This window comes from Buchnera aphidicola (Melanaphis sacchari) (genome assembly GCF_003096055.1).
Taxonomy (GTDB): Bacteria; Pseudomonadota; Gammaproteobacteria; order Enterobacterales; family Enterobacteriaceae; genus Buchnera; species Buchnera aphidicola_P.
Genome location: NZ_CP029161.1, coordinates 576,715 through 626,137 on the forward strand (window position 1 = coordinate 576,715; position 49,423 = coordinate 626,137).

41 protein-coding genes, 5 tRNA genes and 1 pseudogene (1 of these 47 cut by a window edge) are annotated in these 49,423 nt (G+C 27.5%); 26 read left to right on the forward strand and 21 right to left on the reverse strand.

Annotated elements, in window-relative coordinates; genetic code table 11:
- The 15 genes from murB to purH all read left to right on the forward strand — a co-directional run.
- A protein-coding gene (gene murB, locus DD681_RS02830) for a UDP-N-acetylmuramate dehydrogenase (protein ID WP_261788372.1) crosses the window boundary here: on the forward strand, positions 1 to 502 show its 3' portion. The gene continues 452 nt to the left of window position 1, outside the view; the window shows 502 of its 954 coding nt (coding positions 453-954); its start codon lies beyond the left edge, outside the window; its stop codon occupies positions 500 to 502.
- A gap of 187 nt (positions 503 to 689) precedes the next feature.
- Positions 690 to 762, forward strand: a tRNA-Thr gene (locus DD681_RS02835).
- A gap of 13 nt (positions 763 to 775) precedes the next feature.
- Positions 776 to 857, forward strand: a tRNA-Tyr gene (locus DD681_RS02840).
- 7 nt (positions 858 to 864) lie between these two features.
- Positions 865 to 936, forward strand: a tRNA-Gly gene (locus DD681_RS02845).
- A gap of 8 nt (positions 937 to 944) precedes the next feature.
- Positions 945 to 1,018 (forward strand) — tRNA-Thr (locus DD681_RS02850).
- Positions 1,019 to 1,267: 249 nt separating this feature from the next.
- Positions 1,268 to 1,651, forward strand: a complete 384-nt coding sequence (secE, locus tag DD681_RS02855) for a preprotein translocase subunit SecE (RefSeq protein ID WP_158341489.1) — start codon at positions 1,268 to 1,270, stop codon at positions 1,649 to 1,651.
- A gap of 5 nt (positions 1,652 to 1,656) precedes the next feature.
- Positions 1,657 to 2,202, forward strand: a complete 546-nt coding sequence (gene nusG / locus DD681_RS02860) for a transcription termination/antitermination protein NusG (RefSeq protein ID WP_158341490.1) — start codon at positions 1,657 to 1,659, stop codon at positions 2,200 to 2,202.
- A 31-nt stretch (positions 2,203 to 2,233) separates the two neighbouring features.
- Entirely contained in the window at positions 2,234 to 2,662 is a 429-nt protein-coding gene (rplK, locus tag DD681_RS02865; protein WP_158341491.1) for a 50S ribosomal protein L11, read from the forward strand.
- A gap of 4 nt (positions 2,663 to 2,666) precedes the next feature.
- Positions 2,667 to 3,362 carry a 50S ribosomal protein L1 gene (gene rplA / locus DD681_RS02870; RefSeq protein WP_158341492.1) on the forward strand — a complete coding sequence of 232 codons (696 nt, stop codon included), beginning with the start codon at positions 2,667 to 2,669 and terminating at the stop codon, positions 3,360 to 3,362.
- A 237-nt stretch (positions 3,363 to 3,599) separates the two neighbouring features.
- Complete coding sequence (gene rplJ / locus DD681_RS02875) at positions 3,600 to 4,097, forward strand: 50S ribosomal protein L10 (RefSeq protein WP_158341493.1); 498 nt, start codon at positions 3,600 to 3,602, stop codon at positions 4,095 to 4,097.
- 67 nt (positions 4,098 to 4,164) lie between these two features.
- A complete protein-coding gene (gene rplL / locus DD681_RS02880) occupies positions 4,165 to 4,533 on the forward strand; it encodes a 50S ribosomal protein L7/L12 (protein WP_158341494.1) in 369 nt (122 codons plus the stop codon).
- A gap of 166 nt (positions 4,534 to 4,699) precedes the next feature.
- Positions 4,700 to 8,728 (forward strand): DNA-directed RNA polymerase subunit beta, encoded by a 4,029-nt coding sequence (gene rpoB, locus DD681_RS02885; protein ID WP_158341495.1) that lies wholly within the window; start codon positions 4,700 to 4,702, stop codon positions 8,726 to 8,728.
- Positions 8,729 to 8,806: 78 nt separating this feature from the next.
- Entirely contained in the window at positions 8,807 to 13,063 is a 4,257-nt protein-coding gene (gene rpoC / locus DD681_RS02890) for a DNA-directed RNA polymerase subunit beta' (protein ID WP_158341496.1), read from the forward strand.
- A 434-nt stretch (positions 13,064 to 13,497) separates the two neighbouring features.
- The gene (locus DD681_RS02895) at positions 13,498 to 13,770 is read left to right on the forward strand and encodes an HU family DNA-binding protein (RefSeq protein WP_158341497.1); all 273 of its coding nucleotides are present in this window, start codon (positions 13,498 to 13,500) and stop codon (positions 13,768 to 13,770) included.
- 121 nt (positions 13,771 to 13,891) lie between these two features.
- A complete protein-coding gene (gene purH, locus DD681_RS02900) occupies positions 13,892 to 15,466 on the forward strand; it encodes a bifunctional phosphoribosylaminoimidazolecarboxamide formyltransferase/IMP cyclohydrolase (protein ID WP_158341498.1) in 1,575 nt (524 codons plus the stop codon).
- A gap of 113 nt (positions 15,467 to 15,579) precedes the next feature.
- On the opposite strand, the gene metE is transcribed toward purH, so the two are convergent.
- Positions 15,580 to 17,838 (reverse strand): 5-methyltetrahydropteroyltriglutamate--homocysteine S-methyltransferase, encoded by a 2,259-nt coding sequence (metE, locus tag DD681_RS02905; RefSeq protein ID WP_158341499.1) that lies wholly within the window; start codon positions 17,836 to 17,838, stop codon positions 15,580 to 15,582.
- Between the two features lie 141 nt (positions 17,839 to 17,979).
- On the opposite strand from metE, the gene metR reads away from it, so the two are divergent.
- On the forward strand, positions 17,980 to 18,891 hold the full coding sequence (gene metR, locus DD681_RS02910) for an HTH-type transcriptional regulator MetR (RefSeq protein WP_158341500.1): 912 nt from the start codon (positions 17,980 to 17,982) through the stop codon (positions 18,889 to 18,891).
- 23 nt (positions 18,892 to 18,914) lie between these two features.
- Here metR and DD681_RS02915 read toward each other — a convergent pair whose 3' ends face one another.
- Positions 18,915 to 19,718, reverse strand: coding sequence for a Cof-type HAD-IIB family hydrolase (locus DD681_RS02915; protein ID WP_158341501.1), 804 nt, complete (start codon positions 19,716 to 19,718; stop codon positions 18,915 to 18,917).
- 142 nt (positions 19,719 to 19,860) lie between these two features.
- On the opposite strand from DD681_RS02915, the gene glmU reads away from it, so the two are divergent.
- Both glmU and glmS read left to right on the forward strand, forming a co-directional pair.
- The gene (gene glmU, locus DD681_RS02920) at positions 19,861 to 21,243 is read left to right on the forward strand and encodes a bifunctional UDP-N-acetylglucosamine diphosphorylase/glucosamine-1-phosphate N-acetyltransferase GlmU (RefSeq protein ID WP_158341502.1); all 1,383 of its coding nucleotides are present in this window, start codon (positions 19,861 to 19,863) and stop codon (positions 21,241 to 21,243) included.
- A gap of 53 nt (positions 21,244 to 21,296) precedes the next feature.
- Positions 21,297 to 23,126 carry a glutamine--fructose-6-phosphate transaminase (isomerizing) gene (gene glmS, locus DD681_RS02925; protein WP_158341503.1) on the forward strand — a complete coding sequence of 610 codons (1,830 nt, stop codon included), beginning with the start codon at positions 21,297 to 21,299 and terminating at the stop codon, positions 23,124 to 23,126.
- A 103-nt stretch (positions 23,127 to 23,229) separates the two neighbouring features.
- Here the strand turns inward: glmS and rpoH are convergent, their stop codons facing one another.
- Both rpoH and ftsY read right to left on the reverse strand, forming a co-directional pair.
- Complete coding sequence (gene rpoH / locus DD681_RS02930; protein ID WP_158341504.1) at positions 23,230 to 24,087, reverse strand: RNA polymerase sigma factor RpoH; 858 nt, start codon at positions 24,085 to 24,087, stop codon at positions 23,230 to 23,232.
- Between the two features lie 153 nt (positions 24,088 to 24,240).
- The gene (gene ftsY / locus DD681_RS02935; protein WP_158341505.1) at positions 24,241 to 25,299 is read right to left on the reverse strand and encodes a signal recognition particle-docking protein FtsY; all 1,059 of its coding nucleotides are present in this window, start codon (positions 25,297 to 25,299) and stop codon (positions 24,241 to 24,243) included.
- Positions 25,300 to 25,423: 124 nt separating this feature from the next.
- Between ftsY and rsmD the strand changes: the two are divergent.
- The 3 genes and pseudogenes from rsmD to dnaC all read left to right on the forward strand — a co-directional run bounded on the left by rsmD (position 25,424) and on the right by dnaC (position 27,250).
- Positions 25,424 to 25,992, forward strand: a pseudogene (rsmD, locus tag DD681_RS02940) (16S rRNA (guanine(966)-N(2))-methyltransferase RsmD).
- 44 nt (positions 25,993 to 26,036) lie between these two features.
- Positions 26,037 to 26,510 carry a DnaT-like ssDNA-binding domain-containing protein gene (locus DD681_RS02945; protein WP_158341506.1) on the forward strand — a complete coding sequence of 158 codons (474 nt, stop codon included), beginning with the start codon at positions 26,037 to 26,039 and terminating at the stop codon, positions 26,508 to 26,510.
- Positions 26,510 to 27,250, forward strand: coding sequence for a DNA replication protein DnaC (dnaC, locus tag DD681_RS02950; protein ID WP_158341507.1), 741 nt, complete (start codon positions 26,510 to 26,512; stop codon positions 27,248 to 27,250). The genes DD681_RS02945 and dnaC overlap by 1 nt, the downstream gene beginning before the upstream one ends.
- A gap of 17 nt (positions 27,251 to 27,267) precedes the next feature.
- On the opposite strand, the gene efp is transcribed toward dnaC, so the two are convergent.
- Positions 27,268 to 27,834, reverse strand: coding sequence for an elongation factor P (efp, locus tag DD681_RS02955; protein WP_158341508.1), 567 nt, complete (start codon positions 27,832 to 27,834; stop codon positions 27,268 to 27,270).
- Positions 27,835 to 27,873: 39 nt separating this feature from the next.
- Between efp and epmB the strand changes: the two genes are divergently transcribed.
- A complete protein-coding gene (gene epmB / locus DD681_RS02960; RefSeq protein ID WP_158341509.1) occupies positions 27,874 to 28,890 on the forward strand; it encodes an EF-P beta-lysylation protein EpmB in 1,017 nt (338 codons plus the stop codon).
- 82 nt (positions 28,891 to 28,972) lie between these two features.
- On the opposite strand, the gene groL is transcribed toward epmB, so the two are convergent.
- Together groL and DD681_RS02970 are read right to left on the reverse strand one after the other, a co-directional pair.
- The gene (groL, locus tag DD681_RS02965) at positions 28,973 to 30,619 is read right to left on the reverse strand and encodes a chaperonin GroEL (protein WP_158341510.1); all 1,647 of its coding nucleotides are present in this window, start codon (positions 30,617 to 30,619) and stop codon (positions 28,973 to 28,975) included.
- Between the two features lie 52 nt (positions 30,620 to 30,671).
- Complete coding sequence (locus tag DD681_RS02970) at positions 30,672 to 30,962, reverse strand: co-chaperone GroES (protein ID WP_158341511.1); 291 nt, start codon at positions 30,960 to 30,962, stop codon at positions 30,672 to 30,674.
- Positions 30,963 to 31,210: 248 nt separating this feature from the next.
- Between DD681_RS02970 and DD681_RS02975 the strand changes: the two genes are divergently transcribed.
- Positions 31,211 to 31,283, forward strand: a tRNA-Phe gene (locus DD681_RS02975).
- Positions 31,284 to 31,289: 6 nt separating this feature from the next.
- On the opposite strand, the gene mnmE is transcribed toward DD681_RS02975, so the two are convergent.
- The 5 genes from mnmE to rpmH are packed head-to-tail and all read right to left on the reverse strand — an operon-like array spanning position 31,290 to position 35,043.
- Positions 31,290 to 32,648 (reverse strand): tRNA uridine-5-carboxymethylaminomethyl(34) synthesis GTPase MnmE, encoded by a 1,359-nt coding sequence (gene mnmE / locus DD681_RS02980; protein WP_158341512.1) that lies wholly within the window; start codon positions 32,646 to 32,648, stop codon positions 31,290 to 31,292.
- Between the two features lie 49 nt (positions 32,649 to 32,697).
- Complete coding sequence (gene yidC, locus DD681_RS02985) at positions 32,698 to 34,305, reverse strand: membrane protein insertase YidC (RefSeq protein WP_158341513.1); 1,608 nt, start codon at positions 34,303 to 34,305, stop codon at positions 32,698 to 32,700.
- A 2-nt stretch (positions 34,306 to 34,307) separates the two neighbouring features.
- Positions 34,308 to 34,565 (reverse strand): membrane protein insertion efficiency factor YidD, encoded by a 258-nt coding sequence (gene yidD, locus DD681_RS02990; RefSeq protein ID WP_158341514.1) that lies wholly within the window; start codon positions 34,563 to 34,565, stop codon positions 34,308 to 34,310.
- Complete coding sequence (gene rnpA / locus DD681_RS02995) at positions 34,541 to 34,888, reverse strand: ribonuclease P protein component (RefSeq protein WP_158341515.1); 348 nt, start codon at positions 34,886 to 34,888, stop codon at positions 34,541 to 34,543. Before rnpA ends, yidD begins: the two co-directional genes overlap by 25 nt.
- An 11-nt stretch (positions 34,889 to 34,899) precedes the next feature.
- Positions 34,900 to 35,043, reverse strand: a complete 144-nt coding sequence (gene rpmH / locus DD681_RS03000) for a 50S ribosomal protein L34 (RefSeq protein ID WP_158341516.1) — start codon at positions 35,041 to 35,043, stop codon at positions 34,900 to 34,902.
- Between the two features lie 393 nt (positions 35,044 to 35,436).
- On the opposite strand from rpmH, the gene dnaA reads away from it, so the two are divergent.
- From dnaA to gyrB, 3 genes are all read left to right on the forward strand, one after another.
- Positions 35,437 to 36,789, forward strand: coding sequence for a chromosomal replication initiator protein DnaA (dnaA, locus tag DD681_RS03005; protein ID WP_158341517.1), 1,353 nt, complete (start codon positions 35,437 to 35,439; stop codon positions 36,787 to 36,789).
- A gap of 4 nt (positions 36,790 to 36,793) precedes the next feature.
- Positions 36,794 to 37,894: a DNA polymerase III subunit beta gene (gene dnaN / locus DD681_RS03010; RefSeq protein ID WP_158341518.1), complete on the forward strand. Its 1,101-nt coding sequence runs from the start codon at positions 36,794 to 36,796 to the stop codon at positions 37,892 to 37,894.
- Between the two features lie 74 nt (positions 37,895 to 37,968).
- A complete protein-coding gene (gene gyrB, locus DD681_RS03015; RefSeq protein ID WP_158341519.1) occupies positions 37,969 to 40,374 on the forward strand; it encodes a DNA topoisomerase (ATP-hydrolyzing) subunit B in 2,406 nt (801 codons plus the stop codon).
- A 66-nt stretch (positions 40,375 to 40,440) separates the two neighbouring features.
- On the opposite strand, the gene DD681_RS03020 is transcribed toward gyrB, so the two are convergent.
- From DD681_RS03020 to mnmG, 9 genes are all read right to left on the reverse strand, one after another.
- On the reverse strand, positions 40,441 to 40,860 hold the full coding sequence (locus DD681_RS03020; RefSeq protein WP_158341520.1) for a F0F1 ATP synthase subunit epsilon: 420 nt from the start codon (positions 40,858 to 40,860) through the stop codon (positions 40,441 to 40,443).
- Between the two features lie 24 nt (positions 40,861 to 40,884).
- Complete coding sequence (gene atpD / locus DD681_RS03025; RefSeq protein WP_158341521.1) at positions 40,885 to 42,282, reverse strand: F0F1 ATP synthase subunit beta; 1,398 nt, start codon at positions 42,280 to 42,282, stop codon at positions 40,885 to 40,887.
- A gap of 28 nt (positions 42,283 to 42,310) precedes the next feature.
- The gene (gene atpG, locus DD681_RS03030; RefSeq protein ID WP_158341522.1) at positions 42,311 to 43,186 is read right to left on the reverse strand and encodes a F0F1 ATP synthase subunit gamma; all 876 of its coding nucleotides are present in this window, start codon (positions 43,184 to 43,186) and stop codon (positions 42,311 to 42,313) included.
- 31 nt (positions 43,187 to 43,217) lie between these two features.
- Positions 43,218 to 44,759: a F0F1 ATP synthase subunit alpha gene (gene atpA, locus DD681_RS03035; protein ID WP_158341523.1), complete on the reverse strand. Its 1,542-nt coding sequence runs from the start codon at positions 44,757 to 44,759 to the stop codon at positions 43,218 to 43,220.
- Between the two features lie 6 nt (positions 44,760 to 44,765).
- Positions 44,766 to 45,308 carry an ATP synthase F1 subunit delta gene (atpH, locus tag DD681_RS03040; protein WP_158341524.1) on the reverse strand — a complete coding sequence of 181 codons (543 nt, stop codon included), beginning with the start codon at positions 45,306 to 45,308 and terminating at the stop codon, positions 44,766 to 44,768.
- On the reverse strand, positions 45,308 to 45,793 hold the full coding sequence (locus DD681_RS03045; RefSeq protein WP_158341525.1) for a F0F1 ATP synthase subunit B: 486 nt from the start codon (positions 45,791 to 45,793) through the stop codon (positions 45,308 to 45,310). Before DD681_RS03045 ends, atpH begins: the two co-directional genes overlap by 1 nt.
- Positions 45,794 to 45,908: 115 nt before the next feature.
- Complete coding sequence (gene atpE, locus DD681_RS03050) at positions 45,909 to 46,157, reverse strand: F0F1 ATP synthase subunit C (RefSeq protein ID WP_158341526.1); 249 nt, start codon at positions 46,155 to 46,157, stop codon at positions 45,909 to 45,911.
- Between the two features lie 36 nt (positions 46,158 to 46,193).
- The gene (atpB, locus tag DD681_RS03055; RefSeq protein WP_158341527.1) at positions 46,194 to 47,012 is read right to left on the reverse strand and encodes a F0F1 ATP synthase subunit A; all 819 of its coding nucleotides are present in this window, start codon (positions 47,010 to 47,012) and stop codon (positions 46,194 to 46,196) included.
- A 285-nt stretch (positions 47,013 to 47,297) separates the two neighbouring features.
- Positions 47,298 to 49,193, reverse strand: a complete 1,896-nt coding sequence (mnmG, locus tag DD681_RS03060; RefSeq protein WP_158341528.1) for a tRNA uridine-5-carboxymethylaminomethyl(34) synthesis enzyme MnmG — start codon at positions 49,191 to 49,193, stop codon at positions 47,298 to 47,300.
- Positions 49,194 to 49,423: the final 230 nt, after the last annotated feature.

Here is a 49,423-nt window from a genome sequence, read left to right on the forward strand (position 1 = left end):
TGCGATCATTGCTGTTGGTATAAAAGTATCTAAAACCTGGAAACCTATTGTATCTTCTATATTCTTTAAAAAAGAAATTTTTAAAATAAATCCATATAAAATATACAATATAATATGTAAATTAAGAAAAAAAAAAATTCCAGATCCTAATAAATTAGGAAATGCTGGTAGCTTTTTTAAAAATCCTATTATTCATCCTAAAAAAGCAAAAAAGATTTTATTTTTATACAAAGATATGCCATATTTTCTTGAAAAAAATGGTTTTATAAAAATTCCTGCTGCATGGTTAATTGAACATTCTAATTTTAAAAATATTCATATTGGCGATGCAGCTATTTATCAAAAACAGAAACTTATACTAATCAATAAGAAAAAAGCTAAATCAAAAGATATTTTAAAATTAGCTATAAAAATACAAAAACATGTGTTAAAGAAATTTTATATTCTTTTAAAACCAGAAGTAGATCTTATTAGTTCATCAGGAAAGATAAAATTATTATAAAAAATTAAATGAATTTGATACAATTATTTTTATCTTTAATAAGATATTTTTAAAAAAATTATTTCTTTAAAAAAACTTGCAATAAAAATGAAAAATTATATAATAAGAAAATAAAATTACTCATATTTAATTTTATTTTAACAAAAAATTAATTAATATTAAAATTTAATTAAATAAAAAATAAATAGCCGGCTTAGCTCAGCAGGCAGAGCAACTGACTTGTAATCAGTAGGTCACCAGTTCGATTCCGGTAGCCGGCAAAAATCGCTAAAAGGTGGGATTCCCGAGCGGCCAAAGGGAGCAGACTGTAAATCTGCCGTCTTAGACTTCGAAGGTTCGAATCCTTCTCCCACCAAAAATACGCGGACATCGTATAGTGGCTATTACCTCAGCCTTCCAAGCTGATGACACGGGTTCAATTCCCGTTGTCCGCTCAAATTCAGCTGATATGGCTCAGTAAGGTAGAGCACACCCTTGGTAAGGGTGAGGTCCCCAGTTCAAATCTGGGTATCAGCATAAATTTTAATTTTTTAACTTTTTTAAAAAATAATTTTTTTATATCAAATCACCAAATCTCACCTGTATTATATAAAACTATCTAATTCTAATTTTACTTAAAAATAGCAAAATATTAAAATAATATATTTCTATTAATTAGAAAATTTAATATTTTTAATAAAAAAATATTATTTATATAAAAAGAAAAATATTTTTAGTAAAAAATATATTTTTTCTATTTATTATTTTATAATTCTAAGGAAAATTATGAATATAAAAATTTTTAATTTCAGAAAATCTAAATATTTAGAAAAAATGAAATGGCTTTTAATATCTATTTTTTTAATTTTACCTATTTTCATTAACAATAATTTTTTTCAAATTAATATTTTTATTTGCAGAGGAGCAGTACTTATTTCAATTATGTTAGCAATAATTATTGCACTAACAACAGAAAAAGGAAAAAATATTCTAACATATATAAATGCATCAAAAAATGAGATGAAAAAAATAATATGGCCCCAATATAAGGAAACTTTACACACTACATGTATAATTATTTTCATCGCAGTAATCATGTCTCTTCTTGTATGGGGAATTGATAGCATTATATTTCGTTTAATAACATTTCTTATTAATCTAAGGTTTTAAAAAAAATGCAAGAAAGTTTAAAAAAAAAGTGGTATGTGCTACAAGCTTTCTCTGGATTTGAAGGGCGTGTCGTACAATCAATACAAGAACATGTTAAATTAAAAAAAATGAATGACTATTTCGGAGAAGTTATGGTTCCTTCTGAGGAAGTAATTGAAATCAGAGGAGGCCAACGTAGAAAAAGTGAACATAAGTTTTTTCCTGGATACGTATTAATTCACATGATTATGACAGATGCAACTTGGCATTTAATAAGAAATATACCTCGAGTACTGGGATTTATTGGAGGAAGATCGGATAAACCATCGCCTATTAGTGATAAAGAAGTAGAAATAATAATTAACCGACTTCGACAAATCGGAGATAAACCAAGACCCAAAACTTTATTTGAACCAGGAGAAATGATTCGAGTTAATGATGGACCTTTTGCTGATTTTAACGGTATAGTAGAAGAAGTAGATTATGAAAAAAGTAGATTAAAAGTATCAGTCTCTATTTTTGGAAGATCTACGCCAGTAGAATTAGATTTTAGACAAGTCGAAAAAAATTAAAATTTTTTTATTTAAAACAAGGTCTTATAAAATGGCAAAAAAAATACAATCTTATATCAAACTTCAAATATCTGCAGGAATGGCTAATCCAAGTCCCCCAATTGGTCCCGCTCTAGGACAAAAAGGCGTAAATATCATGGAATTTTGTAAATTATTTAATACAAAAACAGAAAATCTAGAAAAAGGACTGCCTATACCAGTAATTATTACAGTGTATTCAGATCGATCATTTACATTTGTTACTAAAACACCTCCGGCTTCTATTTTATTAAAAAAATCTGTAGGAATAAAATCTGGATCTAAAAAACCAAAAATAGAAAATATAGGTAAAATCACTAATTTAAAAATTAAAGAAATAGCGATGATCAAGCAACAAGATATGACTGGTTCAAGTATTAAAAAAATTATGGAATCTATCAAAGGAACTGCTAAATCTATGGGCTTAATTATTGAAGATTAAAATTATGAAAAAAATCAATAAACGTATGAAAAATACAAAAAAAAATATTGATGTTAAAAAATTATATCACATTGATGAATTAATAGAATTACTAAAAAAAACATCAAAAGTAAAATTTGTTGAAAGTATTGATATTTCTATTAATCTAGGAATAGATCCTAAAAAATCAGATCAGAATATTCGAGGGTCTACCATATTACCTTATGGAATAGGTCGTAATGTTAAAGTTGCTGTATTTACACAAGGAGAAAATGTTAAAAAAGCTCAAAAAGCAGGAGCAGAATTTATTGGAATGGAAGATTTATCTGAAAAAATTAAGAAAGAAGGCATTCAGTTCGATAGAGCTATTGCTTCACCTGACGCCATGAAAATTGTCACTCAATTGGGACATATATTAGGACCACGCGGACTGATGCCAAACCCTAAATTAGGGACTGTTACAACAAATATTTATGAAGCAATCAAAAATGTTAAAAAAGGACAAGTTCAATATAGAAGTGATAAAAATGGAATTGTTCACTCTACTATAGGTAGAATTAATTTTAAATCCAATCAAATTAAGAAAAATTTTAACATTTTTTTAGAATCTATTAAAAAATCTAAACCCCCTCAATCAAAAGGTATTTATATAAAAAAAATTACTTTATCAAGTACAATGGGAATAGGATTAATTCTTGATCAATCTAACTTGAATATTTAAATTTTTTTTAACTTTACGAGAATAAAAAAATTATCTATAATAGCCCTTTTTTTAAAGAAAAAACTATAATTTTTTTACTAAAAAATTCCAAAATATATAAATTTTTAAAAAAATTTAACTTAATATTTTTAGAATTTTAATATTTTTTAAAATAATTGATCTTTTATATAACATATTACAGATTTAAAAATTAATTAAACGTCTTTTCTCTAAATTAAATATCGGAGAATGCGATAAATGGCATTAAAAATTGATAAAAAAAAAATAATTATTTCTAAAATCCATCAAATTTCAAATTTAGCGCTATCAGCAATTATCGCAAATTCCCAAAATATTTCTGTAAATGAAATTAATCAACTTCGCAAATCTGGACGCGAAGTGGGCGTTAAAATGAATATTGTACGAAATACTCTACTAAAATTAGCGATTAAAAATACATCTTTTGAATGCTTAAAAGATAAAATAAAAGGGTCAACTTTTATTGCTTATTCCACAAAACATCCTGGAAGCGGTGCAAGATTATTTAAAAATTTTGAAAAAAAAAATTCACATTTCAAAATTAAGGGGGCTGTATTTGAAGGAAAACTATTATCTGATTTAGAAATCAATCAACTTGCAGATATGCCGACTTATGAAGAAGCAATATTAAAACTTGTCGTGATACTAAAAGTATTAGCTGCAGGCAAACTTATTTATACGTTATCCGCTATCAAAGAAAAAAAAGAAACCTCTTAAAGAGTTACTATTTTGATATATTATAAAATAGCTAAAACAATTTTAATTGTTATTAGGAATCATTCTTATGTCTATCACTAAAGAACAAATTTTACAAGCTATATCAGAAATGTCTATTATGAATGTTGTAGATCTTATTTCAGAAATGGAAAAAAAATTTGGAGTTTCTGCAAATATGTCTTTAAATTCTAATAACAAAGACGATAAAAAAACTTCAGAAGAAAAAACAGAATTTGACGTTATTTTAAAAAATATCGGTCCGAATAAGGTACCAGTAATAAAAAGTGTTCGTAGTGCAACAGGTTTAGGATTAAAAGAAGCAAAAGACTTAGTGGAATCTGCTCCTGTAGTTATAAAAGAAAATATAAGTAAAATTGATGCAGAATCATTGAAAAAAACTTTAGAAAATGTTGGTGCTGAAATCGAAATTAAATAAATATGCTTTATTTAGTTAACTTCTACATACGGCTGGTGTTTCTAATTCACCAGCCCTTTTAATATAAAAAATATACAAAAAAGTAATTTATCACAAAGAACTGTCTCTCCTTCAGAAATAAAAAAATTTTAATATTAATTTATATATTAACGAGCTTAGGAATCCCATGGTTTACTCTTACACCGAAAAAAAACGAATTCGTAAAGATTTTGGAAAACGTCCTCAAGTTTTGGACATACCATACCTTCTTTCTATTCAACTAGATTCTTTTAAAAAGTTTATACAACCAGATCAAGATGGTCAACATGGATTAGAAGCTGCCTTTCGTTCTGTTTTTCCCATACGGGGTTATAATGGAAATTCTGAATTACAATATGTAAGCTATAGATTGGGAGATGTAATATTTGATGTCAAAGAATGTCAAATAAGAGGAGCAACTTATTCTGCACCATTAAGAGTAAAATTAAGACTAATTATCTATGAACGCGACATATTAGAACCAACGGTTAAAGATATTAAAGAACAAGAAGTATATATGGGTGAAATACCATTAATGACTAATAATGGCACTTTCATAATTAACGGCACAGAAAGAGTAGTTGTATCTCAATTACATCGAAGTCCTGGAGTATTTTTCGATAGCGATAAAGGAAAGACGCATTCTTCAGGAAAAGTCTTATATAATGCTCGAATAATTCCTTATCGAGGATCTTGGTTAGACTTTGAATTTGATCCTAAAGATAATTTATTTGTTAGAATAGATAGACGTCGTAAGCTACCAGTTACTATTATTTTACGAGCTCTGAATTATACTACAGAAGAAATATTAGATTTATTTTTTGAAAAAAATATTTTTCAAATACAAAATAACAAAATTAAATTAAAACTGATTTCAGAAAGACTAAGGGGTGAAACAGCTTCTTTTGATATCCAAAAAAATAAAAAAGTATATGTAAAAAAAGGTCGTCGTATTACTGCAAGACACATTCAAGAACTTAAAAAAAATAAAGTAAAATCAATCACAGTTCCTATAGAATATATTTTAGGCCGAGTAGTTTCTAAAAATTATTTTCACCCTCAAAATAATGAACTAATTATTTCAGCTAATACACCATTATCTTTGGAAATACTAAATAAACTGCAACAACTAAAATTTTTATCTGTCGAAACACTTTTTACTAATGATTTAGATCATGGACCTTATATTTCAGAGACATTGCGTATAGATTCATCTAATGATCGCACAACGGCGTTAATGGAAATTTATCGCGTTATGAGACCCGGTGAACCTGTTACCAAAGAAGCAACAGAAAATTTATTCGAAAATTTATTTTTTACGGAAGATAGATATGATCTATCGTCTGTGGGTCGTATGAAATTCAATCGATCATTATCACGAAAAGAAATTGAAGGTTCTAGTACTTTAAGTAAAAAAGATATTATTGATGTTATTAAAAAACTTATTGAAATTCGCAATGGAAGGGGAGAAGTAGATGATATTGATCATTTAGGAAATAGACGAATTAGATCAGTAGGTGAAATGGCAGAAAATCAATTTAGAATTGGATTAGTTCGCGTTGAAAGAGCTGTAAAAGAAAGATTATCTGTAGGTGACTTAGAAACACTCATGCCTCAAGATATGATTAATGCCAAACCTATATCTGCAGCAATTAAAGAATTTTTTGGTTCTAGCCAATTATCTCAATTTATGGATCAAAATAATCCTCTATCAGAAATTACTCATAAAAGAAGAATTTCAGCGTTAGGATTAGGCGGGTTAACTAGAGAAAGAGCAGGTTTTGAAGTAAGGGATGTTCATCCGACTCACTATGGACGCGTTTGTCCAATAGAAACACCAGAAGGACCAAATATTGGATTAATTAATTCTTTATCGGTCTATGCACAAACAAATGCATATGGATTTTTAGAAACTCCTTATCGAAAAGTAAAAAATAGATTTATTACTCAAGAAATTCATTATTTATCAGCAATAGAAGAAGGAAATTATATTATTGCACAAGCAAATACTAACGTAGATAAGAATAATATGTTTGTTGATGATTTAGTAACTTGTCGGCATAAAGGTGAATCTAGTCTATTTAGTTGCGATGAAGTAGACTACATGGACGTTTCAACTCAACAAATTGTATCTGTTGGAGCGTCTTTAATTCCATTTTTAGAGCATGATGATGCAAATAGAGCATTAATGGGTGCAAATATGCAACGACAAGCTGTACCTACCCTTAAAACTGATAAACCTTTAGTGGGAACCGGTATGGAAAGAGCTGTAGCCGTAGACTCAGGAGTAACAATAATTGCAAAACGAAGCGGAATTATTCAATATGTCGATGCATCACGTATTATTATAAAAGTAAGTGAGGAAGAAACATGCTCGGGAGAAGCAGGAATAGATATTTATAACTTAACTAAATATACTAGATCAAATCAAAATACTTGTATCAACCAAAAACCATGCGTTCAATTAAACGAGAAAGTCAATAAAAATGACGTTTTGGCTGATGGACCATCTACTGATTTAGGAGAACTTGCATTAGGTCAAAATATGAGAGTAGCGTTTATGCCATGGAATGGATACAATTTTGAAGATTCTATACTAGTTTCGGAAAAAGTTGTTCAAAAGGATCGTTTTACTACTATTCATATTCAAGAATTATCTTGTATTTCTAGAGATACAAAATTAGGTGCGGAAGAAATTAGTTCTGATATACCCAATGTAGGTGAAGCGGCATTATCTAAGCTTGATGAATCTGGAATAGTTTATATCGGAGCTGAAGTAACTGGAGGAGATATTTTAGTAGGAAAAGTTACGCCAAAGGGAGAAACACAATTAACACCTGAAGAAAAATTGTTACGTGCTATTTTTGGAGAAAAAGCTTCTGATGTAAAAGATTCTTCTTTACGAGTTCCTAACGGAGTATGCGGGACTGTAATTGATGTTCAGATTTTTACAAGAGATGGAGTTAAAAAAGATAAAAGAACGTTAGAAATTGAAAATATGCAACTTAAGAAAGCAAAAAAAGATCTTACAGAAGAGTTTAAAATATTTGAATCAAGCTTATTTTCTAGAATTAAAAAAATTCTTATTTCCTGTAATGTTAACATAGATTATTTAAATAAATTATCCTATGAAAAATGGTTTTTAATTGATATAAAACAAAAAGATCAAAAAAAAGAAATAAACGATATTTTGAAAAAACATAATGAATTAAAAAAAGAATTTGAAAGAAAAATAGAAACAAAGCGCCGAAAAATTACACAAGGCGACGATCTTTCCCCTGGAGTTTTAAAAATAGTAAAAGTATATTTAGCTGTGAAACGTCAAATACAACCTGGTGATAAAATGGCGGGTAGGCACGGAAATAAAGGAGTAATTTCTAAAATTAATCCTATTGAAGACATGCCATACGATGAAAATGGTATACCAGTTGATATTGTATTAAATCCATTAGGAGTACCATCTCGTATGAATATCGGACAAATACTAGAAACACATCTAGGAATGGCAGCAAAGGGTATTGGCAATAAAATTAATGATATGATTAAAAAAGAAGAAAAAATATCTAATTTAAGAGAATTTATTCAAAAAGCATTTGATCTAGGAGATAACTTACGTCAAAAAGTTAATTTAAAAAAATTTTCTGATCAGGAAATACTTTGTCTAGCTGAAAACTTAAAAAAAGGAATGCCCATTTCAACTCCTGTATTTGATGGAGCTCAAGAAAATGAAATTAAAAAAATGTTAAAATTTGCTGATCTACCTACATCTGGTCAAATTTCACTCTTTGATGGAAGAACGGGAGAAAAATTTGAAAGACCAGTTACTGTTGGTTATATGTATATGTTGAAATTAAATCATTTAGTAGATGATAAAATGCACGCTAGATCTACTGGATCTTATAGTTTAGTTACTCAGCAACCTTTAGGAGGAAAAGCTCAATTCGGCGGACAACGTTTTGGAGAAATGGAAGTTTGGGCTTTAGAAGCATATGGTGCTTCTTATACGCTACAAGAAATGCTCACCGTAAAATCTGACGATGTCAATGGAAGAACCAAAATGTATAAAAATATCGTCGATGGCAATCATCAAATGGAACCTGGTATGCCAGAATCATTTAACGTATTATTAAAAGAAATTCGTTCATTAGGAATTAATATTGAATTAGAAAACGAATAATATCAATTGTCAACAAATCAATAATACTACTTAAATTTTTACCAACTTCACAAGTTCCATTCCAACGAGAGCTAATTCGTGAAAGATTTATTAAAATTTTTAAAAGCCCAAACCAAAAATGATGATTTTGATGCTATTAAAATTTCATTAGCATCGCCAGATATAATTAGATCGTGGTCATTTGGAGAAGTAAAAAAACCAGAAACAATTAATTATCGTACATTTAAACCTGAACGAGATGGTCTTTTTTGCGCTCGTATTTTTGGCCCGGTCAAAGATTACGAATGTTTATGCGGAAAATATAAAAGATTAAAACATCGAGGCGTCATTTGTGAAAAATGCGGCGTTGAAGTTACTCAAAGTAAAGTTAGACGCGAAAGAATGGGGCATATAGAACTCTCTTCGCCTACAGCTCACATTTGGTTTTTGAAATCATTACCATCTCGTATAGGTTTATTATTAGATATGCCATTAAGAGACATTGAAAGGGTATTGTATTTTGAATCTTATGTTGTTATTGAACCAGGAATGACTCATCTTGAAAAACGAAAAATTTTAACGGAAGAAGAATATTTAGATGCATTAGAAGAATTTGGAGATGAATTCCAAGCGACTATGGGGGCAGAAGCTATTCAATTTCTGCTAAAAGACATAAATTTAACAAAGGAATGTCAAAATTTAAGAGAAGAATTGAATGAAACAAATTCAGAAACGAAAAGAAAAAAATTAACAAAAAGAATCAAATTATTAGAATCATTTATACAATCTCATAATAAACCAGAATGGATGATTCTTACAGTTTTACCAGTTTTACCGCCAGATTTGAGACCGTTAGTACCATTAGATGGAGGAAGATTCGCCACTTCTGATTTAAACGATCTTTATCGAAGGGTAATTAATCGAAATAATCGCCTCAAAAGATTATTAGATTTAGCAGCTCCTGATATTATTGTTCGCAATGAAAAAAGAATGTTACAAGAAGCAGTAGATGCTTTATTAGATAATGGTAGAAGAGGTAGAGCTATTACCGGGTCAAATAAAAGACCTTTAAAATCATTAGCTGATATGATCAAAGGAAAACAAGGACGATTTCGACAAAATCTTCTTGGAAAACGTGTGGATTATTCAGGAAGATCAGTAATTACTGTAGGACCATATCTTCACTTACATCAATGCGGATTACCTAAAAAAATGGCTTTAGAACTCTTTAAACCATTTATATATGGAAAATTAGAAGTACGTGGTTTAGCAACTACAATTAAAGCAGCAAAAAAAATGGTTGAACGCGAAGAAGCAATAGTATGGGACATTTTAGATGAAGTTATTCGTGAACATCCTGTTTTGCTAAATAGAGCACCTACTTTACATAGATTAGGAATTCAAGCATTTGAACCTGTTTTGATAGAAGGAAAAGCTATTCAATTACATCCATTAGTTTGCGCTGCCTATAATGCAGATTTTGATGGAGATCAAATGGCTGTCCATGTTCCTCTTACTATTGAAGCTCAATTAGAAGCAAGAGCTTTGATGATGTCTACAAATAATATTTTGTCTCCAGCTAACGGAGAACCAATTATTGTACCCTCCCAAGATGTAGTGCTAGGACTTTATTATATGACCCGCGAAAAAATTAATGGAAAAGGCGAGGGTATGATATTAAATAGTTCTCACGAAGCAGAGAAAGTATATCGTCTAGGAATTGCAGAATTACATTCATTAGTCAAAGTACGTATAATAGAGTACAAAAAAGACGAGAATAATAATTTTAAATCTATTAAAAAAATTATCAATACAACTATAGGACGAGCAATTTTATGGATGATTGTTCCTAAGGGTCTTCCATTTAACATAGTTAATCAAACTTTAGGAAAAAAAGACATTTCAAAAATGCTAAATACTTGTTATCGAATCTTAGGTTTAAAATCTACTGTATCTTTTGCTGATCAAATTATGTATACAGGATTTGCTTATGCAGCAAGATCTGGTGCGTCAGTAGGTATTGATGATATGGTTATACCAGAAAAAAAATTAAATATTATAAATGAAGCAAAAATAGAAGTTGCCGAAATACAAGAACAATTTCAATCTGGATTAGTTACAGCAGGAGAAAGATATAATAAAGTTATTGATATTTGGGCAGCTGCCAACGAAAGAGTTGCTAAAGCAATGATGGAAAATTTATCTACAGAATCTGTATTAGATAAAAACGGAAAACAAAAAAAGCAAATTTCTTTTAATAGTATATTCATGATGGCTGATTCAGGTGCGAGAGGATCTGCTGCACAAATACGTCAATTAGCAGGTATGCGAGGTTTAATGGCAAAACCCGACGGGTCTATAATTGAAACGCCAATTACAGCAAATTTTAGAGAAGGTTTAAATGTGCTTCAGTATTTTATTTCTACTCATGGCGCTCGCAAAGGATTAGCTGATACTGCATTAAAAACTGCAAATTCTGGATATTTAACACGTCGTTTAGTGGATGTAGCTCAAGATTTAGTTGTGACTCAAAACGATTGCGGAACACATGAAGGTATATTAATGACACCCTTAATAGAAGGAGGAGATGTTAAGGAGCCTTTACGAGAACGAGTTTTAGGACGTGTTACTGCAGAAACAATTTTCGTTCCTAATACACAAAAAATACTGATTAAGAGAAATACTTTATTAAATGAACAATGGTGTGATCTTTTAGAGAATAACTCTATAGATAATGTCAAAGTCAGATCTGTAGTAAACTGTGAAACAGATTTTGGTGTTTGTGCTTATTGTTATGGTCGAGATTTGGCAAGGGGAAATTTAGTCAACAAAGGCGAAGCAATAGGAGTAATAGCAGCGCAATCTATTGGTGAACCAGGCACGCAATTAACTATGAGAACTTTTCACATAGGTGGTGCTGCATCAAGAGCTGCTACTGAATCTAGCATTCAAATAAAAAATACCGGAATTATAAATCTTAATAATGCAAAATCTGTTACTAATTCTACTGGGAAAATAGTTATCACATCCAGAAATGTAGAACTTAATATAATTGATTATTTTGGAAGAACAAAAGAAAGCTACAAAGTTCCTTATGGAGCTATTATGGCAAAGGGAAATGGCGAAAAAGCAAATTCTGGAGAAATAGTAGCAAAATGGGATCCGCATACTATTCCTGTAATCACAGAAGTAAATGGATTTGTTAAATTTGTAGATATGATAGATGGTCAAAGCATAACAAGACAAGCAGATGAACTAACAGGATTATCATCTATAGTAGTTTTAGATACAGCAGAAAGAATGACCATTGGAAAAGATTTGAGACCTTCATTAAAAATAGTTGATAAACATGGAAATGATGTACTTATTTCTGGTACAGAAATGCCTGCACAATACTTTTTGCCCGGAAAGTCTATTGTTCAATTAAATGACGGAATACAAATCAGTTCTGGAGACACCTTAGCAAGAGTACCTCAAGAATCTGGAGGTACAAAAGATATTACAGGAGGACTGCCAAGAGTAGCTGATTTATTTGAAGCTAGACGACCAAAAGAATTAGCGATTTTAGCAGAAATTAGTGGAATCGTTTCTTTTGGAAAGGAAACAAAGGGGAAAAGAAGACTAATTATCACCCCAGTAGATGGCAGTGATTCGTATGAAGAAATGATTCCCAAATGGAGACAACTAAATGTATTTGAAGGAGAAAGAGTCGAACGAGGTGATGTTATATCAGATGGTCCAGAATCACCACATGATATTCTGCGTTTAAGAGGTGTTCAAGCAGTAACTAAATACATCGTTAACGAAGTACAAGAAGTATATCGTCTTCAAGGTGTAAAAATTAATGATAAACACATTGAAGTTATTGTTCGACAAATGCTAAGAAAAGCTACTATAATAAAATCAGGCAATTCAGACTTTTTAGATGGTGAACAAGTAGAATTCTCTCGCATAAAAATTTCTAATCGAATTTTAGAACAGCAAAAAAAAACACCAGTAATATACTCAAGAGATTTATTAGGCATCACTAAAGCTTCTCTTGCAACTGAATCATTTATATCTGCAGCGTCTTTTCAAGAAACTACTAGAGTACTAACTGAATCTGCAGTTGCAGGAAAAAAAGACGAATTACGCGGACTTAAAGAAAACGTTATTGTCGGTCGTTTAATACCAGCTGGCACAGGATATGCATATCATAAAGAACGCTTAAAACGTCGTAATAAAAAAAATATTAATCAAGGTTTATCTTCTTCTATTAATAATCATTGCTCTTCACAAGTAAGCGCAGAAGAAGCATCAGCTAGTTTATCAGAATTATTAAATTCTACTCTCGTAAATAATGATTATACTTCATAAGTAAAATATTTTTAACAATCTATTATAATCTGCCGTTATAGCTGCTTAAAAAAGCAGCTATAATAAAAAATATATGATAAATGTAATTAAAATAAAATTTTAATTTTTTTATATTTTAGAATTTTATTAAAAATAAATAATAAAATAATTTATGATCTATTTATTAATACAAAGTTATTTGTAATGCTTAATAATTTTAATAAATTTATTCAATTAATGTTCTTTTATATTTATATTATCTTTTTACTTATTTTTAGATATATTATATATTTTATTTATTTAAATCTTTGGGACTTTATTCTAAAAAATATTTAAAAGAATAATTAATTTTTAAAAATTATATAACAATTGAATTAAAAAAACTCTTAATATACCTAAAATATAGAAATAATATTTAAATTAATTATTAATTTTTAAAAACAAAGGAAAAAATAATGAACAAAACTCAATTAATTAACATTATTTCTAAAAAATCTAATTTATCTAAAATACAAGTAAAATCTACTTTAGAAACAACATTAGCAGCAATTATTGAATCTTTAAAAAATGGTGAATCTGTGCAAATAGTGGGATTCGGAACATTTAAAGTAAACCTAAGAGCTTCGCGTACAGGAAGAAATCCTCAAACAGGAAAAGAAATAGTCATCCCCGCCACAAAAGTTCCTAGTTTTATATCCGGTAAAACATTAAAAAACGCAATTAAATAGAGTCATATAATAAATATATTATTAAGGGGCAATTATGCCCCTGTCTAAAAAAACATTTAATATCAAAAATCCTAATATCTAATTAATTTGAGAAACAATCGCTTTAAAAAAGAAAAAAATTATGTCATTTAAAAAAAATATAAAAAATGCTTTAATTAGCGTATCTGATAAGAAAAATCTTTTAAAAATAGCAAAAATATTATTAGCTAGGAAAATTAATTTACTCACCACGAATGGAACGGGAAATTTTTTAAAAAAAAATAATATACCTATTATTCGAATATCAGATTACGTAAATTTTCCTGAAATAATGAACGGACGCTTAAAAACATTGCACCCAAAAATAATGGCGGGCATTTTAAGTAGAAGAGAAAAAGATCAAAAAACAATGATGTTATATAACTTATCAGAAATAGATATAGTTATTGTTAATTTTTATCCATTTGAAAAAATAAAAAAGGAAAAAAATAATATTGACGAAATTATTGAAAATATTGACATCGGAGGACCTACACTTGTTCGTGCTGCTGCAAAAAATTATAAAAATGTAATAGTTTTGGTAGACTTATCAGATTTAGAATTGATAACTGATGCCATTAAAAATGATCAAATGTGTATAAAAAAAAGATTTTTTTTAGCTAAAAAAGCTTTTGAATATACCTCAAATTACGAAAAAATAATTTCAAATTATTTTACAAAGATGACAAATTTTCAAAAAAAATTAAAAGACGACATATTTCCAAATGAAATTAAATTGAATTTTATAAAAAAACAAAACTTAAGATATGGAGAAAATCAACATCAAAAATCATCTTTTTATGTAAATAAAAGTATATTACAATCAGGAACAATAAGTTCATCTTATCAACAACAAGGAAAAAATTTATCTTATAATAATGTATCTGATGCTGACATAGCTCTAGAATGCGTAAAAGAATTTTTTAATCCAGCATGTGTTATTGTTAAACACGGAAATCCTTGTGGAGTTTCTGAAGGAAATTCAATTTTTGAATCATATCTCTCTGCATATAATGCTGATCCAGTTTCATCATTTGGAGGAATTATTGCTTTCAACGATACTTTGGACTTTCTAACTACTCAAGAAATTATTAAAAAACAATTTGTTGAAGTAATTATAGCGCCGAAAATAAATATTGATGCATTAAAAGAATTAGAAAAGAAACCAAATATAAGAATACTAACTTGCGGAAAAATAAAAAAAATAAATAAAGAATTAGATTTTAAACGAATAACTAATGGAATGCTTATTCAAGAATATGACCATAGCGAAATAAATTTAAAAAAATTTTCTTTTGTAACAAAAAGAATACCTACATCAAAAGAATTAAAAGACGCAATATTTTGCTGGAAAGTCTCTAAATTTGTCAAATCTAACGCAATCGTATATGGTTTAAATCAAACTACAATAAGTATAGGTGCGGGACAAACAAGTAGAATTGATGCAACTAATTTAGCAAATTTTAAAGCAAAAAATAGAAAAAAAAATACTATTGGAGCAGTTATGGCTTCTGATGCTTTTTTCCCTTTTCGAGATGGAATCGATAGTGCAGCTTCTATTGGAATTAATTGTATCATTCAACCTGGAGGTTCTATTAATGACCAAGAAATCATTCAGGCAGCTAATGAATATAAAATTGCAATGATTTTTACAAATAAAAGACATTTCAAACATTAATTTAAAAACATTTAACATTTAAAAAATAAACAATTGTTTAAATCATCATTTAGATTTTCCGCAGTAAAAATGAAAATAATCTAAAAGATGATTTAAATTTTTGAAAAAATAAACTAAATTTTAGTTCTCATACTTTTAGCTACTTGAACCATATTTTTTAACGCTAATTCTGTCTCTATCCAATTTCTTGTTTTTAATCCACAATCTGGATTAATCCAAATACGATCTAATGGAATATAGTTAATAGCTTTATGTAATAAAATGCTAATTGAATTAATATCTGGTATATTAGGTGAATGAATATCATATACTCCAGGGCCAACTTCATTTGGATATTTAAAATCTTTAAATGCTTGTAACAGCTCCATATCCGAACGAGCAGTTTCTATTGTAATGACATCAGCATCTAGTAAAGCAATAGAACTCATAATATCATTAAATTCACAATAACACATATGTGTATGAATTTGAGTGGTATTTTTAACACCATAAGAACTTAATCGGAAAGAGTTAACAGCCCAAGATAAATATTTATCCCATAAACTTTTTCGTAAAGGTAAACCTTCTCTTAAAGCAGGCTCATCAATTTGAATAATCTCTATTTTTTCTTTTTCTAAATCTAAAACTTCATCGTTAAGAACTAATGCAATTTGCATTGCAATTTTTTCTAAAGAAATATCTTCTCTAGGAAAAGACCAAAATAAAATTGTAACCGGACCGGTTAACATTCCTTTCATAGGTTTATTAGTTAACGATTGAGCATATTTAGACCATTTTACTGTTATAGGTTTTGGTCGACTAATATCACCAATAATAATAGGAGGTTTTACACAACGAGACCCATAACTTTGCACCCAACCATTATCAGTAAATACAAATCCTTCTAAATTTTCACCAAAATACTCTACCATATCATTTCTTTCAGCCTCTCCATGGACAAGAACATCTATATCTAATTTTTCTTGAAACTTAACTACTTCTTTAATATTTTCTTTAATACCTTTCTCATACTCCTTATAACTTACTAATCCTTCTTTATAATGTCTTCTTAATTTTCTTATCGATTGAGTTTGAGGAAATGATCCGATAGTAGTTGTTGGAAAAAATGGTAAATTAAATTTCTTTTTTTGTTCTTTAGAGCGAATATTATAAGAATCAATGCGTTTAAAAGTTTTATTAAATATTTTAGATAAACGTTTTTGTACTTTTGGATTATGTACTTTATTAGAAAAGGTACGATCGTACATTGGTAAAGACCATTTTTCGATAAAAGTAGTATTATTTTGATTTAATGCATTTGATAATAAAGATAATTCTTGACACTTTTGAACAGCAAAAGAAAACCATTTTTTAACATCTTCACTTAAATTTTTTTCTGCATCTAAATCAATTGGACAATGTAATAAAGAACATGAAGAACCAATTAATATTTTTTTTCGAAATGGTAAAATTGTAGAAATAGTTTTAAACCATTTTAATAAGTTAGATTTCCAAATATTCCGGCCATTTACTATTCCTAAAGATAAAATCCAATCTTTAGGTAACGTAGAGTTAAAAGAAAATAAATCATATTTTCCAAAAATTAAGTCAATATGAATTCCGTATATTGGTAAATTTCGAATAAATTCTATATTGTGCTTAATATTGTCAAAATATGTAGCTAATAATATCTTCGAAGATCCATGTAAATAATCATAAGCATATAAATAAGATTTTTTCCAACGCTCAGGAAGATCTAAAACCAAAGCAGGTTCATCAACCTGAACAAACTCAATATCACGTTTAGATAATTCATTTAAAACATATTTATATATTGGTAATATTTTTTCTAGCATTTCCAGACGATCAAAATATTTACCTTTAACTTTGCCTAACCAAAGATAAGTAATAGGACCTAATAATATAGGTTTTACTTTATAACCTAATGATAGCGCCTCATCTGTTTCATCTAAAATCTGTTTCCAAGAAAAATTTAATGCTTTTTTTTTATCAAATTCTGGGACAATATAATGATAATTAGTATTAAACCATTTAGTCATTTCTGAAGCAGATATGTTTGGAGAATTACCTCGAGCTACACGAAACAAACAATCTAAATCAATAGATTTATCTGGATTCAAATGTCTATCTGGTATATTCCCTAACATCATACTAATATTTAACACATGATCATACCAGGAAAAATCTCCTACTGGTATATAATCAATTCCTGCATTTTTTTGTATTTCCCAATGATTTTTCCTTAACTCTGATCCTGTAGACAGAAGATCTTCTTTCGTAATGTTCCCAGACCAATAAGCTTCTTGAGCTTTTTTTAACTCACGGTTTAAACCAATTCTTGGAAATCCAAGCGTATGATTTGAAATAATCATTAATTACACCTTAATTATATTATTTGCGATTTAATCAATAAATATTCTATAATTGATCTAATTTAATTATATGCTTTATAATTCTTCTATTTAGTCGAATTCGCAAGCTCAAATAATTCATTATAAACATGAAATAATATCATGATAAACTTAAAACATCTTCAAATATTACAAACATTAAAAAATACTGGTTCAATTAATCTTACAGCAATTGAATTACATCAAACACAATCAGCTATTTCGCATCAATTTAATAAATTAGAAAAAAAATTAGGTTTTAAACTATTTATCAGAAAAACTAATCCAATAAAATTTACAGTTCAAGGAAAAATTTTACTTCAACTATCAAAAGAAATATTGCCAAAAATTCAAAAAGCAATAAAAAATTGCAAAAAATCTCCTCTAAAAACTATCAAATTAGCTATTGAATGTCATAGTTGTATTCAGTGGTTCACACCAGCTCTTAGAAAATTTCAAAAAAAATGGCCAAAAATAAAAATAGATTTTTATTCTGATATGATATTTAGCCCTCAACCATATCTTCAACAAGGCGAACTAGATGTTGTTTTAACTTCAGAGGTATTGCCTAAAAGTAATATATTTTACGCACCTATATTTGATTTTGAGGTACGCCTGATTTTATCACCTAATCATCCCTTAGTAAAAAAAAAGAAAAAAATTACTCCAGGAGATTTATCATCTGAAATATTAATGACATATCCTATACCACGCAATAGATTAGATATATGGAAATTATTTCTAAAACCAGCTGGCATCATACCAGTTTTCAAAAATGTACATAATACCTCTCTTTTAATCCAAATGGTATCCGCACAAATGGGAGTTGCTGCATTACCTCATTGGGCAGTTGACAACTTTGAAAAACAAGGTTTGATTATTACAAAAAAAATAGGAAACGGATTATGGAAACGTTTATATGCTGCTACAAGGAATGGTGAACAAAAAGAAATTATTATAAAAAGTTTTATTAATTCTATACACTCGCATGCTTTTTCTCACTTAAACTTTATTCGAAATAAATTACGCATTTAAAATAAAATTTTATAAAAATAAATTTATTTTTCCAAAAAAATTCTCTTTAAAAAAACTGCAACACCATCATTTTTATTACTTCCAATAATCTCAGAATGAGGCAAAGATTTCTTTAAATTAGGATCTGCATTTTCCATAATGCATGATTTTCCAACAATGCTAAGCATGTCTTGATCATTCATTCCATCTCCAATAGCAATAAATTTTTTTAAAGAAATTCCCAAAATACTAGATATTAACTTTAATCCATGACCTTTAGAAGCTTTTCTTGATGTTACTTCTAAACAACCTGGAAGAGAAAAATTAATATTAATTTTAACACCTAAGCGTTTAATAATTTCTTTTTCAAGATTATTTAATTCTAAAAAATTTTTACTTGTAAAAAAAATTTTACTAATTTTATTTAATTGTAAATTATTCAAAGAAAAAAAATTGTATTTTAAAGATGACAAAGTAGGACAAAAATTATTATCTAATTTATTATTATTTATATACCACCGATTTTTACGATATATCTGAGTAATAATACTAGGATTAAAATATCCTATTTCACAAAGCGTTCGAGCAATATCTTCATCTAAATAATTTTGAAAAATTAATTTATTATTTAAATCATAAATTCTAGCTCCATTAGAACTAATAATAAAAAATTTTATTTTTAAGCTATTTTTGATATTTATTAAATCAGCATAATGACGGCCAGAAGCAAAAATAAAATAAATATTTCTTTTTATTAGCAAATTAATAACTTTTTGAGTATACGTAGTAATTTTATTGTCTGGAGAAAGTAGAGTTCCATCTAAATCTACTGCGATTATTTTATACATAAAAACCTTAATAAAATATAATATTTATTATATCTAAATATATTTAAAAATATAATAATTACAAATAAAATGTATATTTTATACATTGTAACAATTTTTTATTATCAATAAAACATAAAAAAGCAATGTCAAGGAAATACACATGTTAAAAAGAGATACTACTATAGTAATACTTGCAGCTGGAAAAGGAAGTAGAATGAAATCAAATTTTCCTAAAGTATTACATAAATTAGGCGATAAAACCATTTTAGAATATGTTATAAATACAGCTAAGTCGATTAATCCCAAAAAAATAATATTAGTTGATAATTTCGAAAAAAAAATTATTTCATCTAATATTCAAGAAAAATCAATAAACTATGTTATTCAAAAAAAACAAAATGGAACTGGAGGCGCTATACTGACTGCATCAAAAAAATTTTTAGACGATGAATATATAATTGTTTTATATGGAGATATGCCTTTTATTTCAGCTGAATCAGTAAAAAAGTTAATAAAATATAAAAAAAAATCAAAAATTACTTTGTTGACATCTTATCTAGACAATCCTAATGGATATGGTAGAGTTTTAAGAAAAAACAAAAAAATTATCAGTATTATAGAAGAAAAAAATGCAAATTTTTATGAAAAAAAAATTAAAGAAGTATATTCTGGAACATTTATAGCAAATGCAAAAAATTTAAAAAAATGGCTAAAAAAAATAAATGATAAGAATATTCAAAAGGAATTATATGCAACTGATATTGTTCATATTGCTTATTTAGAAGGTGCAAATATTAAATCTGTAAAAACTATAAAAACTAAAGAAATATTAGGAATTAATAACAAATTGCAACTATCTATTTTAGAAGAAATATTACAAAAAGAAAAAATTAAAAAATTACTTATTAATGGAATTACATTAAAAAATCCATATAATTTTACTCTACGCGGTAATTTAAAGCATGGAAAAAATGTAGAAATAGAAAGCGGTGTAGTATTAGAAGGAAATATTTTTTTAGGAGATAATATTAAAATTGGAACAGGGTGTATTATTAAAAATAGCTTTATTAATGATAATACACATATTAAAGAATATACAATTCTAGATAACGTTCAAATAGGTAAAAATTGCATTATCGGACCTTTTGCGCATTTAAGACCTAAAACAATATTGAGCGATGAAGTAGAAATAGGTAATTTTGTTGAAATAAAAGACAGTAATATCAAAAAATCATCTAAGATAAAACATCTTAGTTATATTGGAAATGCTGAAATTGGTGCTCGAGTTAATATTGGAGCAGGTAGCATAACATGTAATTACGATGGTAAAAATAAATTTAAAACTACTATTGGTGATAATGTTTTTATTGGCTCTAACACACAACTAGTGGCGCCTATTAAAATTACAAATAATACAACTATTGCAGCAGGAACTACTTTAACTAAAAATATTAATATTCCCTGTTTAGTTTATAATAAAAAAATACAAAAATGTAAAATAAACTGGACTAGATCAAATAAAAATAAAAAATCTACTGATTAATTCAAATTATTAATACTTATAAAATATTTAATAAATTTAAAAGGTATGCCTATATGTGTGGCATTGTTGCTGCAGTAACAAAACGCAATATAATTAATTTTCTTCTACAAAGTATCAAAAAGTTAGAATATCGAGGATACGATTCATCAGGATTGGCAGTAATAAATAAAAATAGTGATATTGTCCGAATTCGATGCGTCGGAAAAGTTAACGTACTCTCTAAAAAAGTAAAGAAAAAAAAATTATTTGGAAATATTGGATTTGCTCATACTAGATGGGCTACACATGGGAAAATTTCCAAAGAAAATACGCATCCTCATATTTCTTCGAATATTGTCGTTGTTCATAATGGAATTATTGAAAATAGTTCAAAATTAAGAATTTTATTAGAAAAAAAAGGATATACATTTAATTCTGATACAGACACTGAAGTTATTGCTCATTTATTGCATTTAGAACAAAGTAAAAAAGGTCTCTCTCTTTTAAAAACAGTTCAAAAAAGTATATTACAATTGAATGGCAATTATAGTATGGTCGTCATGGATGCTAAAAATGCATCTAAACTAATAGCAGTCCGTTCTGGCAGTCCTTTAGTGATTGGATTAGGCATAAAAGAAAACTTTATAGCTTCTGATCAAATTGCATTACTAAGTTCTACAAAACGTTTTATATATTTAGAAGAAGGTGACATAGCAATAGTAAAAGCAAAAAAAGTTAATATTTTCAATAAAGACGGAGTCATAATTGAAAGAGATGAAATTAAGTCTAATGTAAAATATAAATCTGTAAGTAAAGGAAAATATAAACATTATATGGAAAAAGAAATATATGAACAACCTTTATCTATTCAAAAAACTTTAAACAACCGTATAAAAGAAGATAAAACTATACATTTTTCAGAATTAAGTCCAAAAGAAGAAAATTTATTTTTAAAAGCAGAACATATTCAAATAGTCGCTTGTGGCACTTCCTATCATGCAGCTTTAGTATCCAAGTATTGGTTTGAATCTCTTGCCGACATTCCATGTGATGTTGAAATAGCTTCCGAGTTTTCTTCAAGAAAACTCGCAATAAGAAAAAATAGTTTCTTTATTACTTTATCACAATCTGGAGAGACTGCTGATACATTAGAAGCTTTGAGAATATCTAAAAAACTAGGATATTTAGGCAATCTTACTATATGTAATATGAAAGGATCATCATTAGTTAAAGAATCTGATTGTTGCCTATCAACAGAAGCAGGCATAGAAATAGGTGTTGCATCAACAAAATCATTTACTGCGCAATTAACTGTCTTATTAATGTTGATAACAAAAATAATGCATTTAAAAAGAAAAAACATTATGATTGCAAAAAAAATTGTAAAAAGTTTACATTACTTACCTAGCAAAATTAAAAAAATTTTTAAAAAAAATACATTAATAGAAAAAGTAGCTAATAATTTATATCGTAAAAAAAACATACTATTTTTAGGTCGAGGAAGTCAATATCCTATTGCTTTGGAAGGTGCTCTAAAAGTCAAAGAAATCTCTTATATTCACGCTGAAGCGTATCCATCAGGTGAACTAAAACACGGCCCTTTAGCATTGATTGATAAAAATATGCCTGTTATTATCATAGCTCCAAATGATTCGTTAATTGAAAAAACAAAAAAAAGTATTCAAGAAATATCTGCAAGAGAAGGAAAAATTTATGTTCTTTCAGACAAAGAAGTAAATTTAGAAAACAATATAAATTTTATTAAAATACCGTATATTGAAGAAATTATTGCTCCTATCCTTTATATAGTGCCGTTACAACTATTTTCCTATTACATAGCACTAAAAAAAGGAAAAAATATTGATCAACCTAGAAATCTTGCAAAATCTGTTACAGTAGAATAAATTTTTTAATTATTTCAAAGAAATTAATATAAAGGTAAAATATTTATTAAAAAGAGTATGAGTTTTCAATTTAAAAACTTAATCTCATACTCTATATAAAAAATTAATTTTCTATAGCTCTTTTTAATTTTTTCATAGCATTTTTTTCTAACTGACGAACACGTTCTGCAGAAATTCCATAATTACTTGCAATTTTTTGTAGAGTATTTTTTTTATTATTATCTAGCCAACGAGCATGAATAATATCTCGACTCCTAGTATCTAATCTTAATAAAGCATTGCTTAATTTGCTTGTGGTATGTTTATCCCAATCATCTTTTTCTAAGCCATGAGCAAAATTAGAAGTTTTATCTTGTAGATAAGGCATGTTTGTATTATTTTTTCCATTTTTTAAATCTTCTTCTGGAAATGGACTAAAAATTACGTCTTGCGCTGACATTCGAGATTCCATTTCTCTAACATCTTCATTGCTCACTCCTAATTCTTGTGCAACTATTTTAATTTCGTCTTCATTAAACCAACCTAATCTTTTTTTATTTTTTCTTAAATTAAAAAATAACTTTCTTTGTGCTTTAGTTGTGGCTACTTTTACAATACGCCAATTACGTAATACATATTCATGTATTTCAGATTTAATCCAATGCACCGCAAAAGATACAAGACGCACTCCTATTTCGGGATTAAATCTTCGCACTGCTTTCATTAACCCTATATTACCTTCTTGTATTAAATCCGCCTGAAGGAGACCATAACCTGAATAATTGCGTGAAATATGAATAACGAAACGAAGATGAGAAAGAATCAAAGTTTTTGCGGCATCCAAATCACCGCTATAACGCAAGCGCTTAGTTAAGGATTTTTCTTCTTCAAGAGAAAGCATTGGCCATAAATTAGCGATTCTAATATATGAATCTAAGTTTCCCGGCGAAGTTACAGACAAAATCTGCACTTTATTAATCATTTTTATTCCAGCATTAATAAAATATATTTAATGAATTATAAAGATGTGGGATTTTTATATCATACTTGAATTAAACATTAAAATCAAAATTTTATATAAACATTATTTTCAATGAAAATTTTCATTAATCTCTTTACTTTCAAAATAAAAATATTATTTTTGACTACAAAAAATTGATTGAATAAAACTATTGCTATCAAATACGATTAAATCATCTGCTTTTTCGCCAATACCAATATAACGAATAGGAATTAAGAATTGATCAGCCAACGTAAAAATAACGCCACCTTTTGCTGTACCATCAAGCTTAGTTATAATGAGACCAGTTAAATTTAATGCTTCATGAAATTTTTCTGTTTGTTTAATTGTATTTTGACCATTACATGCATCAATAGTTAATATCTTTTCATGTGGTGCACAGGGATTTAATTTCTTAATGACACGAACAATTTTTTTTAACTCTTCAACCAAATACAACTTATTGTGTAATCTTCCAGCTGTATCAATGATTAAAATATCTATTTTTTTTGACATTGCTGATTTTAATGCGTCAAAAGCTACTGCTGCAGGATCAGATCCTAAAGTTTGAGCTATTACTGGAATATTATTCATTGCGCCTAATGTTTGCAATTGTTCTATTCCAGCGGCTCTAAACGTATCTGATGCAGCAAGCATTACAGATTTTCCTTGTAATTTATACCTTTTAGCTAACTTAGAAATTGTAGTGGTTTTTCCTGTTCCATTTACTCCTACCACAAGTATAACAAAAGGAAATTCATTTATAACATTTAAAGGAACTTCTACTTTTTTTAAAATAGAGTACATTTTTTGTTTTAAAAGAAAATATACTTTTTTAGAATCTTTTAATTCCTTGCGATGAGCATCATTAATTAAATCTTTAATAATTTTATCTGTAGTGCTTATACTGATATCAGAAAGAATCATAGTCTCTTCTAACTCTTCGAAGAGAGCATCATCTATTTTCTTTGATAAAAAAATACGATCTATGCTATTTCCAAAAAATTTTTTAGTTTTTATCAAACCTTCTTTTAATTTTAAAAAAAATTTTTTTTTTGTAGTAATATTATCTTTTTTAGTAGAAACTATTTGACGATTTTCTTGAAAAATTTTATCTCCATCTAGATTTTTTTTTTGATTTTCTTTATTTTTACCGAAATTTATCCAAGAAAAAAAGCTTTTTTTATTACTCATTTTATAAATTCCATAAAAAAACAATTAATTGTTAAAATTCTCTTTAAAATTATAAATTAAATATTTATTTAAATATTATTTAATAATAAAATCAATTATATTACTAATATAAAAAATTAATAAAATGCACAATTCTTTTTTTAAAAAAAACGGAAAAATTTATATTATTTCTGGAAAATTAAAAGGGCAAAAATTATCTTTTAAAAATAATTTAAAAATACGCCCAACGACTAATCGAATACGCGAAACTCTTTTTAGTTGGTTATCTCAAAAAATTAAAAATGCCCGCTGTCTTGATTGTTTTTCGGGAAGCGGCGCATTAGGAATAGAGGCTATATCTCGATACGCTTCCTTTGTAACATTTCTAGAAATAAAAAAAAAACAATAATTACATTAAAAAAAAACATAAAAAAATTAAATATATCTAATTTAGAAATTATACATACAAATACTTTATATTGGCTGAAAAAAAATGGAACTCCATATGATATAATCTTTATAGATCCACCATATTATCAAGATTTAACAAATAAAACTATTTTGTTATTAAAAAATAAATGGATCAAAAAAAATTCGTTTATTTATATCGAAAAAGAGAAAAAAAAATCATTAAATATACCATATAACTGGATTTTATATAAAAAAAAAATTACTAATCAATTAGAATGTTACCTATATATTTTTAATGAATAAAAAATATTAATTTAAAATTATTTAAAAAATGAGATCAAATATTAATGAAAATTTTAGTTTCAGTAAATACAACACTAGAACTATTTTGTAAAAAACCAATAAATTTTATAAAATCATCAAATAATGGTATTATTTCTGTATCAAAAAATAAAAAAACATTATTTTATGCAATGACTCCAGAATTTTTAAAAAATTTATTTGATCTAGAATATAATCAAAAAAATAAAATAGAACAAAAATTCAAAATGCATACTCATTGGTACCCTGATAAAGACTTTATTCAAAAATCAGCACTATGGGGTATAATATTAGATAAAAAACCTACAAAATATGAATTAAATGCTTTTATTGCATATTGGAAAGCAGAAGGATGTTTCTTTCATCATATCCAGTGGCAACAGAAATTAGCTAGAAGTTTACAAAAAAGTCGATTTATTAAAGTAGAAAAACAAAAAAGGGATATTACTTATATACCGATACCAGATAAAAAAATACCTGATGGTTTTAGAGGTAAATAATGACATTTTATAATGAATTTTTTAAAAAACTTCAACGCATTATGCCTAATCATATCAAACCTAAATTTCAGAATGATCAAGATTTATTAGCCTGGAATCAAGAACAGGGAAGATTATCTTCTGAATCGATATTACGCGAAAATAAAGCTATGAAAATGCAACGTGTTTTAGGTCGATCAGGAATTCGCGAATTATATATGAATTGTTCATTTGAAAATTATAAAATTGAACATGATGGACAAAAAAGGGTTTTAAAAGCAGCTAAAAGATACGCTGAAACATTTCATGAAAATATTGCAAGTTTTATTTTTTCCGGAAGACCCGGAACTGGAAAAAATCATTTAGCATCAGCTATAGGAAATTATTTGATTCTTCACGGAAAAAGTATTTTAATCGTTACAGTAGCGGATTTAATGTCAAATATGAAAGGTACATTTAGCGGAACTAGTAACATTACTGAAGAAAATTTACTACATAATCTTAGCAGTGTTGATTTGCTTATGATTGATGAAATTGGCATGCAGACCGAATCAAGGTACGAAAAAGTTATTATTAATCAAATAGTAGACAGAAGATCATCTTCTAAAAGATCTACTGGAATGTTATCTAATCTGGATCACAAAGGAATGAAAAATTTATTGGGAGAACGAGTTATTGATAGAATGCGCCTAGGAAATAGTTTATGGCTAACTTTTGAATGGGATAGTTATAGACAGCATATCAAAGGAAACGAATATTAATTATAAAAGTAAAAATTTTATTTAATTCTAGATACATAATCCCCAGATCGGGTGTCTACTCTAATAATCGATCCAATTTGTACAAACAATGGCACTTTAACTATTGCACCAGTACTCAATTTAGCTAATTTATTGGATGCATTTGCTGTATCACTTTTAAAAACTACTTCAGTATCTATAACTTTAAGCTCTACAAAAATTTTTGGTGTGATAAAAATGGGAATGTTATTCCAAAAAGTAATAGAACATGTATCTTGCTCTAATAACCACTTTTTATTTACACCAATAACTTTCTTTTCTACTGATAATTCTTCAAAAGTTTTATTATTAATAAAATACCAAAAATTCCCGTCATTATACAAGTAAGATAACGTATACTCTGATACGTCAGCTATTTCTAATGAGTCTGTAGATTTAAATGTTTTTTCTATTAACTGCCTTGTTAATAATTTTCTAATTTTAACACGAACAAAAGATTGTCCTTTTCCGGGTTTGACAAATTCACTTGATTCTATTAAACAAGGTTCTTTTTCAAAAATAATTTTACGTCCTGATCTAAAATTATTACTATGATATACTTTCATGAATACCTCAAATTAATAAATATATATTTTAATAAACGTATGAAACATCAAGAGATAAAAGAGTTAATTAAAAAAAAAGAAAATTGGTTGTACGAAATGTCTAACGCTATTACTGATCCTAAAAAACTATTAGAATACCTAAATTTAAAAAAATACCCAAAAAATTTTAGCACCGTTAAATCTAAAAAATTTTTTCTATTTCGAGTACCTTATTCTTTTGCCAAAAGAATGAAAAAAAATGATCCTAAAGATCCATTACTATTACAAGTTATTATAAGAAACCAAGAATTATTAAATAATTTAAAATTTAATGAGGATCCAGTTCAAGATAAAAATAATATTGTATTACCTGGATTAATACATAAATACAATGATCGAGTATTATGGATTTTAAAAACAAGTTGTGCTGTTCATTGCAGATACTGCTTTAGAAAAAATTTTCCATACGCACAAAATCAAGGAAATAAAAAAAATTGGATTCAAATTATTAATTATATACATGATAATAAAAATTTAAATGAAGTAATTTTTTCCGGTGGAGATCCATTAATGGCTCAAGATCATGAATTATTATGGATTATTACTTTGTTATCAAAAATTAAACATATAAAAAGATTGAGAATACATACTAGATTACCTGTTGTTATACCTAACCGAATTACTTCAACTCTTTGTAAAATTTTTAAAGATAGTATCTTAAAAATTATTTTAGTTACTCATATTAATCATCCTCAAGAAATAAATGAAGATTTAAAAAAAAATTTGTTAAAACTTAAACAATCAAATGTAATTTTATTTAATCAAAGCGTTTTATTAAAAAATATTAATGATAGCGCAAATGTTTTAGCAAATCTCAGCGAAAAATTATTTAAAAATAATATTATTCCATATTACTTGCATACTTTAGATAAAGTTATAGGAACGTCACATTTTTTTGTATCCAATAAAAAAGCAAAAAATATTATGTTAAATTTGAAAAAAATGATGTCTGGATTTTTAGTTCCAAGACTAGCTTTTGATAATGGATCTAAAAAAAGTAAAATTATTATAAGTTAATATTAAAAATCTTTCCTCATAAAAAATCTGAGGAAAGATATCTTTAAATTAATTTAAAAAAGGACTCGTTAACTAAAAAATCTTACATCATACCGCCCATACCACCCATGCCACCAGTAGGAGCTGAGCCCATTTCAGAAGATTTATCTTCTTTTGGTAAATCAGTTACCATACATTCTGTAGTAATCATTAAGCCAGCAACAGACGCAGCATATTGCAAAGCAGATCTAGTTACTTTTGTAGGATCTAATATACCAAAGTTAATCATATCACCGTACTGATCAGTAGCAGCATTATAACCGTAATTACCTTTTCCATCTTTTACATTATTAGTAACTACAGAAGGTTCTTCACCTGAATTTGAAACAATTTGACGTAATGGAGCTTCCATTGCACGCAGAGCTACTCTAATACCAACGTTTTGATCTTCGTTTTGACCACGTAAATTAGATATTTTTCCTGCTACTCGAACTAATGCAACACCGCCACCAGCAACAACACCTTCTTCTACAGCAGCACGAGTTGCGTGTAAAGCATCTTCAACACGAGCTTTTTTCTCTTTCATTTCTACTTCTGTAGCCGCACCTACTTTAAGAACGGCAACTCCACCTGATAATTTTGCTAAACGTTCATTTAATTTTTCTTTATCATAATCAGAAGTAGCTTCTTGAATTTCTTGACGAATTTGACTAACACGACTTTGAATAGCATGCTTCTCACCAGAGCCGCCAATTATAGTTGTCGTATCTTTATTGATTACTACTCTCTTTGCTTGTCCTAAATCTTCTAATGTAGACTTTTCTAAATCCATAGCTAATTCTTCAGATATTACAGAACCACCAGTTAATATGGAAATATCTTGCAACATCGCTTTACGTCTATCACCAAATCCAGGGGCTTTCACAGCAGCAACTTTTACAATACCGCGCATAGAATTAACTACTAATGTCGCTAAAGCTTCTCCTTCTAAATCCTCTGATATTATTAATAAAGGTTTTCCAGATTTTGCTACAGATTCTAATATCGGCAATATTTCACGCACATTAGATATTTTCTTGTCAGCCATTAAAATATATGGATTTTCTAATTCAACAATACCTGTTTCTGGTTTGTTAATAAAATAAGGTGATAAATATCCACGATCAAACTGCATACCCTTTACAACTTCAAGTTCATTTTGTAAACCCGTTCCTTCTTCTACTGTAATAACTCCGTCATTGCCTACTTTCTCCATAGCTTCTGCAATTAAAGAGCCAACTTTTTCATCAGCATTTGCAGAAATAGTACCTACCTGTGTAATAGCTGTTGAATCAGAACAAGGTACAGATAAATTTTTTAATTCTTCTACAGCACTAATAACAGCTTTATCAATCCCTCTTTTAAGATCCATGGGATTCATACCTGCAGCTACAGCTTTAAGTCCTTCATTTACTATAGATTGAGCTAATAATGTTGCAGTTGTAGTACCATCGCCAGCTGCATCATTAGCTTTAGAAGCAACTTCTTTAACCATCTGAGCTCCCATATTTTCGAATTTATCTTCTAATTCGATTTCGCGAGCTACTGAAACACCATCCTTAGTAATACTAGGAGCGCCAAAAGATTTATCTAAAACTACATTTCTACCTTTTGGTCCTAAAGTTACTTTTACTGCATCTGCTAATACATTAACTCCACGAAGCATTTTAATTCTAGCTTCATTACCAAATTTTACGTCTTTAGCGGCCATTTTGACATTTCCTCAAATATATTTGTTTTACGGATATATAGCATATAGTTCATTATTCAACAATTGCTAAAATGTCACTTTCAGTTAAAATTAATAATTCTTCATTATCAATTTTTTCTGTTTTTGCACCATAACCTTCATTAAAGATAACTAAATCACCTACTTTAACGTCCAATTTTTTTACTTGACCATTATCTAAAATACGACCATTACCTACTGCTACAACTGTACCACGAGTCGACTTCGCCGCAGCGGAACCGGTAAGAACAATACCGCCTGCAGATTTTGATTCTGCTTCTTGACGTTTTACAAGAACACGATCATGCAATGGACGAATTTTCATATTGGAATGCTCCTATAAAATAATTTAAACTATTCAAAAAAAATATTTTATTATTTAATTTTTGATCATGTACTAAATATAGGGATTCTTATTAAAAGTTTCAAGTGTAAAAAATATTTTTTTCTTTTTGAATGTCAATTAAAAAATTTTTATTAACAATAATTTTTATAAAGATTATTTATATTTTGAAGAGTTCTCATAAAAAAGATTGACAAACTTTTATATTTGATGATTTAATGTAAAAAATTGCCCGGATAGCTCAGTCGGTAGAGCAGGGGACTGAAAATCCCCGTGTCGGTGGTTCAATTCCGCCTCCGGGCATAAAATTTATTTCCCTATGCAAAAAGTAGAAAAAATACTATTTAACAAATCATTTGAAGTAAATTCTCCTGTTATCTCTCCTAATAATTTATTTATAAAGCTTAAAGAATCAGCCAAAAATTCAATATTTTTAAGCTCTGACCATTTTTTATAAGATTTTAAGAATTCACGAAAAGATAAATCAATTTGATAAAGATGACGTCTTCTTGCAACAAAAACGCTTTCCTGATTTTTGTTTGTTTCTTTTTTCGTAAGATGTTTTTTTAAAACATCAATACCCTCTCCTGTAAGAGTAGAGATATTAATAAATACTAGATTTCCATTTTTTTTTATTCTGCTATTCTCTTTAACTAAATCGTTTTTATTTAAAACAAAGGTAACTTCTATATTAGAAGGTATGCTTTTTTGAAAATTTGTAGCCATTCTCTTTTGATCTAATACACTTGTTGTTTTATCAATAATAAAAAGAACATGATCTACACTCTTAATAGCATTCCAAGTTTTTTGAATCCCAATTTTTTCAATTTCATCATCTGTATCACGCAAACCTGCAGTATCAATAATTTGATATAAAACACCATTAAGATAAATATCTTCATGAATAATATCACGTGTAGTTCCCGGGATATTAGTCACTATAGCTCTATTGTGACATGATAAAACATTTAATAAACTAGATTTTCCAGCGTTAGGAGGACCTACAATGACTACTTTTTTTCTTTCACGTATTACACTGCCTTCTACTATTGAATTTCTTATTTTTAAAAATTGATTATATATCTTATCTAATTTTATAGAAATTGTATCATTGATTCCAAAGTTAATATTTTCTTCTGGAAAATCTATTCTTGATTCTATATCAATACGTAATTTAATAATTTTATCGATTAATTCTTTAATATAAGATGAAAAATTACCTTGTAAAGTATTTAATGCGCCTCGACTAATTAATTCTGTTTCCGAATTAATTAAATCATCAATGGCTTCAGCTTGAATTAAATCAATTTTATCATTCAAAAAAGCGCGTTGACAAAATTCACCTGGTCTCGCTATTCTGACGTTTTTAATAGATAAAATACTTTTAATTAATAAATCCATAACTAAAGGACTACCATGACCTTGTAATTCTAATACATCTTCACCGGTAAATGAATGAGGTGCTGGAAACCATAATGATATCCCTTGATCTAATAATTTCCTATTTATATCTAAAAACTTTGAATAAGTAGCATATCTGGATCGAGGTATCTTTCCTAAAATTTTTATAGCTACTTGATTAGCTTCTGTACCAGAAACTCTTATTATTCCAACAGCGCTTTTTCCGGGACAAGTTACTTGAGCAACAATAGTATCTTCTTGAATCATAAAATTCTTCTTTCTTTTAAGTCACAAAATTTTTTACTGATAAATATTATTATTTTTTACTCTGTTTTTTAAATTTAGATAAAATAATTTTTTGTTGTATAATAGTCACTAAATTACTTACAATATAATACAAAACTAATCCAGACGGAAACCATAAAAAAAATGCAGTAAAAAGAATTGGCATAAAATTCATTATTTTTTGCTGTAGAGGATCTGCGACATTATTAGAAGATGTTTTTTGAATAAAAAACATAGTTAATCCCATAATGACAGGTAAAACATAATATGGATCTTGACCTGATAAATCTTTAATCCAAAACATAAAAGGAGCATGCCTTAATTCGACAGAACTAATCAACATGTAATAAAGGGATAAAAAAATAGGCATCTGAATAAAAATAGGTAAGCAACCTCCTAATGGATTAATTCTTTCTTTTTTATACAACAACATCATTTCTTGACTCATTCTCTGTTTGTCATTTTTAAACATTTCTTTTAATTCATTAATTTTAGGTTGTAAATCTCTCATTTTTGCCATAGAAGAATATTGCGCTTTTGTAAGGGGATAAGTAATAGCGCGCATAATTAAAGTAATTGCAATAATAGAAAAACCCCAATTTCCTATAATGTTGTGTAAAACACTCAATAACTTAAATAATGGCTGGGATAAAAACCAAAGATAACCGTAATCTACCGTTAAATCTAAATTAGGCGCAATTAAAGCCATTTCTTGTTGAAGTTCAGGTCCAATCCATATTTTTGATTTAATAATAGATTGAGAATTAGCTGGAATATTAATTGAAGAAGATTTATATCCAATAGTAGCAATACTATTATTAGTATAAGAAGTATAAATTATATTAGAATCGGTATTTACTTCAGGAATCCAAGCGACGGCAAAATACTGTTGTAACATAGCGATCCAACCATCTTTTGTTGTAATATATAAATTTTTATTACTTGAAATATCATCAAATGTATATTTTTCATATTTTTGATTACTACTAGAATAAGCAGCACCACGAAAAGTTTGAAGAGCAAAATTACTACTATAAATATCACGATTTTTAGGCAACTGAATTGTTTGTTTAAGTTGTCCAAACATTTTTACTTTTAATTCTTTATCAGTTGGATTATGAATTGTGTATTCTATTTCTAGAATATATTTATTCGGCTTAAGAATAAAAGTTTTTGTATAAATAACACCATTATCTTTATAAAAAAACATTGGAACACGTAATTCTTTTTTACTCTTATCTAATTTAAAAAAATTTTTTTTTGAAACATACAATGGTCTAGTATGATTATTAAAATTATCCAGACCATCTGGACCAATTAAACCACTTTGTACTTGGTAAGTAAAATCAGATGATGTTTCTAATAATTTTAAAATATTTGAAGAATTGAGCTTATCTTTATAATTAATTAAACTGGCTTCTTCTATATCACCTCCATTCATATTCACGACTAATCGAAGTACGTCGTTTTGAATAACGATTTTATTTGTATTATCTCGATCATGATTTTTTGAATTTAATTCTCTATAAATCTTGCGCTCTATTTGATCACTTGGACTGGACTGAACATGCCAACTTTTCCAAATTAAAAAAGAAGCAAGTAAAAAAATAATAATAAAAAAATTACGCTGCACTTCCATAATTAATATTCACTTTTATCTTTAATCTTTTGACACAATGAATCGTCTTTACTTAAGTAAAATGGATGACACTTACACAAACGAAGAATTGTTAAAATTATACCTTTGATAAGACCAAAATTACGTAAAGATAATAGCATATATGTAGAACAAGTAGGATAAAAACGACAACGTGATTGCATAAAATAACTGATGTAATTTTGATAAATTAAAATTAAAGAAGTTAGTAAAAAGATTATCCCTGATGATAATTTGACCATATATTCTCCAATACATTTATTATTTTTTTATTTTTTAAATAAATGATATTTTTTTTAGCTATTACTACAAAATCCATTGAAATTAATTTATGCTGTGATAAACGAAAAGTTTCTCGAATTAATCGTTTAATTGCATTACGTTTATACGCGTATTTAACATTTTTGCGAGGTATACTAAGACCTAATCGAGGATATTCTAATAAATTAGAACGAGCTAATATAGATATTTCACATGCATCTTGGATGCAAGGATTATCAAAAACGTATTTAAAATTAATAGATTTTAGTAATCTAAGTTTTTTTTTAAAAAAAAATAGCACCATTATTAACCTTATTATTTACTAGAAATAGTTAAACGAGTTCTTAACTTAGCGCGTCTACGTGATAAAATATAACGACCATTTTTAGTAGCCATGCGGATTCTAAAACCATGAGAACGATTACGCTTTAATACTGATGGTTGAAAAGTACGTTTCATTTTAATATTTACCTTTATTTAATTTACGTAATGTATAAACAAAATTTTATAAAATAGAAAAATTAATAAAAATATATTTTATAAACTATTATCTCATTAATTTTTGTAATAAAAAATAATAAATTTACTTAAAAAAATAATGTTAATGTTTTTTTGATATGATAATTTTATTTATATTATTAAAAGATAACACACAAATTTTAAAATCACCTCTTTAGATAAAAAATATCTAATAAAATATTATTATATCCTTTACGTTATACTCACCAATCTTAAATTGTATAACTTTTAGTATAAAAAATATAATTTTTATACAAAAAATATATCTGTTATGTAAAAGAATAAAAAATTTTTTAAATTTTATTTTTTTATTTTGTGCGCTTGGAGTCCACCGTGTTACTTTGTCTTTGGAAACAGTGTCTTGACCGGTTACAGCATGAGCTTCCATCTACAGAGTTTAGTATGTGGATACGCTCTCTGAAAGCCAAACTAAACAATAATATCTTAGAAATATATGCTCCAAATCAATTCGTTTTAGACTGGGTAAAAGATAAATATTTAATTTGTTTTAAAAAAATATTAAAAGATTTTTATGGTTCTAACTCACCCATAATACAATTTAAAGTATATCAAATCTTTAAAGAAAAAAAATTTGAAAAAAAAATAAACAATAAAAATGAAAAAAAAATTTGCTACCAAATACCAATACTTAAAAAACCGTTGTACTGTTCTAATATTAACAAAAAACATAATTTTGAAAATTTTATAGAAGGAAAATCAAACCAATTAGCACGAGCAGCAGCATCTCAAGTGGCTAGTAATCCTGGAAATTCTTATAATCCTCTTTTTTTATACGGACAAACAGGATTAGGAAAAACTCATTTATTACACGCTATAGGCAACGGAATACTAGAATATAAATATAATATCAAAATTATTTATATGCATTCTGAAAGATTTGTACAAGATATGGTAAGAGCTTTAAAAAACAATGCAATTGAAAAATTTAAACTATATTATCGATCTGTTGATGCACTACTAATTGATGATATTCAATTTTTTGCACATAAAGAACGCTCACAAGAAGAATTATTTCATACATTTAATGCGCTTTTAGAAGGAAATCAACAAATTATTTTAACTTCCGATCGATACCCTAAAGAAATAATTGGTGTTGAAGATCGTTTAAAATCTAGATTCGGATGGGGTTTAACTGTCGCTATTGACCCTCCCGAATTAGAAACAAGAGTAGCGATATTAATAAAAAAAGCAGATGAAAATAATATTAAATTACCTGACGAAGTAGCTTTTTTTATAGCTAAACATTTGCGATCTAACGTACGTGAATTAGAAGGTGCACTTAATAGTATTATTGTGAACGCCAATTTCACTCATAGATCTATTACTATAGATTTAGTTCGTGAAGCACTTCACGATATATTAGCATTACAAGAAAAACTTATTACTATCGATAATATTCAAAAAAAAGTAGCAGAATATTATAAAATTAAAGTTTCAGACTTACTATCTAGAAGACGCTCTCGTTCCGTAGCGCGCCCTCGACAAATGGCTATGGCTATGGCAAAAGAATTAACTAATCACAGCCTACCTGAAATTGGCAACGCCTTTAGTGGAAGAGATCACACTACAGTGTTACATGCATGCCGCAAAATTAAACAACTGCGCAAAGAAAATTATGATATTAAAGAAGACTTTTCAAACTTAATTAGAACTTTATCGGTATAATTTTATGAAATTTACTATTAAAAATGACCTTTTAACTCAAAATATAAAAAAAATAAGCCGATTATTAGTCAAAAATAATTCTTTTCCAATTTTAGAAAATATATTAATGGAGATTAAAAATGATACATTGTTTTTAACTACAACCAATTTAGAAATAGAACTTATTTCAAAAATTAAAATTTTTACAAAAAATATTGCAGGAAAAATAACTGTTTCCGGAAGAAAAATGTTAAATATTTGTAAAAATTTGTTACCTGTATCCGAAATAAAGATACAATTAAAAAAAAATAAAATTCATATTTCTTCTGAAAATAGTAATTATATTTTAACTACCTTACCTGCAGATAATTTTCCAAATCATCAAGACTGTAATAGTATTTTAAGTTTTGAGATTTCATCAAATTCTTTAAGATCAATGATAGAAAAAACTGCATTTTCCATGGGAAAACAAGACGTACGACACTATCTTAATGGAATTTTATTAGAAAAAAAGGGAAATACCTTAAAAAGCATAGCAACAGACGGCTATCGGTTAGCAGTTTCATCAACTAATATAAAAGAAGATATCAAATCTTTTTCTATTATTATGCCAAATAAGGGAGTATTAGAACTATATCGACTACTAAATATTAAAAAAAAATTATTAAAAATTTTTATTAGCAATAATAATATAAAAATCTACATCAATGATCTAATTTTTACCAGTCAATTAATTGAAGGAAAATACCCTGACTATAATAATGTTCTATTTTCAAAAAAAGACAATCCAATTGTTACTAATACGGCGCTTTTAAAAAAATCATTATTACGCACTGCTATTTTAACACACGAAAAATTTTGTGGAATTGAAATAAAAATTGAAAACAAAAAGTTTAAAATCTTGTCAGATAATCAAGAAGAAGAAAGTGCAGAAGATACATTTAATACCAATTATTCTGGAGATACGATAGAAATATCAATTAATGTTTATTATATATTAGATGTACTTAACGCTATCGATGACGAAAATATTTTAATATTTTTTAATTCATCTAAATCGTCTATACAAATTGAATCTGAAAATGATTCTTCAAATATATACGTTATAATGTTATTAAAACGTTAACATTATATAATATTTATTAAAAATAATTATTATATTAAAATTTTATAAATAAAAACTGATTAATAGGAAAACTCATGGTAGATAATTATGATTCTTCTAAAATAAAAATTTTGAGAGGATTAGATGCTGTTAGAAAAAGACCCGGAATGTATATTGGAGATACTGATGATGGAAGTGGATTGCATCATATGGTTTTTGAAATCGTAGATAACTCTATTGATGAAGCATTAGCTGGCTTTTGTAAAAAAATTACAGTGATTATTCACTTAGATAATTCAGTATCTATAGAAGATGACGGAAGAGGCATTCCAATTGATATTCATCCTGAGGAAAAAATTTCGGCAGCAGAAGTAATTATGACTGTATTACATTCTGGCGGAAAATTTGATGACTGTTCTTATAAAATATCAGGTGGCTTGCACGGTGTAGGTGTATCAGTAGTAAATGCTTTATCAGAAAAATTAGAATTAATAATTTATAAAAATAAAAAAAAATATCAACAAATCTATAAAAATGGAAATCCAATAACTTCTTTATCAGAAATAGGAACATCCAATAAAACAGGAACATATATAAGATTTTGGCCAAGTTATAAAATTTTTACTAATAAAACAGAGTTTCTATATGAAATTTTATCAAAACGTCTACGTGAATTATCTTTTCTTAATTCTAATATTTCGATTCATCTTAAAGACCAAAGAAGTAAAATAGAAAATCATTATCACTATAAAGGTGGCATTCGAGCTTTTGTTAAACTTCTCCATAAAAGTAAATTAATTATCCATCCACATATTTTTTATTTTAAGTCTTCTAAAGAAAAAATAGAATTGGAAGTTGCAATGCAATGGAACGATTCACAAAAAGAAAATATATATTGTTTTACTAATAATATACCTCAAAAAGATGGTGGAACACATTTAGCTGGATTTAGATCTGGAGTAACAAGAACGTTAAATTTACACATAGAACGCGAAGGATATAATAAAAAAAGCAAGACCACTATTACAGGAGAAGATACAAGGGAGGGATTAACTGCTATTATTTCTATAAAAATACCCGATCCAAAATTTTCCTCCCAAACAAAGGATAAATTAGTATCATCTGAAGCAAAATCTGTAATAGAATCTTTGATTAATGAAAACCTTATTGAATATCTTTTAGAAAATCCAGTTGATTCTAAAACAATAATTCAAAAAATCATCAATTCTGCTAAAGCAAGAGAAGCAGCAAAACGTGCTAGAGAAATAAATAAAAAAAAGAATATATTAGATTTAGGATCATTACCAGGAAAATTATCTGATTGTCAAGAAAATGACCCTAAATTATCAGAAATTTATTTAGTAGAAGGAGATTCAGCAGGAGGATCAGCGAAACAAGGAAGAAATCGAAAAAATCAAGCAATATTACCATTAAAGGGAAAAATATTAAATGTTCAAAAATCAAAATTTGAAAAGATGATATCTTCTCAAGAAGTAGCGTCTCTAATAACTGCACTAGGATGCGGAATTGGACGCGATGAATATAATCTAGATAAATTGCGATATAACCATATTATTATTATGACGGATGCTGATGTAGATGGGGCACATATTCGAACATTATTATTAACATTTTTTTATCGTCAATTACCCGAATTGATCGAAAAAGGATATATCTATATTGCTCAACCACCTTTATATAAAGTAAAAAAAGGAAAAGAAGAAAAATATATCCAAAACGACGAAGAAATGCACAAATATCAAATTAAAAATTCTTTAAAAGGACTAATTATACAAAATAAAAAAAATAAAAATATTTATGAAAATACACAAAAATTTAAAGAAATAATATCTATTTTTAATAAAATTAAATATTTAACAAAAAAAAACAATCATTACTTTCCAGAATTTATATTAAATGAACTTATTTATCATCCACCTTTAAATGATTTAACAAATAAACAAAAAGTACGAAATTGGATAGAAAATTTTGTACAAAAATTAAATATTAAAGATAAAAACAATACATTTTATAGACCTAAAATCAAAGAAAATCAAAATATTTTTGAACCAAGTATAATTATATCTAAATACACATATTACATTGAATATTGCTTTAAAAATAAATTTTTAAAAAGTAAAGAATATTTTTTAATTACATCTTTAGGAAAAAAATTTATTCAATTTAAAAAAGACGAAAACTTTATAGAAAAAGGGGAAAAAACTTATAAAATCACTGATCTAAACAATACAATGGAATGGCTGATTAAAGAATCTAAACATAATTTATTTATCCAGCGCTACAAGGGATTAGGAGAAATGAATCCAGATCAACTTTGGAAAACAACTATGAATCCCGAAACAAGAAACATGTTGCAAGTGACTATTAAAGATGCTATTTCTGCTGATAGTTTATTTAATACTCTTATGGGAGACGCGGTAGAACCAAGAAGAGAATTTATAAAAAATAATGCTTTAAAAGTAGAAAATATAGATATATAAAATATTTAAATTTTTTAATTTTAAAAAACTTAAAAATTGCGGCAGGACAAAACCAGCCGCGAAAAATTATCTATTTTTAAATTTATCGATAATTTCAAGAACGCGTAATTGTGCAATAGATTTAGCAATATTCAAAAGAACATCTTCTTTATTTTTAAATTTACTTTTATTCTTAAGATACTTTTTAGCTTGTTTTCTTGCTTCTAAAGCACGTTTTTTATCTAATTCAGTTCCACGAATAGCAATATCAGCTAAAATAGATACAATAGATGGTTGAACTTCTAATACTCCTCCAGAAACATAAAGACACTCTTCTTTTTGATTAATATGAAATATATGTATAATACCTGGTTTTATAATGCTCAATAATTGTACGTGTCCTGGATAAATACCCATATCTCCTTCACTTCCAGATATTTGTATTTTTTTTACTATTCCAGAAAATATAGGTTTTTCAACAGTAACAATATCTAAATGAAATTTCATAAACACGTCCATATCTTTTTTTTATTACAAAGATTTTGCTTTTTTTATTACTTCCTCAATAGAACCAGCCATGTAAAAAGCCTGCTCTGGCAAATGATCAAATTCACCTTCTATTATACCTTTAAACGCACGAATATTATCTTTTAACGATACATATTTTCCAGGAAAACTAGTAAAAACTTCAGCTACAAAAAATGGTTGTGATAAAAATTTTTGTATTTTACGTGATCTAGAAACTAATATTTTATCAGATTCAGAAAGTTCATCCATTCCTAAAATTGCAATAATATCTTTTAATTCTTGATATCTTTGAAGAATAGATTGAACACCACGAGCTGTTTCATAATGCTCACGCCCTACAATATAAGGATCTAGCTGACGACTAGTAGAATTTAAAGGATCAATAGCGGGATATATACCCAAAGAAGCTATTTGACGACTTAGAGTAACAGTAGAATCTAAATGCGCAAACGTTGTAGCTGGTGATGGATCAGTTAAATCATCCGCTGGAACATATACTGCTTGAACAGATGTAATTGAGCCTTTTTTAGTAGAAGTAATTCTCTCTTGAAGAAGCCCCATTTCTTCTGATAAAGTAGGTTGATAACCTACTGCCGATGGAATTCTTCCAAGCAATGCAGACACCTCTGTACCAGCTAAGGTATAACGATATATATTGTCAATAAACAATAAAACATCTCGCCCTTCGTCCCGAAATTTTTCAGCAACAGTTAAACCTGTAAAAGCTACACGCAATCGATTACCTGGGGGTTCATTCATTTGCCCATATACTAAAGAAACTTTATCTAATACTTTTGAATCTCTCATTTCATGATAAAAATCATTACCCTCACGCGTTCTTTCTCCAACTCCAGTAAATACTGAATAACCAGAATGTTCTATAGCTATATTTCTGATTAACTCCATCATATTTACTGTTTTACCTACACCTGCTCCTCCAAATAAACCTACTTTCCCACCCTTAGCAAAAGGGCAAATTAAATCAATAACTTTTATTCCTGTTTCTAATATTTCTTGCGAAGTTGCTTGTTCTTGATAACTTGGAGGAGAACGATGAATTTCCCAATACTCTACTTCAGAATCATTTATATTTCTTAAGGGCCCTTTATTATCTATCGTTTCTCCTAATACATTTATAATACGCCCTAACGTAGCTTGTCCTACAGGAACTTTTATATAATGCCCTAGATCAATAACAATCAAACCTCGTTTTAAACCATTTGTTGAACCCATAGCAATAGTACGTACAATCCCAGCACCTAATTGCTGCTGAACTTCTAGAATAAGAGAATTATTTTTAAATTTTATTTGCAAAGCATTATATATTTTCGGAACTTTTTTCTGATCAAATTCTACATCTACTACGGCACCAATAATTTGAATAATTTTTCCAGTAGACATGATTTTATTAAACCTCTAAACTCATTATTTAATTTTCTGATAACGCTGAAGAGCCTGCAATAATTTCTGTTAATTCTTGGGTAATATTAGATTGACGAATTTTATTATAAACTAATTGTAATTCTTTAATGCAATTATTGCTATTATCTGTTGCAGTTTTCATAGCTATCATACGAGCTGCTTGTTCACTAGCAATATTTTCTAATATACTTTGATATACTTGAGATTCAATGTACCGATCAAATAATGTATCTAAAATTAACTTAGATTCTGGTTCATATAAATAATCCCATTTTATTTTTTTTGTAAATGATGTATTCTCTTCACTGGATAAAGGCAATAGTTGAGCAACTATTGGATGTTGAGACATTTTATTATAAAATTTGTTATAAGCTATAAAAATTTTATCAATTTCTTTATCTTGATATTTTTCTAAAAAAATTTTAATGTGACCAATTAATTTTGATAAGTCAGGATTTTCTCCAATATTACACATTGTCGAAATTATTGAATTACCGTACAATTTAAAAACAGACAAACTTTTTAATCCGAATAATATTAATTGACAAGAAATGTTGTTTTTTTCAAGAGACTGAATTTGAAATAATACTTTTTTAAAAAGATTAGTATTTAGACTTCCACATAAACCTCTATCAGTAGAAACAATAATTATTCCTACGCATTTATTTTTTCTATTCTCTAAATAACTATGCTTGTATTCTAAACTACCTTGTAAGGCATGATGAATGACGTTTTTTAATATTCTAGAATATGGTCGACCCAAGCGCATTCTTTCTTCAGTTTTTCTCATTTTAGAAATAGCTACCATTTCCATGGCTTTAGTAATCTTTTTTGTATTTGTTATGCTAATTATTTTATTTCTTATTTCTTTTATATTAGCCACTATATTCTCTTAATTAATTTATATCAAAATTTTATAATTGAGTATTTTTAAAATCATTAACTAAAGCTGTTAATTTATTTTTTATAGCATCATTATAATCTCCTTGTTCATTAATTTCTTTTATTAAATCTGCATAGTATTCATGTGAGTATATTAAAACTTCTTTTTCAAACCATTGAATTTTTTCGACAGAGATATTATCAAGATAATCATTTTGAGCGATAAAAAATATTATTCCTTGTTCTGCTACAGACATAGGTTGATACTGTTTTTGTTTCAATAATTCAATAATTTTTTGACCATATATTAACTGTTTTCTAGTTGCATCATCTAAATCAGATGCAAACTGTGAAAAAGCAGCAAGATCATGATATTGCGCTAAAGCTGTACGAATCCCAGAAGATAATTGTTTAATAATTTTAGTTTGAGCAGCACTTCCAACACGAGAAACAGATATGCCAGCATTCACAGCAGGCCGAACACCTGAATTAAATAAACTAGATTCTAAAAATATTTGTCCATCAGTAATAGAAATTACATTAGTCGGGACAAATGCTGAAACATCACCAGATTGTGTTTCAATAATAGGAAATGCCGTCAAAGAACCCGTTTTAACAATTGTTTTTTCATCTCTTTTAATATTATTAATATACTCTTTAGAAACTCGAGCAGATCTTTCTAGTAAACGAGAATGAAGGTAAAAGATATCTCCTGGAAAAGCTTCACGACCTGGCGGTCTGCGCAATAATAAAGAAATTTGCCGATAAGATACAGCATGTTTAGAAAGATCATCATAAACAATTACAGCATCTTGTCCAAGATCGCGAAAATATTCTCCCATAGCGCAACCTGAATAAGGTGCTAAATACTGCAAAGAAGCTGCTTCAGAAGCTGATGCAACAACAATAGCAGTATTTTCTAAAGCATTACATTCATCTAATTTTTTAATGACATTTATAACTGTAGATAACTTCTGTCCTATAGCTACATAAATACATGGTATATTAAATTTTTTCTGATTAATGATCGTATCTATTGCAAGCGCCGTTTTTCCTGTTTGACGATCTCCGATAATCAATTCACGCTGACCTCGACCAATAGGTATCATTGAATCAATAGCTTTATAACCGGTTTGTATAGGTTCATTAATTGATTGGCGATCAATTACACCAGGGGCATCTCTTTCGACCGGAGAATAACAATCATGTTCTATTATACCCTTTCCATCGATAGGATGACCTAATGCATTCATCACACGACCTAATAACTTTTTACCCACAGGAACTTCTAAAACTCTACCTGTACATTTAACTTTCAAACCTTCAGTGATTTTAATATACGAGCCCATCACTACTGCACCAACTATATCTCGTTCTATATTTAATGCAATTGCATATTGATTATCAGGCAATAAAATCATTTCTCCCAGCATAACATCTGAAAGACCATAAATTTTTAAAACGCCATCATTAACAGAAATAATCGTGCCTTCATTATAAGACTGATTAAAAACATCAAACTGCTTAATTCTTTCCTTAATCAATTGACTGATTTCTGAAGAATTTAATTGCATATATTATTACTCTCTTAAAATATTTAAAGAATCAGATAATTGTTTGAAATGATTTCGAAGTGAAAAATCAAATACAGTATCATTTATTTTTACAAGTATACCATTTAAAAGATAAGGATCAATTTTATACACAAATTTAATGCGAGATAGTAATTTTTTTTCTAATATAGAACGTATATGAAAAATTTGATCATCACTCAAATAAGATGCTGATATCAATTTAACAGAAACATACCCTTGATAAATTAATTCTAATCTTAAAAATGCTCTTAATATATCCTTAAAAATTTTAAATCGTTGATTTTTAGCTAATAATTTTATTAAATTCCGAGCATCTTCATTAATGTAATCACCGGCAATTAAAATAAAAAAAGACGATAAAAATTTTGGCGATAAAGACCCTGACAAAAATTTTTGAAACTTTTTGAATAAAATAACTTTATTCATAAATATTAACATTTCTTTCCACTTTTTTATTGACTTTTGTTCTATTGCTAACTCAAAAATTGCTTTAGCATAAGGTCTAGCAACGGTATTAAAAATCAACATTAATTTTTTGTCTCCGATAAAGAAAAGATTAATTTATCTATTAGATCCTTATTTTCATCTTTCTGAATATTTTTTTCAATAATTTTTTCAGCTATTAAAATTGCTGAATCTATAATTTCTTTTTGTAAAGTTTTACGCGCATCTATCATTTTTCTATTAATTTCTAGTTGATTATTTTTAAAAATTTTTTTGCTTTCTTCTATAGCTTTTGCTTTGGCTTTTTCTAAAATTAATAGTTTTTTATTATTTGCTTCATTTAAAATCAAAACAGCTTTTTTCTGAGAACATTTAATTTCTTGCTTAATTTTTTCTTGAATCAAAAGGAATTCTTTTTTAGCATTTTCTGCAGATACTAAAGATTCTTTAATTTTTTTTTGTCGTGTTTCAACTGCTAACATAATAGGAGGCCATATAAATTTCATACAGAACCAAACAAATAATATAAAGGAAATTAATTGGCCGAGAATAGTTGCATTAATATTCATAATCGCACCTTCAGAGCTCTAATAAAACAAAAAATTAATCTTTACGCTAATTTTAAACGTAAAGATTTTACCAGTACTCATTATAATAAAATTTTTAAAAATCTATGATAAAAAATTAAGATATAGCAAATAGCATATACAAACCTAAACCAACAGCAATCATCGGAATAGCATCTACTAATCCCATTACTACAAAAAACTGAGTTCTTAACAAAGGAACTAAATCAGGTTGCCTTGCAGCACCTTCTAAAAACTTACTACCTAAAATACCAATTCCAATAGCAGCACCAATAGCAGCTAAACCAATCATAATAGCCACTGCTATATATAACATATCAATATTTACATTACTTACATTTTCCATAAAAACCTCATTTAATTATAATTAATTTTTATTTTATTAATGAGTTTGTGAAGCTATTGATAAATAAACAATAGTTAGTACCATAAAAATAAAAGATTGTAGAAAAATTATTAAAATATGAAAAATAGCCCATGGAACATTTAGAAAACACTGAGACCACCATGGAAGTAATCCTGAAATTAAAATAAAAATCATTTCTCCCGAATACATATTTCCAAAAAGTCGTAGACCAAGAGAAATAGGTTTAGATAATAACGAAACCAATTCTAATAAGAAGTTAAAAATAGAAAAAATAGGATGATTAAACGGTTGCAAAGTTAATTCTCTTATAAAACCATTTAATCCCTTAATTTTAAAGCTATAAAATAAAATTAATAAAAATACGCCTAACGACATTGCTAATGTAATATTTACATCAGAAGATGGAACAATACGAACTGTAGAAATCTGAAAAAACCTTTCAAAAATAAATGGAAAAAAATCAATAGGAATCAAATCCATAAGATTCATTAAAAAAACCCAAACAAATACAGTCAACGATAAAGGCGCGATAAGAACACTATTGCCTTGATACATATTTTTTACATTTTCTGAAACGAATTCAAAAATTAACTCAATACATGTTTGTAATTTATTTGGCGCACCAATAGTGATTTTCTTTCCTAATATATAAAAGAACATTAAAAAAAAACACCCCAGCACAAAAGAAAACATTATTGAATCAAGATTTATAATCCAAAAATGAGAAGAAATATTTCCTGGTTGAATAATTTTAAAATTACATAAATCCATTTGAAGATGATTTAAATGGTGACTAATATATCTCTGAGGATTAGATATTTTTTCTAAAAACATAACTTGTTCTCATTATTGCTGCGTATAATTTAGTAAAATTAAAAAATAACTAAATTTTTAAAATGTTCTATTTATTTTCAAAATAAAATTTTTAAAAATATTTTCAAAATTAAAGCTATTTCTTAAAATAAATTTTTAGATAAAAAATACATTATTTTTTACATTTTAAAATACTTATTATTAGTGCTTAATATTTAATATTTTTAAATAAAAATTTTAAATCTAATTAAGATAAATAATTTCATGAAAGAATAAATCTCATATGATCAACTTTAGAATTAATTTTTAAATGGAATAATTTTTATAAGATTCTTTTTTTAAATGTATTAGCAGAATAGATATCGAGGCTGGCGTAATGCCAGAAATACGCGACGCTTGACCAATAGAAACAGGCTTATAATCATTTAATTTTATAATAGCTTCACGAGATAAGCCCTTTATTGTATTATAGTCAAAATTAGGCGATAAAGGAGTGTTTTCATTTTTTAAATGTCTTCTAATCTCTTCAAACTGTCGTTTGATATAACCCTCATATTTAATAGTATTTTCTATTTGCTCGATTGCTTCAATATCAAAAATATTTGATTTAATTATGTCTAAATTTTTTAATTTATTATAATTAATTTCAGGACGTTTTAATAAATTTAATACATTTGTTTCTTTGATTAAAGAAAAATTAAAATATTTTTCTAAAATATTTGCTTCATAAGATTGTGGAAATATTTTAACTTTTTTTAAATAATTTGTTTCAATATCGATATTTAATATTTTTTCATTGTAACGAGACCAACGCAAATTATCAATTAATCCTAACTTATGACCAATTTTAGTTAAACGCAAATCTGCATTATCTTCTCTTAAAGTTAAGCGATATTCAGACCGAGAGGTAAACATTCGATAAGGCTCTTGTAAACCTTGCGTAGTAAGATCATCAATTAAAACGCCTAAATACGCTTGATCACGTCTAGGAAACCACTGTTCCTGACATTTAGCACTAAGTGCTGCATTCAAACCCGCTAATAAACCTTGGGATGCAGCTTCTTCATAACCGGTAGTTCCATTAATCTGACCAGCCAAAAATAACCCCTTAATCCATTTATTTTCTAAGGTAAGATTTAAATCCTTAGGATCAAAAAAATCATATTCTACAGCATATCCCGGATTAATAATTTTAGATTTTTCTAACCCTTTTATAGATTTAATCATCTCTTTTTGGACACTAAATGGCAAACTAGTTGAAATCCCATTAGGATATATTTTTATACTCGATAAACCTTCTGGTTCTAAAAAAACTTGGTGTGATTTTTTATCAGGAAAACGTATTATTTTATCTTCGATAGAAGGACAATATCTAGGCCCCAAGCCCTTTATAATACCCGTATAAATTGGGCTTTTATCTAAATTATCGCGTATAATTTCATGTGTATTTTCATTTGTATGTGTAAGAAAACATGGCATTTGACGCGGATGATTTGATGCCTTTCCCATAAATGAAAATACTGGCATAGGAAAATCACTATGTTGTACAAATAAGTCATTAAAATTAACTGTATTTATGTCAATTCGAGGAGGTGTTCCGGTTTTTAACCGATTAACACGTAACGGTAAGTCTTTTAAACGATTAGCTAAATCTATTGATGCCCCGCTGCCCCTCCTTCCTGAAAAATAACTATCTAATCCTATATGTATTTTAGCTCCTAAAAAAGTACCAGTAGATAATACAACCGAATGTGAATAAAAACTGATTTCATTTTTTGTTAGAACACCTCGAACTTCATAATTTTTAACAATTAAATCTACTACTTCACCTTCTAATATTAACAAGTTTTTTTCTTTTTGTAACAACCTTTTTATATTTCTTGAGTAAAGAACTCTATCAGCTTGCGCTCTAGTTGATCTAACAGCTGGACCTTTTTTAGAATTTAATATTCTGAATTGAATACCTGAATAATCAATAGCTTTAGCCATTATTCCACCTAAAGCATCTATTTCTTTTACTAAATGACTTTTTCCAATGCCGCCAATAGCTGGATTACAAGATAAAACACCTATATCTTCTATTTTTTGAGTTAACAATAATGTTTTGCAACCAATTCTAGCAGACGCAGCAGCTGCTTCAGTACCAGCGTGTCCACCGCCAATAATAATTACATCAAATTTTTTAGAACCTGATTTTAACATACTCTCGCGACCTTTAAAAATATTCAGACTTATTTTATACAGTATTAATATTTTAATCAAGATAGTATATATGAAAAATTTAGATGCAAAAAAAATAAAATAGATAACACCATAATATAATATTAATCTTTGCAATATACACATAAAAGATAAAAGATAAAAGATAAAAGATAAAAGATAAAAGATAAAAGATAAAAGATAAAAGATAAAAGATAAAAGATAAAAGATAA

Bases quoted from the DNA above. Each gene is read 5' to 3' on its own strand.
- DD681_RS03045 (WP_158341525.1), bottom strand. From the start codon at position 45,793: ATGAATATTAATGCAACTATTCTCGGCCAATTAATTTCCTTTATATTA.
- dnaN (WP_158341518.1), top strand. From the start codon at position 36,794: ATGAAATTTACTATTAAAAATGACCTTTTAACTCAAAATATAAAAAAA.
- yidC (WP_158341513.1), bottom strand. From the start codon at position 34,305: ATGGAAGTGCAGCGTAATTTTTTTATTATTATTTTTTTACTTGCTTCT.
- glmS (WP_158341503.1), top strand. From the start codon at position 21,297: ATGTGTGGCATTGTTGCTGCAGTAACAAAACGCAATATAATTAATTTT.
- DD681_RS03020 (WP_158341520.1), bottom strand. From the start codon at position 40,860: ATGAAATTTCATTTAGATATTGTTACTGTTGAAAAACCTATATTTTCT.
- mnmG (WP_158341528.1), bottom strand. From the start codon at position 49,193: ATGTTAAAATCAGGTTCTAAAAAATTTGATGTAATTATTATTGGCGGT.
- DD681_RS02970 (WP_158341511.1), bottom strand. From the start codon at position 30,962: ATGAAAATTCGTCCATTGCATGATCGTGTTCTTGTAAAACGTCAAGAA.
- atpA (WP_158341523.1), bottom strand. From the start codon at position 44,759: ATGCAATTAAATTCTTCAGAAATCAGTCAATTGATTAAGGAAAGAATT.
- yidD (WP_158341514.1), bottom strand. From the start codon at position 34,565: ATGGTCAAATTATCATCAGGGATAATCTTTTTACTAACTTCTTTAATT.
- metR (WP_158341500.1), top strand. From the start codon at position 17,980: ATGATAAACTTAAAACATCTTCAAATATTACAAACATTAAAAAATACT.
- dnaC (WP_158341507.1), top strand. From the start codon at position 26,510: ATGACATTTTATAATGAATTTTTTAAAAAACTTCAACGCATTATGCCT.
- efp (WP_158341508.1), bottom strand. From the start codon at position 27,834: ATGAAAGTATATCATAGTAATAATTTTAGATCAGGACGTAAAATTATT.
- rnpA (WP_158341515.1), bottom strand. From the start codon at position 34,888: ATGGTGCTATTTTTTTTTAAAAAAAAACTTAGATTACTAAAATCTATT.
- atpE (WP_158341526.1), bottom strand. From the start codon at position 46,157: ATGGAAAATGTAAGTAATGTAAATATTGATATGTTATATATAGCAGTG.
- epmB (WP_158341509.1), top strand. From the start codon at position 27,874: ATGAAACATCAAGAGATAAAAGAGTTAATTAAAAAAAAAGAAAATTGG.
- nusG (WP_158341490.1), top strand. From the start codon at position 1,657: ATGCAAGAAAGTTTAAAAAAAAAGTGGTATGTGCTACAAGCTTTCTCT.
- DD681_RS02915 (WP_158341501.1), bottom strand. From the start codon at position 19,718: ATGTATAAAATAATCGCAGTAGATTTAGATGGAACTCTACTTTCTCCA.
- glmU (WP_158341502.1), top strand. From the start codon at position 19,861: ATGTTAAAAAGAGATACTACTATAGTAATACTTGCAGCTGGAAAAGGA.
- rpmH (WP_158341516.1), bottom strand. From the start codon at position 35,043: ATGAAACGTACTTTTCAACCATCAGTATTAAAGCGTAATCGTTCTCAT.
- gyrB (WP_158341519.1), top strand. From the start codon at position 37,969: ATGGTAGATAATTATGATTCTTCTAAAATAAAAATTTTGAGAGGATTA.
- rplA (WP_158341492.1), top strand. From the start codon at position 2,667: ATGAAAAAAATCAATAAACGTATGAAAAATACAAAAAAAAATATTGAT.
- mnmE (WP_158341512.1), bottom strand. From the start codon at position 32,648: ATGATTCAAGAAGATACTATTGTTGCTCAAGTAACTTGTCCCGGAAAA.
- atpD (WP_158341521.1), bottom strand. From the start codon at position 42,282: ATGTCTACTGGAAAAATTATTCAAATTATTGGTGCCGTAGTAGATGTA.
- rpoB (WP_158341495.1), top strand. From the start codon at position 4,700: ATGGTTTACTCTTACACCGAAAAAAAACGAATTCGTAAAGATTTTGGA.
- rpoH (WP_158341504.1), bottom strand. From the start codon at position 24,087: ATGATTAATAAAGTGCAGATTTTGTCTGTAACTTCGCCGGGAAACTTA.
- rplK (WP_158341491.1), top strand. From the start codon at position 2,234: ATGGCAAAAAAAATACAATCTTATATCAAACTTCAAATATCTGCAGGA.
- atpH (WP_158341524.1), bottom strand. From the start codon at position 45,308: ATGTTGATTTTTAATACCGTTGCTAGACCTTATGCTAAAGCAATTTTT.
- groL (WP_158341510.1), bottom strand. From the start codon at position 30,619: ATGGCCGCTAAAGACGTAAAATTTGGTAATGAAGCTAGAATTAAAATG.
- DD681_RS02945 (WP_158341506.1), top strand. From the start codon at position 26,037: ATGAAAATTTTAGTTTCAGTAAATACAACACTAGAACTATTTTGTAAA.
- rplL (WP_158341494.1), top strand. From the start codon at position 4,165: ATGTCTATCACTAAAGAACAAATTTTACAAGCTATATCAGAAATGTCT.
- DD681_RS02895 (WP_158341497.1), top strand. From the start codon at position 13,498: ATGAACAAAACTCAATTAATTAACATTATTTCTAAAAAATCTAATTTA.
- ftsY (WP_158341505.1), bottom strand. From the start codon at position 25,299: ATGAGTAATAAAAAAAGCTTTTTTTCTTGGATAAATTTCGGTAAAAAT.
- atpB (WP_158341527.1), bottom strand. From the start codon at position 47,012: ATGTTTTTAGAAAAAATATCTAATCCTCAGAGATATATTAGTCACCAT.
- rplJ (WP_158341493.1), top strand. From the start codon at position 3,600: ATGGCATTAAAAATTGATAAAAAAAAAATAATTATTTCTAAAATCCAT.
- secE (WP_158341489.1), top strand. From the start codon at position 1,268: ATGAATATAAAAATTTTTAATTTCAGAAAATCTAAATATTTAGAAAAA.
- purH (WP_158341498.1), top strand. From the start codon at position 13,892: ATGTCATTTAAAAAAAATATAAAAAATGCTTTAATTAGCGTATCTGAT.
- metE (WP_158341499.1), bottom strand. From the start codon at position 17,838: ATGATTATTTCAAATCATACGCTTGGATTTCCAAGAATTGGTTTAAAC.